Origin of the sequence: Thalassobaculum sp., assembly GCF_040219615.1 — a bacterium.
Classification (GTDB): domain Bacteria; phylum Pseudomonadota; class Alphaproteobacteria; order Thalassobaculales; family Thalassobaculaceae; genus Thalassobaculum_A.
Window position 1 is genome coordinate 287,818 of record NZ_JAVJSE010000029.1, and the last position, 54,206, is coordinate 342,023.

The following is a 54,206-nucleotide window of genomic DNA, read 5'->3' on the forward strand; positions in this document are numbered from 1 at the left end:
GCCCTCGCGCAGCCGGTAGCGGTTCGACAGCGACTTGCGCTCCTTGTAGGCGTAGCTGGCCAGCAGCTCGAGGATCGTCTCCTCCTCGTCGTCGTCCTCCTCGGTTCGGCCCATGTAGAAGACGCCCTGCTGGGCGCCGACCAGCGGCGCCAGCTCGGACAGCACCAGGTTGGACACCGTGACCAGGTCACGCTCGCCCTGCAGCCGGCGGGTGAAGCGCGCCAGGTTGGTCTTCAGCCAGTCCTGCTCGGTGTTCTTGAGGGTGGTGTCCTCGAGATTGCGGATCATCTCGTTGATGTTGTCCTTCAGCGCCGCGACCTCGCCCGAGGCCTCGACGGTGATGGACCGCGTCAGGTCGCCCTTGGTCACCGCGGTCGCCACCTCGGCGATGGCACGGACCTGGGTGGTCAGGTTGGCGGCCAGCTGGTTCACGTTGTCGGTCAGGTCGCGCCACAGGCCGGCCGCACCCGGCACCCGCGCCTGGCCCCCGAGCTTGCCTTCGATTCCGACCTCGCGGGCCACGTTGGTGACCTGGTCGCCGAAGGTCGCCAGCGTCACGATCATGCCGTTGATGGTCTCGGCGAGCGCCGCGATCTCGCCCTTGGCGTCCACCGTCAGCTTCCGGGTCAGGTCGCCCTTGGCGACCGCGGTCACCACGTCGGCGATGCCGCGCACCTGGCTGGTCAGGTTGGTCGCCATGGCGTTCACGTTGTCGGTCAGGTCCTTCCAGGTCCCGGCCACCCCGACCACCTGGGCCTGACCGCCCAGCTTGCCGTCGGTGCCCACCTCGCGGGCCACCCGCGACACTTCCGAGGCGAAAGATCCGAGCTGGTCCACCATGGTGTTGATGGTGTCCTTCAGCTCCAGGATCTCGCCCTTCACGTCGACGGTGATCTTCTTCGACAAGTCGCCATTCGCGACCGCCGTCGTGACCTCGGCGATGTTCCGGACCTGGCTGGTCAGGTTGGTCGCCATGGCGTTCACGTTGTCGGTCAGGTCCTTCCAGGTCCCGGCCACGCCGACCACCTGGGCCTGGCCGCCGAGCTCGCCCTCGGTGCCCACTTCCCGGGCCACCCGCGACACCTCCGAGGCGAAGGAACTTAGCTGGTCCACCATGGTGTTGATGGTGTCCTTCAGCTCCAGGATCTCGCCCTTCACGTCCACCGTGATCTTCTTCGACAGGTCGCCGCGGGCCACCGCCGTCGTCACCTCGGCGATGTTGCGGACCTGCCCGGTCAGGTTGGTCGCCATGGCGTTCACGTTGTCGGTCAGGTCCTTCCAGGTCCCGGCCACGCCCTTCACGTCGGCCTGGCCGCCCAGCTTGCCCTCGGTACCCACCTCGCGCGCCACCCGCGACACTTCCGAGGCGAAGGAGCTGAGCTGGTCCACCATGGTGTTGATGGTGTCCTTCAGCTCCAGGATCTCGCCCTTCACATCCACCGTGATCTTCTTCGAGAGATCGCCGTTCGCGACCGCCGTCGTGACCTCGGCGATGTTCCGGACCTGCCCGGTCAGGTTGGTCGCCATGGCGTTCACGTTGTCGGTCAGGTCCTTCCAGGTCCCGGCCACCCCGCCGACCACCTGGGCCTGGCCGCCGAGCTTGCCCTCGGTACCCACCTCGCGCGCCACCCGCGACACCTCGGAGGCGAAGGAGCTGAGCTGGTCCACCATGGTGTTGATGGTGTCCTTCAGCTCCAGGATCTCGCCCTTCACGTCCACCGTGATCTTCTTCGAGAGATCGCCGTTCGCGACCGCCGTCGTCACCTCCGCGATGTTCCGGACCTGCCCGGTCAGGTTGGTCGCCATGGCGTTCACGTTGTCGGTCAGGTCCTTCCAGGTCCCGGCCACCCCGCCGACCTGGGCCTGGCCGCCGAGCTTTCCTTCGGTGCCGACCTCGCGGGCGACGCGCGACCCTTCCGAGGCGAAGGAGCCGAGATGGTCCACCATGCTGTTGATGGTGTCCTTCAGCTCGAGGATCTCGCCCTTCACATCCACCGTGATTTTCTTCGAGAGATCCCCGTTCGCGACCGCCGTCGTCACCTCGGCGATGTTCCGGACCTGGCTGGTCAGGTTGGTCGCCATCATGTTCACGTTGTCGGTCAGGTCCTTCCAGGTCCCGGCCACGCCCTTGACCTGTGCCTGGCCGCCGAGCTTGCCCTCGGTGCCGACCTCGCGGGCCACGCGGGTGACCTCGGAGGCGAAGGACGACAGCTGGTCCACCATGGTGTTGATGGTGTCCTTCAGCTCCAGGATCTCGCCCTTCACGTCCACCGTGATCTTCTTCGAGAGATCACCGTTCGCGACCGCCGTCGTCACCTCGGCGATGTTCCGGACCTGGCTGGTCAGGTTGGTCGCCATCAGGTTCACGTTGTCGGTCAGGTCCTTCCAGGTCCCGGCCACCCCCTTCACGTCGGCCTGGCCGCCCAGCTTGCCCTCGGTGCCGACCTCGCGGGCCACCCGCGTGACCTCCGAGGCGAACGAGCTGAGCTGTCCGACCATGGTGTTCACCACCCGGCCGATCCGCAGGAACTCGCCGCGCAGCGGGCGGCCGTCGATCTCCAGCACCATGGTCTGGGACAGGTCGCCCTTGGCGACCGCGCCGATGACCCGCGCCACCTCGGCGGTCGGGTGCGCCATGTCGCCGATCAGGCTGTTGACCGCGTCGATGCAGGTCTGCCAGCCACCCTTGGCGTCCGACAGCTTGGCACGCTGGCTGATCTTGCCCTCCTTGCCGACCGCGGTGCTGAGCCGGCTGAGCTCCTTGACCAGCTGCTGGTTCAGCTCGACGACATCGTTGAAGGTCTCGGCGATGTCGCCGTCGATGCCGGTCAGGTCGGACGGCAGGCGGGCGGAGAAATCCCCCTTCCGGAAGGATCTCAGGGCCTTCAGCAGCTGCCGGTCCTTGAGGGGCTCGTGGGTGGCGATGGCATCCATGGCTGATCTCCGGAAGAAATGTCGTCCGCCCTGTCGGCGGCTGGGCGGCTTCTGTCAGAACCCGGTGTCGTCATGTCGGTCGGTTGCGGTCCGTGGCGAACCGGCGAAGCGGGTCAGCACCGCGGCGATCTCGTCCTCGCTGCAGGGCTTGGCGAGAAAGCCGTGATGCGCGACGGCTTCGGCCCGATGCCGCGTCCTGGTGTCGGCCGCCCCCGACAGGAAGACCACCGCGACGCCGAGGGCCTCGCTCAGGTGTCGGCCGAGTTCGATCCCGTCGGTCGTGCCGCGCAGGCCGATATCGACCAGCGCGATCGCCGGCCGATGCTCCTGTGCCAGCGCGACCGCCTCCTCGGCCGACCCGGCGATCCCGCAGCACCGGAATCCAAGCGTCTCCAGGGTGTCCTCGAGATAGGCGGCGATCAGCATCTCGTCGTCGACGATCAGCACGGCACCGGCCTCGACCGGCAGCGGTTTTCGGCGGGAATGGTCGGGCATGGGAATGTCTCCCGAAGGCTTCGAGGCTGGACGGCGGTGGGGTGCCGGTTGCGGCAGGACCGTGCCGGAACGGGGATCGCGGGACGATCGGCGGATCGGACTGCCCGAGCGCGCGGACGGATCGTCGGCCGACGGACCGCCCGTACCGCGCTCCGGCCCGCACCGGGCAATGGTCGGGCCGGCCGCGCCACGCCTGGCCTCTGGAAATGAAAATGCTACCCCGTCTCGCATCCCGCCCCCTCCCCGGAAGGCTCCGCCCGATTTCCAAACGCCGACGACGACCTCCGGTTGCGTGCGGTCACGAAAAAAATGCGCGGCGCCCGGCGATGCCCTCGAAATGCCACAGCGCACGGTGGTCTGGACCGGCCTGCGGGAATGGCCCTTACGCCGCCCGCGCCGGTTGGCGACACTCTCCGGCAGGTGGAAAACCCACGCAGGGACCGGCGGCCGACCATGGCGGACATCCTCACCTCGGACTTCACGACCGACCCGTACTGGTGGGACCGCAGCCCGCGGCCCGATCTCGGCGCGCCGCCGCTGCCGAAGGCGGTCGACGTCGCCGTCGTCGGGTCCGGCTACACCGGGCTGTGCGCGGCCCTCGAGGTCGCGCGCGGCGGGCGCTCGACCCTTGTCCTCGACGCCCGCGACGCCGGCTGGGGCTGCAGCTCGCGCAACGGCGGCCAGATCAGCACCTCGATCAAGCCGGACTACGACAGCCTGGCCCGCCGGCACGGCCCCGACGCCGCCTTCGCGATCCTGAAGGAAGGCCACAACGCCCTCGCCTGGATCGAGGCGTTCGTCGGCGCCGAGGGGATCGACTGCGACTTCCGGGTCCCCGGCCGCTTCCACGCCGCCCACAGCGCCCGCACCTACGAGCGGCTCGCGCGATCGGTCGGAAACCAGCCCAAGGGCCTGGAGGTCCCGGCCCATGTGGTGCCGCGGGCCGAGCAGCGCCGCGAACTCGGCACCGACGCCTATCACGGCGGCGTGGTCTACGAGAAACACGCCAGCCTCGACCCCGGCCGCTTCCACCAGGGCCTGCTGGACCGGGTGCTGGCGGCCGGCGCCACGGTGGTCCCGCACTGCGCGGTGACGGCGATCGAGCGCGACGGCGCCGGACACCGCCTGCAGACCGCGCGCGGGCCGGTCCTGACCCGCGACGTGGTGGTCGCCACCAACGGCTACACCGGCACCCCGACGCCCTGGCTGCGGCGCCGGGTGATCCCGATCGGCAGCTACATCATCGCCACCGAGCCGCTGGCGAAGCCGGTCATGGACAGCGTGATGCCGACCGACCGGATCGTCAGCGACAGCCGCAAGGTGGTCTACTACTACCGGCCGTCGCCGGACCGGACCCGGATCCTGTTCGGCGGCCGGGTCACCAGCGGCGAGACCGACCCGCGCCACAGCGGCGCCCTGCTGCGCCACGACCTGGTCAAGCTGTTCCCGGAGCTCGCCGAGGTCCGGATCAGCCACTCATGGATGGGCTTCGTCGCCTATACCTTCGACACCCTGGCCCACAGCGGCAGCCGCGACGGCCTGCACTACGCCATGGGCTACTGCGGGTCGGGCGTGTCGATGGCCGGCTATCTCGGCACCCGGGCCGGCCAGCGGGTCCTGGGAAAGCCGGAGGGACAGACCGCACTCGACCGGATCGCGTTCCCGACCCGGCCGCTCTATACCGGGCGGCCGTGGTTCCTCGGTGCCACCGTCGCGGCCTATAGGTGGCGCGACGCGCTCGGCTTCTGACGGTCAGCCACGCCCCAGGATCAGGTCGCTGGCCTTCTCGCCGGTGACGATCGACGGGGCGTTGGTGTTGCCCGAGGTCAGGGTCGGGAAGATCGAGGCGTCGGCCACCCGCAGCCCCTCGATCCCGTGCACCCGCAATGCCGGGTCGACCACGCAGGTCGCGGCGTCGGGCCCCATCCGGCAGGTTCCGACTGGATGGTACACGGTGACGGCGTTGGCCCTGGCGAACGCCAGCAGGCTGTCGTCGTCGTCGCCGGCCGGAACCGGGTCGATCTCGGCCGCGATCAGCCTTCGCATGGTCGGCGTGTCCGCCAGCCGACGCAGGAAGCGGAGCCCCTCGACGGTGTCCCGGATGTCGTGGTCGGTTGCGAGGTAGCCCGGCCGGATCTCCGGCGCGTCGCCGGGATCCGCCGACCGGAGCCGCAGATGGCCGCGGCTGGTCGGCCGGCACGGCGAGACGCTGAGGTTGAAGGCCGAATAGGGATCCGGATTCATCAGCGGCCGGGTCCCCGGCGGCGCCTTCAGATAGCTGAGCGGGCAGAAATAGACCTGGATGTTCGGCCTGGACAGCCCGGGGCGGCTGCGCACGAAACCGCCGGCCTGGTTGAGGCTGAGCGCCAGCGGCCCGCGGCGGGCGGCGAGGTATTTGAACCCGGCCCACAGCTTGCCCCACCAGGGATGCAGCTGGTCGTTCAGGGTCGGCACGGTCGAGCGGTAGATCATGCCGACGTCCAGGTGGTCCTGGAGGTTGCCGCCGACCCCCGGCAGGTCGGCCACCGGGTCGATGCCGAGGGACCTGAGGTCGGCCGCCGGCCCGACGCCGGACAGCAGAAGCAGCTTCGGCGAGTTCACCGAGCCGGCCGACAGGATCACCTCGGCGGCGGCCCGCGCGGTGCGGTCGCGCCCGCCCTGCCGGTACTCGACGCCGACCGCGCGGCGGCCCTCGAACAGGATCCGGGTGGTCTCCGCGCCGGTGACGATCCGCAGGTTCGGACGGCGGCGCGCCGGCCACAGATAGGCGCGCGCCGCCGACATGCGCATGCCGTCGCGCACCGTGATGTGATAGGTCCCGGCGCCGTCCTGGCTAGCCCCGTTGAAGTCCTGGTTGCGCGGCAGGCCCAGCTCCTCGCAGGCCGCCAGGAAGTCCTGGCAGACCGGGTGCAGCTCGGTCGACGGCGCCCTGACATGCAGCGGGCCGTCGCCGCCGTGCCAGACGCTCTCGCCCCAGGCATGGGATTCCATGCGCCGGTACAGCGGCAGGATGTCGTCCCAGCCCCAGCCCGGATTGCCGGCCGACCGCCAGTCCTCGTAGTCCTCGGCCTGTCCGCGGATGTAGACCATGGCGTTGATCGAGCTGGAGCCGCCCAGCACCTTGCCGCGCGGCCAGTAGCTGCGGCGCCCGCCGAACTCCGCCACCGGCTCGGTCATGTACATCCAGTTCACGCGGCGGTCGTAGAACGACTTGCCGTAGCCGACCGGCACCTGGATCCAGAACCGCCGGTCGTCCGGCCCGGCCTCCAGCAGCAGCACCCGGTGGCGGCCGCTGGCGCTCAGCCGCGCCGCGACGACGCAGCCCGCCGACCCACCGCCGACGACGATGTAGTCGTAGCTCTCCATACGGACCTCAATCGGGCGTGCGGTCGCGCTGCACCAGGACCGACAGCAGCGCCAGGCCGCCGGAGCCGAGGATCAGCAGGAACGACATGGCGTTCAGGACCGGCGTCGAGCCGGCCTTGGCCATGCGGTCGAACATCGTGATGGTCAGCGGCGACTCCGAGCCGACCAGGAACAGCGTGGTGTTGAAGTTCTCGAACGACACCAGGAAGGCGACGATCCAGGCGGCGATCATCGCCGGCCGCAGGAACGGCAGGGTGATCGTGCCGAGGACCCGGGCCCGCCCGGCGCCGAGGTTGAGGGCCGCCTCCTCCATCGCCGTGTCGAACTTCTTCAGCCGGGCCGTGATCACCAGCGAGGTGATGGTGGTGATGAACGAGAACTGGCCCATCACCACCAGGAAGATGCCGGGCCGCAGGAAGCCGATGTCGATCCCGTAGCCGTCGTCCAGGGTGTTGGCGACCGAGCTGGCCAGCACCAGGATCGAGATGCCGAGGATGACGCCCGGGATCACCAGCGGCAGCACCATCAGGATGTACAGGGCGTTCTTGGCCGGGAAGTCGTGGCGCACGAACAGGAAGGCGTTGCAGGTGCCGACCGCCACCGACAGGGTCGAGACCATGGCCGCAATCACGAACGAGTAGTAGACCCCGCGCAGCAGCCGACGGTCGTGGAACACGCCGAGCTTCGGCTCGCTGTCGTTGAAGAACCAGTCCAGGGTGAAGCCCTGCCAGGGCAGCGCCGGGAACTCGGAGTCGTTGAAGGCGAAGGTGCCGGCCGCGACCAGCGGCGCCGCCAGGAACACGAAGAACGCCAGCACGTACAGCCGGTAGCCGAGCAGGAAGCCCCAGTCCTTGTTGCTGCTGAGCATCGTCGCTCTCAGCTCTTGGCCACGGTGCCGGCCAGGGTCTGGCCGGACAGCTTCAGCCCGATCCACACCGCCGCCGAGGTGAAGAACAGCAGCAGGAACCCGAAGGTCGCGCCGGCTTCCCAGTTGTAGCGGGTGATGAACTGCTCGTAGATCGTCTCGGTGAACCAGCTGGAGTACTTGCCGCCCAGCAGGATCGGCGTCAGGTAGCTGCCGGCGGTCAGCATGAACACGATGATGCAGCCGGCGACGATGCCCGGCATGGCATAGGGGATGATGATCCGCCGCAGGACCGTGAACCCGCTGCCGCCGAGGTTGTAGCCGGCCTCGATCATGGCGTTGTCCATGCCGTCGAGGGTCGAGACCAGCGGCACGATCATGAACAGGATGACGGTGTAGACGAGGCCGACCACCACCGTGACGTCGTTGTAGAGCATCTCGACCGGGCCATCGACCAGCCCGACCGCCTGCAGGGCGCTGGAGATCACCCCGGTCTCGCGCAGCAGCAGGATCCAGCCGAAGGCGCGGATCAGGTCGCTGACCCACAGCGGGATCAGGCACACCAGGAACAGCGCGCCGCGCGACCGGCGGCCGGCGATCTTGGCGATGTAGTAGGCGATCGGAAAGCCGATCACCAAGGCCAGCGCGGTCACCAGCAGCGACATGCTGCCGGTCCGCAGCAGGGTGTTCCAGTAGATCGGCTCCTGCGCGAAGTCGACGAAGTTGCCGAAGCCGAACTCGTACACCCGCGGCGCCACCTTCTCGCGCAGCGCCATCACCCCCATGCCGATATGCGGCAGCACGATCAGCAGCAGGATCCACAGCGCGAACGGCGCGAACAGCAGGATCAGCGACAGCCGCCGGATGTCCTTCTGGGTCATCGCCCGCCGGCCCCGGCGGCGAAGCAGGTGGCCTGGTCCGGCGACCATGTCAGCCGGACTGCCTCGCCCGGCCGGAGGTCGTCGACGCCGCCGGTCAGGGTCACGTCGGCCTCGATCAGATCGGCCCGGTCGGAGCGCACCAGCACGCGGCTGTTTGCGCCGTTGAACAGCAGGCTGTCGACCACCCCGGACAGGGTGTTCCCGCCGCTGTCCTCGGCGCCGCCGGCGCGCTCGGCCCGCACGAACTCCGGCCGCACGAACACCTCGACCGGGTCGCCGGTCCGCAGGCTCTGGCCGGCCCCGGCAGAGCCGGTCGCGGTCAGCCCGGCCTCGGTCTCGACCCGGACATAGCCGGCGTCGACGCCGACCACCCGGCCGGTCCAGCGGTTGGCGTCGCCGACGAAGCCGGCGACGAAGGCGCTGGCCGGCCGGTGGTAGAGCTGCTGCGGGGTGCCGATCTGCTCGAAGCGCCCCTGGTTCATGACCGCCACATGGTCGGACATGACCAGCGCTTCCGACTGGTCGTGGGTGATGTAGACGAAGGTGGTGTTGAACTGGTGCTGCAGCAACTTCAGCTCGATCTTCATGGCCTCGCGCAGCTTCAGGTCGAGCGCGCCGAGCGGTTCGTCGAGCAGCAGGACGTCGGGATCCAGCACCATGCAGCGGGCGATCGCGATACGCTGCTTCTGGCCGCCGGAGAGCTGGTGGATCTCGCGCTCGCCGACGTCCGGCAGCGCGATCCGCTCCAGCACGTCGGTCACCTTGCGCCGGATCTCGGCCTTGCCGACGCCGTTGCAGCGCAGGCCGTAGGCGATGTTCTCGTAGACGTTCATCATCGGGAACAGCGCCAGGTGCTGGAACACCATCTTCACGTTGCGCCTGTTCGGGGGCATGTCGACCACCGACCTGCCCTTGATCCGGATGTCGCCCGACGACGGGTCCTCGAAGCCGGCGATCATCCGCATCAGCGTGGTCTTGCCGCAGCCGGACGGGCCGAGGATCGAGAAGAACGAGCCGCTCGGGATCTCGAACGACACGTCGTCGACCGCGCGCACCGGGCCGAAGCGCTTGGAGACGTTGCGGCACTCGAGGTCGTAGTCGGAAGTCATGGTCATGCTGTCGCGGTTCCCGCCCGTCGCTTCGTAGGTCCCGGCTCACCGCGGCCTTGCCGCTGCGGCCGGGATGGCGACGATATAGCTCTTCTTGCCGTCATCCCGGGCAACCCTCGATCCGGTCGACGGGCGACCCGGGACCCACCCGCCGCCCCGGCGTCAGACCGGAGCAGCGGGCTCACCCTTCGATCAGCCGCCGGTCGCGGCCTTGATCTTCTCGAGCGCCTTGCCTTCCATGTCCTCGACCCCCGGGGGGATGTTCGCGAAGAACTGCAGGTTGGCGATGTCGGCGTCGGAGAAGGCCGCGTTCACGGCCGCCTTCTTGTCGTCCGGCAGCAGGTCCTTGCCGCCCTTCACCGCGGCGGTGCCGCCGGTGCTGTTCGACATGATCTTCACGTTCTCAGGCAGCATGACGAAGTTGATCCACTTGTAGGCGGCTTCGTCGGCCTCGCCCTTGCGGGGCATGGTGAAGGTGTCGATCCAGGCGAGCGCGCCGGTCTTCGGCGGCACGAACACGATGTTCGGGTTCTGCTTGTAGAGCTTGTAGGCGGTGGAATCCCACGTCTCGGAGGCGACCACCTCGCCCGACAGCATCAGCGCCGACAGGTCGTCGCCGCCCTTCCAGTAGGCCTTCACGTTGTCCTTGCAGGCGATCAGCTTGTCGACGACCTTGTCCAGGATGCCCTGGTACTTCTTGAGGTCGGCGTAGGCCGCGAACGGATTCTCGCCCATCGAGAAGGCGGTCCCGAGCAGGATCGTGCGCTTCAGGCGCATCGACGTCTTGCCCTTGTACTTGGGATCGCAGAGGTCGCCCCAGCCAGCGATCTCCGGCGCCTTGGACTTGTCGGCCATCAGGCCGGAGGTGCCCCACTGGTGCGGCACCGAGTAGACCTTGCCGTCGATCGTGGTGTTGGCCTTCACGCCGTCCAGCAGCTTCGGCTCGAACACCGAGGTGTCGATTTTCGAAAGGTCCAGCGGCTTGTAGATGTTGTACTCGAGCTGCGCCGCGTAGATGCGGTCATGGCTCGGCTGCGCGAGGTCGAAACCGGCACCGCCGGTGGCCCGCAGCTTGGCGATCATCTCCTCGTTGTTCGACAGCGTCACCTCGACCTTGATGTCGGGATACTTGGCCTCGAACTTCTGGATGATCTCCTCGGGCGCATAGCCGCCCCAGGTCAGCAGTCGCAGCGTCTCGGCTTGCGCCGTCGCGGCTGCGGTCAGCATGGTGGCGGCCAACAGTGCCGCCGAGAATGTCCCCGTTCTCATTTTTTGTGCCTCCCGGTTCTGACCGGGCGTCCGGGCCGACGCACCGGCAATTCGACTTCGAAACCTTAGGTGATCATTGGACTGTAAAATATATCCATTACAGTTTTGCGATCAGACCAATTCACGCCATCAGCTCGGACAATGTCTCGAGGGCCAGCACGCCCCGGCGGATCTCGTCGGGGTTCACGCCGCCGAATCCCAGGACCAGCCCTTTCCGCCCGATCGGCGCGGCGCAATACCGCGACAGCCCGGCGACGACGACGCCGCACGCCCGCGCCCCGGCGACGATAGCATCCTCGTCGGCGTCGTCGGCCAGGAAACCGACCGTGTGAAAGCCGCCGGAGGTCGGCCGGACCTCGATCGCCGGCGCCAGCGAGGCCGCCGCTTCGATCAGCGCGTCGTGCCGGGCCTTGTAGGCCCGCCGCATCAGCCGGATATGGGTCGAGAACAGCCCCTCGTTCATGAAGTCGGCGACCACCGCCTGGGTCACCGTCGGCACGCCGCTGAGCCAGGAGGCGCTGACCTCCGCGAAGGCCCGGACCAGGCCGCGCGGCACCAGGATGAAGCCGAGCCGCAGCGACGGGAAAAGCGTCTTGGAGAAGGTCCCGACATAGACCACGCGCTCCTGGGTATCGATGCTCTTGAGCGGCGGCTGCGGCTGGCTGCCGTAGTAGAACTCGCCGTCGTAGTCGTCCTCGACGATCAGGGCGTCGGCGTCCTCCGCCGCGCGCAGCAGGGCGAGCCGGCGGGTCAGGCTCATGACGTGGCCGAGCGGCTGCTGGTGCGACGGCGTGGCGAAGGCGATCCGGAAATGCGGCGCCTTGCGCAGGCCGTCGGCCACGCTGAGCCCCTCGTCGTCGACCTCGACCGGCACGATGCTGGCACCGCTGGCGACGAAGGCGTTGCGCGCGCCGATCGCACCGGGGTTCTCGAACCACACCGGGTCGCCGGGATTGAGCAGCAGGGTGCTGATCAGGAAGAACGCCTGCTGGGCCCCGGCGACGATGAACACCTGCTCGGGGTCGCATTTGATGCCGCGGGCTGCGTTCAGATGCGTGGCGATCGCCTCGCGCAGGCCCTGGTAGCCCGACGGGTGGCCGTAGCCCATGACCTGCTCGCGGCCGGACCGCCAGTGACGCGCCGCCAGCCGCGCCCAGTGCGCCATCGGGAACAGGTCGAGGGCCGGCAGCGCGGTGATGAAGGCCTGCGACCGGTGCGGCAGCCAGGCGCGCGGCGCGAACAGCCGCTGGGCGTGGGTGGCGGCGTGCGACAGCCGCGGCGAGGCCGGCGGGGCCGAGACCGGTAGCGACACAGGTCGGACCGGGCGACGTCCCGACAGGGCCCGGCTGACATAGGTGCCGTCGCCGACCCGCGCCTCCAGCAGGCCGTCGGCCGTCAGTCGCTCCAGGGCGTCGATCACAGTGGTCCGCGAGACCCCGATCTCCTTCGCCAGGGTCCGGCTGGCCGGCAACCGGTCGCCCGGCGTCACGCCGCCGGACAGCAGGATCTCCTTCAGCCCCATGTAGAGCTGGATGCTGATCTTGCGGTCGGCCGCGCGGTCGATCCGCAGCGACGACAGCAGGGCGCCCGCGTTGGTCTTCATTCCGAACGCTCCATCGGATTGGCCTACAGGACGAACGACAATGGACCTTAAATCAAGTCCAATTCGGACTATCGTTGCAGTCGAAGATCCCCCTTCCGACACCGCCGGAACAGCCATGGACATCGCCAGCATCGAGACCTTCACGGACCGGTATGTCTGCTTCGTCCGGGTCCGGACCGCCGACGGGCGGGAAGGCTGGGGACAGACCGCACCGTACAACGCGGACATCACCGCACAGGTGCTGCACCGCCAGGTCGCCCCCTTCGCACTCGGCCGCGACGCCGCCGACATGGACTTCCTGGTCGATACCGTCCCCGAGCGCGAGCACAAGTTCCCCGGCTCCTACCTGCGGCGCGCGATCGGCGGCGTGGAGACCGCGCTGTGGGACCTGCGCGGCAAGGCCGAGGGCAAGCCGGTCTGCGCGCTGATCGGCGGCACGCCGGGCCGGCTGCGGGCCTATGCGTCGTCCATGAAGCGCGACATCACGCCGGCCGACGAGGCGACCCGCCTGAAGCGCCTGCGCGACGACCACGGCTTCGACGCCTTCAAGTTCCGGATCGGCGCCGAGTGCGGCCACGACATCGACGAGTGGCCGGGCCGGACCGAGGAGATCGTCCCGACCATGCGGCGCGCACTCGGCGACGGCGTCGCCCTGCTGGTCGACGCCAACTCCGGGTTCTCGCCGGGCCGCGCCATCGAGGTCGGCCGGATGCTGCAGGACAACGGCGTCTCGCATTTCGAGGAGCCCTGCCCGTACTGGGAGTACGAGCAGACCAGGCAGGTCGCCGACGCGCTCGACATCGACGTCACCGGCGGCGAGCAGGACTGCATGCCGGTCGACTGGCGCCGGATGATCGACGGCCGCGTGGTCGACATCGTCCAGCCGGACGTCTGCTACATCGGCGGGCTGACCAGCACCCTGCGGGTCGCCGCCCTGGCCGCGGCGGCCGGCATCCCCTGCACGCCGCACAGCGCGAACCTGTCGATGGTCACGATCTTCACCATGCACCTGCTGCGGGCAATCCCCAACGCCGGGAAGTATCTCGAGTTCTCGATCGAGGGCCCGGACTACTACCCGTGGCAGGAGGGCCTGTTTGTCGATTCTCCCTACACGGTCACCGACGGCCATGTGACCGTCACCGACCGGCCCGGCTGGGGCGTCGAGGTCAGCCCCGACTGGCTCGCGCGCTCGACCTACCAGGCGAGCACGCCGGTCGGCTGAGGCCCTCCCCGGGAGCCGGCTTGCGGGACCGGTTGCGGTCGTCAAGGACGCTGCCGCACAATAATCCCGTCCAGCCACCCCGGAGCCCGACATGACCGACCTGCTGCTGACCGGCGTCCGTGCCTGGGGCTTTGGCCCTGCCCCGACCGACATCGCCGTGTCGGCGGGACGGATCGCGGCGATCGGCGCCGACCTGCCGCGCGACGGCGCCGAGGTGGTCGACGGGACCGGATGCCTCGCGCTGCCAGGGCTGGTCGACGCCCATGCCCATATCGACAAGACCCTGTGGGGCACGCCCTGGCACCCGCACCAGGCCGGCCCGACCCTGATCGACAAGATCGACAACGAGCGGCGGGTCCTGAACACCCTCGGCCTGTCGGCGGAGGTTCAGAGCGCCCGGCTGCTGCGGCACATGGTGGCGCGCGGCACCACCCATGTGCGCACCCATGTCGACATCGGCCCGGACGTCGGCCTGAGCCATTTCCACGGCATCCAGGCGATGCGCGAGGCGCATCGCGAGTGGATCGACGTCGAGGTGGTCGCCTTCCCGCAGACCGGCGTGATGATCCGGCCGGGCACCCTGGATCTGCTGGAGCAGGCGGTGCGCGAAGGCGCCGAGGTGGTCGGCGGCCTGGACCCGGTCGGGGTCGACCGCGACCCGAAGGGCCAGCTCGACGGGATCTTCGCGATCGCCGACCGCCACGGCTGCGGGGTCGACATCCACCTGCACGACCGCGGCGATCTCGGTGCGGTGACCATCGACATGATCGTCGAGCGGACCCGGGCGCTCGGGCTGAAGGGCAAGGTGGCGATCAGCCATGCCTTCTGCCTCGGGATGCTCGACCGGCCGCGGCTCGACGGGCTGCTCGACGATCTCGTGGAACTCGACATCGCAGTCATGACCCACGCGCCGTCCGGGCCGACCCCGTTCCCGCCGATCCGGCTGCTGCACGACCGCGGCGTGCGGCTGTTCTCGGGCTCGGACGGGGTGCGCGACACCTGGGGGCCGCTGAACACCGGCGACATGCTGGAGCGGGCGTTCCTGCTGGCCTACCGGTCCGGCTTCCGCCACGACCCGGACATCGAGATCGCGCTCCGCATGGCGACCTATGGCGGCGCGCAGGTCATGGGCGCCGCCGGCTACGGGCTGGCGGTCGGCGCCGCCGCCGACCTGGTGCTGGTCGAGGCCGAGACCGCCGCCGAGGCGGTCGCCTTCCACCCGGTCCGCCGGCTGGTGCTGAAGCGCGGCCGCGTGGCGGCCCGCGACGGCCGCGCGACGATGCCGGCGGCCGCGTAGCACGGCGCGACCCGAGGGCCGGCAATTGTCACGACGGTGCGGATCGTTGTAACGGTTTCGCCGGTTCGCTTCCGAGGAGACGCGGCATGGAGCGATTTACCGGCGGCTGCCTGTGCGGCGACGTCCGATTTGTGGCGACGGGGCGCCCGTACCGGGTCGGCCTCTGCCACTGTCTCGACTGCCGCAAGCATCACGGCGCGCTGTTTCACGCCTCCGCGATTTTCCCCCGGGATGCGGTGACCGTCGAGGGCGAGCCCCGCGACTATGCCGGTCGGTTCTTCTGCCCGCGCTGCGGCTCGTCTGTGTTCTCCCGCAGCGCCGACGAGATCGAGGTCAACCTGGGGTCCCTCGACGCCCCCGACCAACTGACGCCGACCTACGAGCTGTGGACGGTTCGCCGCGAGTCCTGGCTGCCGCCGTTCCCGCTGGCGCGACGCTACGAGCGCGACCGGGAGGGCACGGGCCGCTCCGAGGAATAGGTCAGCCGCATCCGTCCTGGGATGCCCCGGCCCGTTCGAGCGCCCGGACGTGGCATGCCACCCGGTGGCCTTCGGTGTCGTCGAGCAGCGCCGGCACGGCGCCGCGGCAGGCCTCGACCGCGATCGAGCAGCGCGGGTGGAAGGTGCAGCCGGGCGGGGGAGAGAGCGGCGACGGGATCTCGCCCGAGATCGTCTCGAACCGTACCAGCTCGTCGCTCTCCAGCACCAGCTTCGGCACGCTGCCCAGCAGGGCCCGGGTGTAGGGGTGCCGTGGATCGCGATAAATCGCGTCCGCCGTCCCCACCTCGACGATGCGGCCGAGATACATGATCGCGACCCGGTCGGAGACGTGGCGCACGACGCCCAGGTCGTGACTGATGAACAGGCAGGTGATGCCGAGGTCGCGGCGCAGTTCCAGGAACAGGTTGATGATCTGCGCCTGGATCGAGACGTCGAGCGAGGCCACCGGCTCGTCGCAGACCAGCAGGTCCGGCTGCATGGCGAGCGCGCGGGCGATGGCGACGCGCTGCCGCTGGCCGCCGGAGAACTGGTGCGGGTAGCGGCCGGCGAACTCGGGGTCGAGACCGACCCGCGACAGCCAGTCGCGCACATAGTCCGGCGCACCGGCCTTCGAGACCAGGCCGTGCGCCACCGGCCCCTCGGCCACGATGTCGCCGATCCGCATGCGCGGGTCGAGCGAGGCATACGGGTCCTGGAACACCGTCTGGACCCGGGTGGTGACCTTGCGCCCGTGCTCGATGACCGGCTTGCCGTCGATCAGCACGGTGCCCGAGCTCGGCGCCAGGATGCCGGCGACGACCCGGCCGAGAGTCGACTTGCCGCAGCCGGACTCGCCCACCAGCCCCAGGGTCTCGCCCCTGGCGATCTGCAGGCTGACCTCGGTGACCGCCCGCACCGGCCGATCCTCGACGCGCGCGCCCAGCCGCGCGGCGATCCGGTCGCCGAGGGTCAGGCGCGGCTCGAAGCGCCGGGTGATGCTGTCGAGCGAGAGGAATGGCGCCGTCATGCCGCGCGTCCCAGCGGATGGTGGCAGCGATAGGCCCGATCCGTGCCGGGCTCGCCGCGGCGCGCCGGATCGGCTTCGCAGGCCCCGGTCGCGTGGGCGCAGCGCGGCGCGAACGGGCAGCCGGGCGGCAACGAGAGCAGCGACGGCGTCGCGCCGGGAATCTGGCGCAGCGGCCGGCCCGGCTCGGCGGTCGCGGGCAGCGAGTCCAGCAGGCCGCGGGTGTAGGGATGGCGCGGGTCGCGAAGTACGGCCGCTGTCGCCCCCTCCTCTACGATCCGCCCGGCATACATGACCAGGATGCGCTCGGCGAGGCTGGATACCGTCGCGAGGTCGTGGCTGATCCAGATCAGCGCGGTGCCGCTGTCGCGCGCCAGCTCGCGCATCTCGAACAGGATCTGCGCCTGGATCGAGACGTCGAGCGCCGTGGTCGGCTCGTCGGCGACGATCACCGCCGGGCTGTGCGCCATGGCGATGGCGATGGCGACGCGCTGGCGCATGCCACCGGAGAACTCGTGCGGGAAGGCGTCCAGTCGGGCACGCGCGTCCGGGATCCCGACCCGGGCCAGCACCGCGGCCGACCGGTCGCGCGCCGCCCTGTCGGACACCGCGTCATGCGCCCGGATCGCCAGCGACATCTGGGTCCCGACCGACAGCACCGGGTTGAGGGTCATCATCGGGTCCTGGAACACCATCGAGATCCGCCGGCCGCGCAGCCGCCGGAGGGCCCGGGCCGGCATGCCGACCAGTTCCTCGCCCTCCAGCCGCACCGAGCCGTCGACGATCCGGCCCGGCGGGTCGATCAGCCCGAGCAGCGAGAAGCCGGTGACCGACTTGCCCGATCCGCTTTCCCCGACCAGCCCGAGGATCTCGCCGCGGCCCAGCGTGAACGACACGCCGTCGACCGCCTTCACCACGCCGGCGCGGGTGAAGAAATGGGTGCGCAGCCCCTCGACCTCGAGCAGCGGCGCGCTCATCGGTGCAGCCTCGGGTTCAGCTGGTCGCGCACCTGGTCGCCGACCAGGTTGATGGCGACGATCAGCACGATCAGGGCGATGCCGGGGTAGACCGAGATCCAGTAGCGCCCGCTCATCATGTAGACGAAGCCGTTGGAGATCAGCATGCCGAGCGACGGCTCCGTCACCGGCAGGCCGAGGCCGAGGAAGGACAGCGTCGCCTCCAGGGCGATCGAGTTGGCGATCTGCACGGTGGCGACCACGATCAGCGGCGGCATGCAGTTCGGCAGCAGGTGTCGGAACACCACGCGGGCCCGCGACAGCGGCGTGGCGGTCGCCGCCTCGATGTAGTCCTTGCGGCGTTCGGCGGTCGCCGCCCCGTAGGCGGTGCGGGCGAAATAGGCGTACTGCGCCGCCACCAGGGCGGTCACCAGCTGCGCCTTGCCCTGGCCGAGCAGGGCGACCAGCACCAGCGCCAGCAGGATCGCCGGGAACGACAGCTGCAGGTCGACGACCCGCATCACCAAGGTCTCGACGATGCCGCCGGCATAGGCGGCGGTGACGCCCAGGCTGGCGCCGATCGCGAGCGCCACGCCGCCCGCCAGCAGGCCGATCTGCACGGAGATCCTGAGGCCGTAGAGGATCGCCGACAGCAGGTCGCGGCCCTGGGCGTCGGTGCCGAGCCAGTGGACGTAGCCGCCGCTGCCGACATGGCCCGGCGGGCGGCGCGCGTCGAGCAGCGACAGGCCGCCGAGGTCGTAGGGGTCCTGCGGCGCGATCAGCGGTGCCGCGACCGCTACCAGCACGATCGCCGCGACCACGGCCAGGGCCGCCACCGCCACCCGGTTCTCGCGGAAGCCGTTCCAGAACCGGCCGAGCGGGGTCGACGCGTCGATCATGACGCGGCCCCCCGGGATATCCGCGGATCCAGCGCCGCATAGGTCAGGTCGATCACCAGGTTGATGGTGACGAACAGCAGCGCCACCAGGATCAGGTAGGCGACCATCACCGGCCGGTCGAGGCTGGTGATCGAGTCGATGATCAGCTTGCCGAGGCCGGGCCAGGAGAAGATCGTCTCGGTGACCACCGCGAAGGCCAGGGTCGAGCCGAGCTCGAGGCCGAACACCGTGACGATCGGCACCGCGATCAGCTTGAGGACATGGCGCATCACGATCGTGCCCTCGGTCAGCCCGGCGGCGCGCGCGAACTTGATGGTGTCGGTCAGCAGCACCTCGCGGGTGCCGGCCCGGGCCAGCCGGATCATCATGGCGAGCTTGAACAGCGCCAGATTGACCGCCGGCAGCAGCAGATGGGACAGGCCCTCGGGGGTCAGGAAGCTCCATTCGACCCCGAGCACCGTCACGGTCGGGCCGCGCCCGCCGGCCGGCAGCCAGCCGAGCGACACCGCGAAGGTCAGGATCAGGATCAGCCCGACCCAGAAGGTCGGCACCGAGAAGCCGAGGATCGACAGCCCCATGATCGTCTTCGACGACAGGGCGTCCGGCCGGTAGCCCGCCCAGATGCCGAGCGGCACGCCGATGAAGGTGGCGCCGAAGACGGCCGCGAGCGTCAGCTCCAGGGTCGCCGGCAGCCGGCTCGCGATCAGGTCCAGCACCGGTATCGCGTAGACGAAGGAGCGTCCGAAATCGCCCTGGGCGACGTTGCCCACGAACACCAGGTACTGCTCCCACAGCGGGCGGTCGAGGCCGAACCGGGCGATGATCAGCTCCCGCACGTCCTGGGTCGCGTCGAGCGGGATCAGCACGTCCATCGGATTGCCGACAGCATAGACGCCCACGAACACGATCACCGACATGACGAACATGACGACCACCGCCTGCAGGCAGCGCTGGATGACGTATCCGGCCATCGTCCTGGCGGTCTCCGGTTTCGGGCGGTGCTGGAAAGCGGTGGGCCGGACGTCCGTTCGTCCGGCCCACGCGGTCGTTCGGCTGGCGGCGGCCTACTTGGCCGGGGTGATGAAGAAGGCCAGCGTGTCCTCGTCGTTGCGCGGCGACATCCTGAGCTTGCCCTTGTCGGCCGCCCAGACCGTCTGCAGCGTGACGATCGAGATGTAGGCGCGGTCGGCCATGATCAGGTCCATGGCCTGCTCGTAGAGCGCCTTGCGCTTGGCGTCGTCGAGCTCCCTGCCGGCCGCCTGCAGCAGCTCGTCCACCTTCGGGTTGCTGTACTCGATGCGGTTGAACGCCCCGAGCTTCAGCTCCGGTGCCGGCGAATGCGCCATCGAGCCGAGGGTGTAGGAGGCCTCGCCGGTCAACGTGCCCCAGCCGTTCATGAAGATGGAGTATTCCTTCTTCGCCTGGGCCGGGAAGTAGACCGAGCGCGAGATCGCGTTGACGTTGGTCTTGATGCCGATCTGCGCGAACATCTGGCCGAGGCCCTGGCAGATCGCGCCGTCGCCCGGCAACCGGTCGCTGGTGCAGTAGAGGTCCATCTGGAAGCCGTTCGGATAGCCGGCCTCGGCGAGCAGCGCCTTGCCCTTCTTCGGGTCCGGGCTGCGTGCCGGCACCTTCGCGCTCCAGCCGAAGAAGCCCTTCGGCATCAGCTGGTTGTTCGGCGTGCCCAGGCCCTCCAGCACGACCTCGACCATGGTCTGGCGGTCGATCGCGAGGTCGAGCGCCTCACGCACCTTCGGGTCGCGCAGCGGGTTCTTGGCCAGCGGCTTGCCGTCGAGGTCGTAGACCTTCGGGGTCTGCTCGCGCTGGTCGAGCTGCAGGTTCATCACGTAGACGCTGTCGGCCAGGAAGGTGTCGATCTTGGGATCGCGCTTCAGGGCCTGCCAGTCGGCCGACGACACGTAGTTGACCAGGTCGACCTGACCGGCCTTCAGCGCCGCCAGGCGGGACGAGTCGTTCGGCATCTCCTTGCGGACGACCTTCTCCCATGGACCCTTGCCGCGCCAGTAGCCGTCGTTGCGCGCCAGCACCAGGTCGCCCTTCGGCTCCCACGAGACGTATTTGTACGGGCCGGTGCCGATCGTGGCCTTGCCCGAGTTGAAGCCGTCGGGCGCGGTCTCCTTGGTCGAATAGGCGGCCGCCGCCTTGTGCGACACGATGAACAGCCGGACGAAGTCGTTCGGCAGGGTCGCCGCCGGCCCGTCGGTCTTCATGTGGACGGTGTGGGGATCGACGATCACGACCTCCTTCACGCGCCGGACGTAGATCAGCAGCGTGGTCGGGCCGGTCACCACCGGAATCCGCTCGATCGAGAACTTCACGTCCTCGGCGGTGAAGTCGGAACCGTCGTGGAACTTCACGCCCTTGCGGAGCTTGAACTCCCAGGTGGTGTCGTCCAGCGGCTTCCAGGACTCCGCCAGGCCCGGCTCGATCTGCAGGTTGTCGCCCGACCACACCAGGGTGTCGAAGATGTGCTTCATGGCGTCGGCGTGGACGCCGAGCGCCGAATAGTGCGGATCCATCGATTCCGGTCCGCCGCGCACGCCGACCGTCAGCGTCTGCGCGGAAGCGGTGGCGATCGTCGCGCCCGTCGCGGCCACCCCGAGCGCAACCGCGAAGGCGCCGGCCCTGAGCATTTTCACAAGTGTCATGCTGTGCCTCCTTGTCCCTGATTTCGGAGCACCGCCATTCCGACAGCGACCCTCCGCCCCGTTCGGCCCACTTCCAGGAGTGGACCACAAAAATTCCATTTGGAACTTGTTTTCACCAGATTGTGAGGCGAGAATTTCCGCGTCAAGTTCGAAATGGAACTAATCGGGCACCAATGACCCAACAGAACAAGCGTCCCCGGGAGGATGCCGAAATCGTTCCCCTGAAGATCCCGCACGGATCCACGGGGCTGGAGGCCCTCACCGAGGCGAAGCTCTGGCGGAACCCGTGCTGGTTCGCGTTTCGGTTCAACCACATCGCGCTGCGCTACAACGCGCCGCTTTACGGCTGGATCAAGCGGCACACCGGGCTCAGCCGGCCGGAGTTCGTGGTGATCTACTCACTCGGCCTGCTCGACGGCGCGCTTGCCCGCGACATCAGCTACTCGTCGGGCTTCCCCAAGAACACGCTCAGCCGGGCGATCGACAAGCTCAGCGGCCTCGGCCTGATCGAGCGCCGCGTCGACGAGACGGACCGACGCAACCAGACCCTGCACCTGCTGCCGGCCGGCCGGCGGATGTTCGAGCAGACGCTCCAGCAGTTCGTGGCGTTCGAGGAGCGCATGCTGCAGTCGCTGTCGCCGGGCGAGCGCGACACCCTGTCCAATCTGCTCGCGAAGATCGTGATCGACACCCCGAACTGGGCGATCGAGATCGACGACCAGGACGACCCGGAGGATCCCGACTGATGCGCATCGCCGACAGCAACTGGATGCAGATCGAGCGGTATCTGCAGGACGACGATCGCTGCGTGCTGCCGATCGGCTCGACCGAGCAGCACGCCCAGCTCTCGCTCTGCGTCGACATGATCCTGGCCGAGCGTGTCGCGGTCGAGGCCGCCGAGCCGCTCGGCGTGCCGGTCTATCCGGCGATCCCGTTCGGCATCGCGCCGTATTTCGCGGCCTATCCCGGCTCGGTGACCTTGCGGGTCGAGACCCTGCTGGCGGTCGCCCGCGACCTGATCGCCTCGTTCCGGCGCAGCGGCTTCCGGCGCGTGCTGCTGGTCAACGGCCATGGCGGCAACCAGCCGGTCGCGGCGCTGGCCCAGGAGCTGATGGCGGAGTGGCCGGAGATGTCGATCCGCTGGCACCAGTGGTGGAACGCCCCGCGGACCTGGGCCGAGGTGCAGCGCATCGATCCTCTCGGCAGCCACGCCAGCTGGCTGGAGAACTTCCCCTGGACCCGGCTGGACCATGCACCGGCGCCCGACGGGGTGAAGCCGATGGTCGACGTCGGACTGCTCAAGGCCTGCGCCCCGGATGCCGCCCGCGCGCTGCTCGGCGACGGCAACTTCGGCGGCGCCTGGCAGAAGCCGGACGAGGACATGCTGGCGCTGTGGAAGGCCGGCGTCGAGGAGACCCGTGAGGCACTGGAGGGACCATGGCCGACCCGATCGTGACCGACTCGACCCCGTCCGGGCCGATCCTGATCTGGGGCGCCGGCGCCATCGGCGGCACGCTCGGCGCCTACTGGGCGCGCGCCGGCATCGACGTGACCTTGGTCGACATCGTGCCGGAGCACGTCGAGGCCTGCCGGACGACCGGGCTTGCCATCGAGGGACCGATCGAGGAGTTCACCCAGGTGATCCCGGCGGTCACCCCGGACGAGCTGGAAGGCACCTACTCGCGCATCGTGCTGGCGGTCAAGGCGCACCACACCGCCGCCGCGACCGAGCGGCTGGCGCCGCATCTGGCGGCCGACGGCTTCGTGCTGTCGGCCCAGAACGGCCTGAACGAGATCATCATCGCGCGCCGCATCGGCGAGGCCCGCACCATGGGCTGCTTCGTCAACTTCGGCGCCGACTGGCACGGCCCGGGCCGGATCCTGTACGGCAACCGCGGCGCCTTCGTGGTCGGCGAGGCCGCCGGCCCGGTCCGGGACCGCACCCGCGAGATGCACCGGCTGGCCCAGGTCTTCGAGCCGGACGCCGAGCTGACCGACGACATCTGGTCCTATCTCTGGGGCAAGCTCGGCTACGGCGCCATGCTGTTCGCCACCGCGCTGACCGACGACTCGATGTCGGCCAACTTCGCCGACCCCGAGCGCACCGACGCCTGGCTGCGGCTCGGTCGCGAGGTGATGGCGGTGGCCGTCGCCAAGGGCGTGAAGCCGCGCGGCTTTTCGGGATTCGACCCCGACGCCTTCCTGCCGGGCGCGCCGGACGCCGCGGCCCGCGCCTGCATCGCCGCGCTCGCCGATTACACCTCGAAGACCGCCAAGACCCATTCCGGGGTCTGGCGCGACCTGGCGGTGCGCAAGCGCCGGACCGAGGTCGACGTGCAGATCGCCGTGATCGCCGAGGTCGCCGCCGAGGTAGGGGTCGACGTCCCGGCGATCCGCACCCTGGTCGACCTCGTGCACGACGTCGAGGACGGCCGCCGCCCGCTTTCCCGCGACACCCTCCAGGTCCTGATCGACACATGCAGATCCGCTTCGACGACCGCGTAGTCCTGGTCACCGGCGCCGCCCAGGGCATCGGCCGCGCCATCGCCCGCGGCTTCAAGGATGCCGGCGCGGTCGTGCACCTCGCCGACATGGACGGCGACGGCCTCGCCCGAACGGCCGCCGAGCTCGGCTGCGAGTACCACGTTGTCGACCTGGGCGACCGCGAGGCGGCGCACGGCCTGGTCGGCAACGTCGTTGCCATGCGCGGCCGGCTGGACGCGCTGGCGCTGGCCGCCGGCGGCGTGCGCGGCCAGGTCGGACGGCCGATCGAGGAGATCACGCCGGACGACTGGCGCAAGATCTTCCAGTCCAACGTCGACGGCGCCTTCTGGCTCGCCCAGGCCGCCGCCCCGGTCATGAAGCAGGCGGGATATGGCCGGATCGTCACGATCTCTTCGGGCGCCGGGCTCCGGCCCAGCCTGACCGGCATCCAGGCGTACTCGGCAGCCAAGCACGCCCTGGTCGGGCTGACCAAACAGCTGGCCTGGGAACTCGGGCCGTTCGGAATCACCGTGAACTCGGTGGCACCCGGCTTCGTGCGGTCGAACCCGGCGACCGAGCGGCAGTGGGACAGCTACGGTCCGGAAGGCCAGAAGCGGCTGGTCGACGGCATTCACACAAGGCGGCTCGGCACCGCCGAGGACATCGCCGCGGCCGCCCTGTTCCTGGCGTCCGACCCGGCCGCCTGGATCACCGGCCAGATCCTCTCGGTCGACGGAGGCCGGTCGTGAGCGACCCGGTCGTCGCCCGGCTGACCGCAGACCGCCCGACGATCCTGGCCCGGCTCGGGGTACTGGTGGCGGCCCGCTCGGTCAGCACCGACCCCGCCTACGCCGACGGCATGGCCGAGGCCCGCTCGATCCTGCTGGACCGCCTGGGTGCAGCCGGCTTCGGCAATGTCGGGCTGCTGGAGGCCGGCGGTCATCCTGCGGTCTACGGCGAGTGGCTCGGCGCCCCCGGCAAGCCGACGATCCTGGTCTACGGCCACTACGACGTGCAGCCGCCGGACCCGGTCGAGCTGTGGCACAGCCCACCCTTCGAGATGACGCCGCGCGACGGCCGCCTGTACGGCCGCGGGATCTCCGACGACAAGGGTCCGTCGTCGATCGCGATCGAGACCCTGGCGGCGTTCCTGGCGGTCGAGGGCCGGCTGCCGGTGAACGTGAAGATCCTGCTGGAGGGTGAGGAGGAGATCGGCAGCGCCACCCTCGGCGCCATCCTGGAGGCGCACCGGGACCGGCTGGCGGCCGACGCCGTGCTGTCGGCCGACGGCGGGCGCTGGCGGGCCGACATCCCGAGCATCGCGGTCGGGTCGCGCGGCATCGCCGCCCTCGAGTTCACCGTCACCACCGCGGTGAAGGACCTGCATTCCGGCCGCTATGGCGGCGTGGTCCCGAATGCCCTGCACGTGGCGGCCCGGCTGATCGCCGGCCTGCACCACGGCGACGGCACGCCGGCGGTCGCGGGCTTCCTGGACGGGGTCGCGGCGCCGTCGGCCGGGGAGAAGCGCTCGCTCGCGGCGATCCCGTTCGACGACGACGCCTACTACGCCGACCTCGGCACCGCACCGGCCGGCGAGCCGGGCTACGCGACGCTGGAACGCCTCTGGTACCGGCCGACCATCGACGCCAACGGGCTGTGGGGCGGCTATACCGGCGCCGGCGGCAAGACGGTCATACCGAACACCGCTCACGCGAAACTGTCGATGCGCCTGGTGCCCGGGCAGGATCCGGCGGCGGTCACCGCCGCCGTCGTCCGGCATCTCCGCGGGCAGTGTCCGCCCGGCGCCACCCTGACGGTCCGCGAGGGTCATCCGTCCGCCGCCTATCTGGTGCCGGACGCCCATCCGCTGCTGCTGGCGGCCGAGGCGGCCCTGGAGGACACCACCGGCCGGGTGCCGCTGCGCGTCCGCAACGGCGCCACCCTGCCGCTCTCCGACATCGTGCGCGCGCGCCTCGGGATCGACACGGTGATGTTCTCGTTCTCCACCGCCGACGAGGATTTCCACGCGCCGAACGAGTTCATCCGGCTGTCGGCCTTCGACGACGGCTTCGCGGCCTGGGTCTCGGTCTTGCGGCACCTCGGCGCGCTCACCCCACAGGCCTTTCGGGCGTACCGGCGGTAGCCCCGGCTCTCAATGTTCCGGCCTTCCGGCTGCACCGCCCTCCGGAGACACGATCCTAGCGGGCTGTACCGGAGCGGTCGGCGACCTGTTGCAGATTCGCAACAGCCCCGGCCGGCGCGTCGGGCCCGGGGAATGGCAGACGCCGCAGACGGTCTTCACTGGCGACGGGGCAGCGCGCACCGCGAAGTGTCGCAGTGCCTTTGCCAGGAGATCTGCAATGGCCCGAAACCGCCGATCGACCTTTCGAGAGTTTTCACCTGCGGGTTCGCAATCGCCTTCGGCTCGACCGGTGACCGTTGACGGGGGCGGCGGCCGGTCCGCGGCAGGTGGCGTCCGCAGTCGGGTAAGCCGCTTCCCGGCCGGATGACCTGAGCCGGGTCGCCGCCGTCCCCGGCGGCCAAGGCCTTCCGAAAGCAAGTCCCAGGAGCAGTGAATGAGCATCCCACAGCCCGTGCTGGCGGGTGGGCGCGGCGCTTCATGTCGCGTCCCGTCGGTGCCGGTTCCGTCGTGGCGTCCGACCACCGCCCCCGCCGGCGCCCGCTTCCTGATGACCTGCGTGCTGGCGTCGGTACTGGCGATGCTGCTGGTTCTGGTCCCGGCCGACGTCTTCGACCCGCTCGGCGACACCTTCCTGCTCAGCATCGGGATCATCGGGGTCTGGCGCTACTCCTGGTGGTCTGTTCACGCCGTGCGCGCATGGACCTACCTGCGGTTCAGGTTCCCGAAGATCCGCAGCGCCGTCGACGCCGCGAACGTCGCGAAGGCCAGCCACGTCTACTGCCTGGTCACGTCCTATGCGATCGATCCCGGTGTCACTTGGCCGGTCTACGCCGCCTTGTTCCGGGAACTGAGCAACTACGGCCAGCCGGCGACGGTGATCGCGGCGGTCAGCCACCAGACCGACGTCGACGTCCTGCGGCAGGTCGCCGACGACGTCGGGCTGCCCGCTCATGTCGAGGTCGTGTTCATGTTCCAGGAGGGAACCGGAAAGCGGCCGGCCATGGCCGAGGCGCTGCGCGCGATTTCGCGTCGGCTGCCGGACGACCACTCCGTATGCATCTTCATGGACGGCGATGTCTTGCTGCGCGACGGCGCGCTCTCGCAGGTACTGCCGGTCCTGCAGAGCCATCCGAACATGGGGGCCGCGACCACCGACAACCGCGGCATCACCACCGGCGGCAGCTGGGCGCGCGAATGGTACGATCTGCGGTTCGCGCAGCGGCACCTGCTGATGTCGTCGATGTCGCTGTCGGGCCGCCTGCTGGTCCTGACCGGCCGCTTCAGCGTGATCAAGGCCGAGCTGGCGACCGACCCAAGCTTCATCGAGCAGCTCGAGCACGACGCCATCGAGCACTGGCGGCTCGGGCGGATACGGTTCCTGAGCGGCGACGACAAGTCGACCTGGTACTGGCTGCTGAAGCGCGGCTGGGGAATGATCTACGTGCCCGACGCGCGGGCCGACAGCTTCGAGGAACTGCCCAGCAGCACCCTGCTGGCGGGGGCGGTCGCCCTGCTGAAGCGCTGGTACGGGAACATGCTGCGGACCAGCGACCGGGCGATCGGCCTGGGGCCGCGGGCCATCGGCCTGTTCACCTGGTGGTGCCTGGTCGACCAGAAGCTGTCGATGTGGACGTCGCAGGTCGGGCCGGTCCTGGCCATTATCCTGTCGATCGCCTACGGCCCCGAGTTCCTGCTGGTCTATGCGCTGTGGATCGGCGGCACCAGGACGATTCTGACGATCGTACTGGGCGGCATGCTGCGCCACCGCTGGGCCCCGCATTGGCCGTTCCTGCTGTTCTTCAACCAGGTGCTCGGCGGGCTGATCAAGACGTTCGTGTCGTTCCGCCTCAACCGCCAGAAATGGACGCGCCAGGAGATCGGCGGCTCGGCCGCCGCCGCCGGGACGCGTGAGTTCAGCACCTCGTTGCACGCGCTGACCGTGGCCGGCTTTGTCTCGCTGCTGCTGTTCTATTCGGGTGCCGTCGGGCTTCCGAGCGTGGCCACGATCAGTACGAGCTTCGCGGAGAGCTTCGCCCATCCGCCGGAGGGCGACGGCGGATGGCTGCGGCAGGCCCTGGTCCGGCTGCCGGAAGGACAGACCCTGGCGATGCGACGAGGGACCTTCCGCCTGGACCGGGACATCGCGTCGCTGCGCCCCGGGCGGGTGCTCCTGGGACACGGCTCGGAGACGGTCGTCGCCCTGTCGCCGCCTGCCGACGCCGCCGGCCGGGCAAGCATCTGGTGCCCGCGCTCCGGGCCGGTGCCGGGGCCATGCACGATCGGCCGGCCCGATGCGATCACCTTGCGCGGGCTGACGGTAGAGACGACCGCGAGCGCGGGCAACGCCGCCTCCCCTGGCGGCCGGCGCCCCGACTGACGAGTGCTCGGGCAACCAGCAATCCATCGAGGAGTGATCATCCATGCACGACCGACGCAAGACGCCCGCAGGGGACGACGGACCCGACCGCAAGGTCGAGCCGGGCTTCGTGCAGACTCCGGGGGACCCCGCCCAACGAGAGGCGGCATGGCAGGACAACCTGCTGCATGAACGGCGCGACGAGCGCCGGCACGTCCGCGTCCAGGTGCCGTTCCGGGTGCTGTGCAAGCACGGCAAGTACGAAGGCCACGACTTCTCGGTCAGCGGGTTCGCCGTCCGCGGGCCGCTGCAGGACGACTCGCGTGAGCCGCAGGCCCTGCACATGGTCTTCGCATTCAAGGGGTTCCGGCTGCACCTCCCGCTGACTGCCGGACTGCGGCACACGACGGGGGCCGGCGGGACGCAGATCGCCGGCTTCGAGATCCTCGACATGGAGGACCAGGAGCGGGCGTTGCTGCGCCGGCTGCTGACCGCTCATCTGGCAGGCAACCTGGTGAGCCTGGACGGCGTCCTGAGTTCCACCGACGGGCAGGTCGCCCGGCGGGTGCGGCAGAACCCGAACGCCGTGGCCGATCCGAGTTCGCTGGCGCGCCGGCACGGACGCGTGCGGCGGGTCGTCGGGATCGGCCTCGCGGCGGTGCTGATCTGCGGGTTCGCCGGCCTTGCCGTGTACGACTCGCTGTTTGTCATCCGCTCGCCGTTCGCGGCGACCACGGCCGCCCGTATCGACGTGCATGCGCCCGGCGAGGGCCGTTTCTCCGGCGACGGCCTGGCCCCCGGCACGACCGTCAGCCGGGACCAGCCGCTCGGGCGCATCCGGAACGTCGAGCTGACCGCGGACCTGGCGATGGCGCGGGCCACCCTCGGCTACAACGAGACCCTGATCGCGGCGCTGAGCGAGGCGCTGGAGAACGGCGGCAGCCGGGAGGCAAGCGACACCATCAACGCGTCGCTCGGCCAGGGCGACCAGGACGGTGGCCTGAACCTGGTGCAGATCCTGACGGTGGAGAAGCGGCTCGACCAGTTGAAGGCCCAGACCAACCTGCAACGCGCCAAGGTCAAGGCCCTGGACACCCGGGTTCGCGAGAACACCTTGTACAGCCCGTGCGACTGCATCGTTCACTGGGCGCGCGGCGGCACCGGCGAGGCGTGGGTCGAGACCGGCGAGAAGGTCTATTCGCTGGTCCCGCGCGACGAGAGCGAGCTCCTGGTCGAGGCGCAGATTCCGATGGCCGCCGTACCGCGGCTGTCGAAGACCCAACGGGCCAGCATCTATTCGCCGGACACCGGCGAGACCGCCTGGGGGCGGGTCGTCGATCTGAGCGTCGAGGGCAGCCGTCGCCCGCGCGCCGGCTTCCCGCGCTGGGTCCGCCAGGACCTCTCCAAGGCCACCCTGCTGATCGCCCCGGAACGTCCGCTCAGCGGCGTCGGCGTCGGCGCCCCGGTCGAGGTGACGTTCTCCGACGTCTCCACGCAGTTCGAGCACTGGCGGGATCGTCTCCAGGCGGCGTGGGCCACCGGCGTCGAGGCGGCCGGGCAGCTGGCCACCCTGGTCGAGGGCGGCGCCGGCGGGCGGGGCAGCGAGAGCGGCGCGGCCGATACCACGCTGGAGACATCCGACCTTGGCCGGTCGCACGACCGGATTTCCCGGCGATAGCACAGAAGTCCGAACCGGCCGGCGGTACGGCCGCCGGCGCCATTTCGAAACGAACCGAATGACTCGGGAGACAGAGAGATGAAAGTCACCATCGTCGGCACCGGCTATGTCGGGCTCGTGACGGGCGCATGTTTTGCGGATCTCGGGATCGACGTCACCTGCCTGGACACCGACAGCGACAAGATCGACGCCCTGAAGGCCGGCGTCATCCCGATCTACGAGCCGGGTCTGGACGCGATCGTCGAACGGGCCTGCGCGGCCGGGCGCTTGAGTTTTACCACGCGCTACGAGTTCGCGATCCCGGACGCCGATGCCGTCTTCATCGCGGTCGGCACGCCGCCACGGTCGAGCGACGGGCAGGCCGATCTGTCGGCGATCATGGCGAGTGCCGCGACGATCGCGCCGCTGTTGTGCGGCTTCACGGTGGTCGCCACCAAGTCCACCGTTCCGGTCGGGACCAGCTCCCGGATCGAGACGCTGATGCGCCGGGCAGCCCCGGAAGCCGACTTCGCCGTGGCCTCGAACCCCGAGTTCCTGCGCGAAGGTGCCGCGATCCACGACTTCACGCATCCCGACCGGGTCGTGCTCGGCGTCGACGACAGGCGGGCTGCCGAGGTCCTGCGCGAGATCTACGCCCCGATCGAGGCCGCCGGGGTGCCGGTCCTGGTGGTCGACCGATCGACCGCCGAGATCGCCAAATATGCGGCCAACAGCTTCCTGGCCACCAAGATCGCCTTCATCAACGAGGTCGCGGATCTCTGCGAGTCGACCGGCGGCAGCGTCGACGCGGTCGCCCATGCCATCGGCCTCGATCACCGGATCGGCCCGGATTTCCTGAAGGCCGGGCCGGGCTTCGGCGGCTCCTGCTTCCCCAAGGACACCCAGGCTTTCGTAAAGACGTCCGAGGCGCTGGGGGTCCGCCAGCGTGTGGTGGCGGCGGCGATTCATGCCAACGAGGCCCGCAAGCTGCATCTGGTCGAGCGGGTCGTCGAAGCCAGCGGCGGGTCGCTGGCCGGTCTGCGGGTGGCGGTCCTCGGGCTGACCTTCAAGGCCGGCACCGACGACCTCCGGGACTCGCCGAGCCTGGTGGTCGTGCCCGAACTGGCGAAGCTGGCGCGCGAGGTCCGGGCCCACGACCCGGCCGGGCTGATGCGGGCGCGCGAGCAGATCGAGGGACCGGTGTTCTGCGCCGACCTTCGGAAGGCTCTGGACGGTGCCGACGTCGCGGTCCTGCTGACCGACTGGCCCGAGTACAAGGCCATGGACCTCGTCGAGGCGGCGGGCCTGATGACGGGTCGCGTGCTGGTCGACCTGCGCAATGCGCTCGACATCGCGGCGGCGACCGCCGCCGGCTTCTCGGTCTTCGGCGTCGGCCGCAGCGAGGTCCGCGGAGCGGCTCCCGTCGAGCGTATGACGGCGATCCGACGGGCCCGCACCGCCGTGCAGGCGGCAGAATGATGCGGTTCCATCGAGTCCCGATCGGGCCGGTCGGAGCGGGCCGGCTCCGAATGGCCTCCTGGCTCGCGGCAGGGATCGGGCTTGCGGTCGCCGGCCTCATGGCCGCCTGGGCGGGACCGGTGACGGCCGGCGACTACCCGCGACTGGCCAACAAGGCCGGCCGGCCCGCCGCGAGCCTCGCGCCCTGCTCGGGTCGGTACCCGCTGGTGGCGTCGCTCGAGCTTCGACCCGGGCTTGGCGGACCGGCGCTTCGCGATGCGCTGCGCGAGCGTGTTCCGGGCCTCGGGCAACTCTGGGGGGTCGAGCAGAATGCCGATACCGTCGCCGCGCCCGGCGGCGGGGTCGAGTTGAGGGTCCGGTATCCGAAAGGCTCGATCAACCCGTCCTCCGAGGACCAGCCAGTCGGCGGTGCGGGGTTCGTAGCGCCGCTGGCACCGGGCGGTCTCGAGCGGGCGTGCCTGCGTTATCGGGTCCGCTTCGAGGACGGCTTCGAGTTTCGCAAGGGCGGCAAGCTGCCGGGCCTGTTCGGCGGCGAGGCTCCGTCCGGCGGCGATCCTGTGGCCGGCGACAGCGGCTTCTCGACACGCCTCATGTGGCGCCGCGACGGCGAGGGCGAGGTCTATGCCTATGTCGCGAACAAGCGGGGCAAATACGGGGCCAGCATCGGCCGCGGCCACTGGACGTTCGAGCCCGGGGAAGCCGTGACGGTCGAGCAGGAGGTGGTGCTGAACGACCCTGGCTCGGCGAACGGCATCGTCCGGGTCTGGGTCGACGGCGAGCCGGTGGTCGAGCAGGCCGACCTGGTCTACCGGACGGTCCCGGGAGGCAAGGTCGACGGCCTGATGTTCAGCACCTTCTTCGGTGGCAGCAGCAAGAGCTGGAAGAGCCCGAAGGACCAGCACGCCTGGTTCTCGGACTTCCGGCTCTACGGCTCCCCGAACGAGTGACAGGAGGCTTCTCGGATGCGGGATGGCGACCAGACAGCATATCGGGCCGGCCGCCTGGCAGGGGTCGCGGCGGCCGGGCTCGGCGCGCTCGCGCAGGCGGTGCTGGCCGCGCCGGCATGGGCGGCGGACCCGACCGATCAGGCGTATCTCGAGGACCCGAAGCTGCAGGAGCAGCTCATGGATCCGGCGGAACGTTCCCGTCTCGATCTCTCGGGCTACACGGTGACCGATCCGACGGCCGGGTTCTTCGACGTCGGGGCGCGCCGGCGATGGCTGCGGCAGGCGTCGTCGCCGATGATCCGGGCCGAGGTCTCCGGGCTGAGCATCGGCATGAGCTGCCGGTCGGCCCTCGAACTGCCGGTGATCAACGAGAGGTTCTCCCTCCCGGGCTTCTATCCGCAGCCGGATTCCTGGCGGCTGGCAGCCGAACCGCTGTTCAAGTTCGAGGACGCGATCTCCAGGCTGTCGGGTCACTACGTGGTGTCCGGCGACGACTACTACGCCGACTGCCTGTCGCGGATGCTGGACCGCTGGGCCGAGGGCGAGGGCTTTCTGCACTTCGAATACAAGCCGGTCAGCCCGCAGGCCTGGTTCGGCGTCGAGTCGTCGCTGTTCGCCGCCGGCTTCGCCTACGCCACGGTTCGCGACCACGTCCATGCCACCGATCCCGAGCGCGCCCGACGGATCGAGGCATGGCTGCGCAAGGCCTCGGAGCGCCACATCTCGTTCAAGACCACGGCGCTGTCCTGCTGCAACAACCATTTCTACAGGCGAGCCCTGCACGCCACGATCATCGGCATCGTGACCGATGACGACGACCTGTTCCGGTACGGCGTGAGCGCGCTGTACTCGGCGCTGCACGAGATGAACCCGGATGGCAGCCTGCCGCGCGAGCTGATGCGCGGCTCTCGCCTGATCCACTACCAGAACTACGCGGTGCTCTACCTCGTCACGATCATGGAGCTGGTCGAGCGGCAGGGCTATCCGATCTACGAGCTCGAGGTCGGCGGGCATACCATCCACGACGCCGTCGAGTTCGATCTCGCCGCCCTCGAGGATCCCGAGGGAGTCGGACGTCGGACCGGCACCATCCAGGACCTGTGGTTCATGGAGGACCCGCAGTATTTCGGGTGGATGGAGCTGTACGGCAACCGGTTCCCGTCGGAGCGGATCGACCGCCTGGCCCGCACGCGGCGGCCGATCTACAACCGCAGCGCCGGTGGCTTCCTCACGCTGTATTTCTACCGGCCGAGCGAGAGCGAGGAGCGCACCGAGGTCGCCTCGCTCGCCGACCGGTCGTTCCGGCTTGATCCGGACTACTGCGCCAAGCACCCGCAGTGGCGCGACGAGCGCGATACCGCGTGGCGGCGGTTCTGCGAGGAGCGGTTGCGCGCGCTCGCGAAGGGGGCCGACGCCAAGACCGGCATCCCCGATCCCGAACTCGTTCACGAAGGAGACCACCAATGACCCGCTCCCCAGCGCGGCGCATCGTTCTCGCGTTTGCCGCCGGAACCGCTGTCGCCCTGGTCCAGTCCTGCGCCCAGCCGGGCGGCGGGTACTGGAAGCTGCCGGAGTCGCTGAAGGCCGAATACAAGGAGGGCGAGGCTCTGGCCGACCACGGTCGCTACGACCAGGCCCTGCCGATCTTCCGCAGCCTCGCCGACCGGGGCTATCCGCAGGGCGAGTACGAGCTCGGACGGGCCTACGCCCGGGGCCTCGGGGTCGAGAGGGACCCGGCCAAGGCCGTGGAGTACCTGGAGCGGGCCGCCGCCGACGTCTCCCGCCGCCGTGGGCATGCCTATTACGAGCTGGGACGCCTCTACCTCGGCGGCGCCGGTATCCCGCGCGATCCCGCGCGGGCCGCCAGGTATTTCCAGCTCGCACTCGATCCGCAGGAAACCGTCACGCCGCACGAGGCGGCCGCCGAGCCGCTTGCCGAGCTGTACGAGACCGGTGACGGCGTGCCGGCCGATCTCGACAAGGCGCGCGAGCTCTATGACCGCGCCGCGGCCGCGGGCGATCCGGACGCCCACCTGCGTCTGGCCAGGCTCCACCGGGGCGGTGCCTTCGGCACCGTGAGCGAGGAGACCGCCGCCTTCCATGTCGCCGAAGGAGTCCGATTGCTGGAGGCCGAGGCAGCCCAGGGCGAGGCCTACGCGATGGCGAACCTGGCCCGGCTCTACGAGGACGGAGAGCTGGTCGCCGCCGACCCGGCGAAAGCCAATCGTTGGCGCCAGCGGGCGGCGGCCCTGGACCACCAGCGGTCGCGCACCGTCTATGGCCTCGCCCTGCTGCGCGGCGACGGCGTCCCGGCCGAGCCACAGAAGGGGCTCGCCATGCTCCGCGCGAGCGCGCAGGCCGGCGACAGCAGCGCGCAATCGATCCTCGGCAATGCCTACGCCGAAGGGGTCGGTGTCCCGAAGGACCTGCAGCAGGCCTTCGGCTGGCACCGGCAGGCCGCGCAACAGGACGATCCCGGCTCGGCGATCTATCTCGCCCGCGCCTACCGGGACGGAGCCGGGGTCGCGCGCAACCGCGCCGAGGCCGTCCGATGGTTCGAGACGGCGGCGGCGCTCGGTCACCAGAGCGCCAACCGCGATCTCGGCCGTCTGTTGCTGGACGGCCCGCTCAACGAAGAAGAGATCCAGCGCGCCGTCGCGCTGCTGAAGACCGAAGCCGAGGCCGGCGACGGCGAGAGCGCCGAGGCGCTCGGCGACGCCTACGAGGACGGGGTCGTCGGCGACGGCGGCGATCGCGGGATGGCCCTGAGATACTACCGGATGGCGGCGCGGTCCGGCACGAAGAGCGTCTATTCGAAGATCGGCCGGATGAACCTGGAAGGCGGTTATCTCGGCTTGGACCGGCGGCGCGGCATCAACTGGCTCGAACGGGCGGTCGCAAGCGGCGACGCCGACGCGAAGGTCCCGCTCGGGCAGGCCTACCTGCTCGGTGACGGGCCCGACCGGCAGCGTGGCATGGCCCTGCTGCGCGACGCCGCGGCTGCCGGCGACGACTACGCGATGTGGGTGCTCGGCGAGACCTATGAGAACGGCACCGCCGGCCGCAGGGACCTGGCCACGGCGGCGGACTGGTATCGCCGATCCGCCCAGCGCGGGCGGTCCGACGCCATGCGGCGGCTCGGGGCCATGTATCTCGACGGCCGGGGGGTCGCGCGCGACCCGAAGGCCGGGCTCGACTGGCTCGACCGGGCGGTCGCACTGGGCGACCAGGCGGCCAAGGCGGAACTCGGCAAGGTGCTGCTGTCCGGCAGCGCCGGTCCGGCGCAGCCCAAGCGCGGGCTCGAACTGATCCGGGAGGCGGCGCGGACCGGCGACACCGAGGCGATGCGGGTGCTCGGGGAGGCGCTTCTCGAAGGCGACGTCGCCTCGGCGGCACCCGAGGGCGGCCGGCGCTGGCTCGAGAATGCGGCGGACGACGGCGACGTCTACGCCATGGTGATCCTCGGCCGGGCCTACATCAACGGCCAGGGTCTCGAGAAGAACGAGGCGCTCGGCGTGGACTGGCTGCGCCGGGCCGCCGATCGCGGCCATGTCCAGGCGCGCACGGCCCTGGCCAACGCCTATCTGCACGGCATCGGCGGCAAGCCGCGTCCCGAGAGGGCGGTCGCGCTGCTGAAGCGCAGCGCCGCCGACGGCCATGCCTACGCCCAGGCCGTGCTGGGGCGGCTGTATCTCGAAGGCGAACTGGTATCGCGCGACTACGAGTCGGGCGCCCGGTATCTCCTCCAGGCGGCCCAGAGCGGTCACCGCGGCGCCCTGGTTTCAATCGCCAAGGCCTACCTCGACGTCCAGGGCGCGGAGGCCAACGCCGATGCGGCCGTCCTTTGGCTGAGCCAGGTTCTGAGCACCCCGAACAGGACCACCATCGCGACCCTCGGGGATGCCCTGGCCGCCGCGGTCGAGAAGATCGAGCAGGACGACGGGGTAGCCGGATAGGTCATCCCCGTCGCGGCCCGGCGCCGCCGCCGGCGCGCGCCGCCTGCGTGATACGTCCGAACGCAAATAGCCCCGCCGGGGTGGCGAGGCTAGGGGTTCGGTATGTTTGGTTGGGGGCTCGATGACCGCGTTGTTCGCGGGCGGATTGGCGATGGCCTGCTGCCCGGTCCGACCGGGCATTGACACAGATCACCCATGGCGTGTCCCAGCAGAGCAGGCTTCGACGAGCGGCCGACGAGGCGGCGCCCGGTCATGGCTGACCTTGAGCCACCAGCTTGATCCCGATCAAGGCGAGCGGCCTGGAACAACCCCAAGGTGGCGGCCGATGCCGTGCATGCGCAGCGAGGGAACCATCCGATGACCGAAGGTACCGACAACCCGCACACCGGGAGGTCCGCATCCGACGGGTTCGCCGGCTACGGACAACCGGAGGACGTGCTCGCCGATCCGGCTCTGACGCAGGGGCAGAAGGCCGACATCCTGATGCGCTGGGAGTACGACGCCGCGGAGCGCGCCGTGGCGCTCGAGGAGGGCATGCCCGGCGGGAACGGCGAGGAGCTGCAGCGCGTACTGACTGCACTCCGCGCGCTGACCGGATCGATCGATGTCGAGCATACCGGCCCGAGCAAGCAGCACCCACTCTACCGGCCGACGGTCCGGCGCAACGACTGACAGCCCGATGCCGAACACGGCCGACAGCACGGACACGGCACCGGGACGGATCGACCGCCTTCTCGCCGAGCACAATCCGGCGACACCCTGCGTCGTCGCCGACCTCGGGATCGTGCGGCGACGTACCGATCGCTTCGGGCGCTGTTTCCCGGTGCGACGATCTGCTGTGCGGTCAAGGCGAACCCCGCCCCGCAGGCCGTCGCGGCACCCGCCGGGTTCGACCTGGCAAGCGAGGGTGAGAAAGGGCTCTGCCGTGACCTGGGGATCCCGGCCGGACGCCTCTCATTCGGCAACACGGTCAAGCGCGAGAGCGCGGTGGCCGGGGCCTTCGCGGACGGCATCGGCCGGTTCGCCCTCGACAGCCTCGGCGAGATCCGGAAGATTGCGCGCAGGGCGCCCGGCGCCGGCGTGTCCTGCCGGCTGCTGATCGACGGCGAGGGAGCGGAGTGTGGCCGCTCAGCCGCACGAGCCGGAGCGATGGCGCTCCGGCCTCGCGATCGCCGCCTACTGGCGCTTCGTCGCACACGATGGGCTGAAGGATGGGATGGCGGCGACGCTCTCCCGTATCGCGGCCGGCAAGCTTCCGCCCGCCGGGGCCGGCGAGGCGATCAGGCGCGCCTTCCTGGAAGGAGACTGGCCGGTCTTGAGATGCCGCAGGAACGATGGCGGACGGCGCCTCGGGCGTCGTCGCTCCCGGTCGTCGCTCCCGGTCAATCCCCGGGCGGCTCCTGCACCACCGGGTGGCGTGCCTGGGGTGCGCCCGGGTGGCCGGCCCCTACGACCAGCGTCGGCACCAGGCGCCGAGCCGCGATCGTGGCGAACAGTGATGGCTGGGAGCTTGTCGGTTCGGGGCGGCCGAGCACGACGAGCCGCTCGGCCACACCGGCCAGCGCGTGTTCGACGTCCTGAAGGTTCAGCGGGGCGGTCCACGGCGCGTCGGCACCGCCGATACTGATCAGGCTCTCCCCGATCCGGGCCGCGACCTCGGCCGCGATCCGGCTACTCTCGCCATCGAGCTGCGGCTCGATCGACACCACCGGCCCACGCCGCTGCTGCGCGCCGTGCGGCATATAGAGCACCGGGGCCGAAGATGCCTCGATGGCTCGCACCAGGTCAGCGAAGGGATAGCAGAGCCGCGCCATCGGATCCGCCGGCTCGACCACGATCAACAGGTCACGAGGGCGGGCGGTGGCGGCGAACGTGAGCGAAGCGGCGCTCGCCCGCTCGACCCGGAAGTCCACGCTGACGCCGAGCGCCTCGGCGACACGTGACAGGCGTCGCCGCACGATCCGGGCGGCTGTCGCGAATTCGGCGGCCAGACTGTCGGGCGTTGCTGTCGCCCAGCGGCCTGCCAAGGTGGTCACGTGGCGAGACAAGGGCGAGGACGACCACTCCAGCAGCGGCGTATCCTCGACGAACACGCCGACGAGCTGGCTTTCCATCGCTCGCGCGAAGCCGACGGCGGCATCGAGACCCGACGGCGAGCAGCCCGCGTCGTGGAAGCCGATTACGGCACGCCTGAAGACCGGGTCGGCATGTCCTGGACCGCTCATGTCTCGCGCGCTCCGGCGTCGACCGGTAACGCACGGCGGGTCCGCGCGAACGCCACCATGCGGTCCTCGACGCGGCGATTGACCGTGCCCTCAGGGAAAGTCCCGTCTGCCCCGCGCTCGCCGGCGGGCATTCCGGTCATCAGAGCGAGGCCCTCGTCGATGGTGGCGACGGCATGGACCGCAAAGCGCCCGGCCGCGCAGGCCTCCACAACGTCGTCGCGCAGCATCAGATGCTGGGCGTTTGCCGCCGGCACCAGCACGCCCTGGGTGCCGGTCAGGCCGCGAGCCCGGCAAATGTCGAAGAAGCCTTCGATCTTCTCGTTCACGCCGCCGATCGCCTGCACCTTGCCGTGCTGGTTCACCGAGCCGGTGACCGCCAGGTCCTGCCGCAGCGGTACCTCCGCGAGCGCCGAAAGCAATGCGTACAGTTCGGCCGACGATGCGCTGTCGCCTTCGACTCCACCATAGGACTGCTCGAACACCAGACTCGCCAGCAACGAGACCGGTGCATCGAGTCCGTAGCGGCCGGTGAGGAAGCCGGAGAGGATCAGCACGCCCTTCGAATGGATCGGGCCGCCGAGTTCCACCTCGCGTTCGATATCGACCACCTTGCCCGCGCCGGGGCTGACGCGCGCGGTGATGCGGGTCGGTCGGCCGAACATGACGCCACCGAGCTCGGTCACGCTGAGGCCGTTGATCTGTCCGACGGCGGTACCGCTGGTATCGATCAGCGCGATGTCGCGCAGGATCGACTCCTGCATGCGGTCGCGGATCCGGCTCGCGCGCTTGAACTGCTCGTCGATCGCGCGGCCGACATCGCCGGCCCGGATGGCGGCGGCTCGGTCCTTCCTGGCCCAGTACTCGGCCTCGACGAGCAGATCGCCGATCTCCTCGACGGCCAGTGTGAGCTTCTCGGCATCGCCGGCGAGTCTCGCGGCCCGCTCGATCACCCGGCCGACGGCATCGCGCTCCAGCGGCAGCAAGCCCTTCTGGCGGCCCAGCGTCGCCACCAGCCGGGCGTACGTCGCCTCGCTGCCCTCGACCCGGTCGAGGCTGTCGTCGAAGTCCGCCAGCACCTTGAAATGCTCGCGGAACTCAGGGTCGAGCGCAGCCAGCAGGTAGTAGAGGATGCGTTCTCCGAAGAGCACGATCTTGACGTTCAACGGAATCGGGTCGGGTTCCAGCGAGATTGTGCTGGTCAGGCTCAGCAGGTCGACGGCGCTCTCGATGCGGATGTGCCGGCTCTTGAGCGCGCGCTTCAGGGCCGTCCAGCAGAACGGCTCGCTCAGGACGGCACGGGCGTCGAGCAGCAGGTAGCCGCCGTTGGCCCGGTGCAGGGCGCCCGGCTTGATCAGCCGAAAGTCGGTCATCAGGGTGCCCTGGCGGGCGATGTGCTCGATGCGGCCGACCAGGTTTGCGAGCGTCGGATGCAGTTCCTGCACGACGGGCGCCCCTTGTTCCTCGCGCTGCGTAACGAGCAGGTTCACCTCGTAGCGGTCGAAGGGGGCGACCACCACCGCGTCGCCCTCATGATCCGACCCGTTGCCCTGCTGCGGCACGAAGAGGCCCACATTCTCCACCAGATCGGCCCGCACGCGCTCCAGATGGTCGAGCACTCCCGGAAGCTCGACGAACGACCCCTTGATCTCCTCGATCAGGTGGCCGACGGCATTCTCCGTGGTTTCCTTCCCGAGCTTGCGAAGCTCTGCGCGGCGCTCCTTGTCCCAAGCCGGAACGGATTGCAGAACGGCCTCCAGATTCTTCTCCAGAACCTGAATCACCTCGTGCACGCGGCTGCGCTCGTCCTCCGGCAGCGCGTTGAAGACATCGGGCCTTAGAACCTGGCCATCCTTCATCGGCGCAAGGGTGAAGCCGAACGGCGTGCGGATCACGGCGACGTTCGATGCCGTCGCCTCGTCCTGCAGGGCCTTGAACGCCGCCTCCTGCTTCTGGCTGAACGCCTGTTCGATGGCGGTGCGGCGGGCCTGGTAGTCGTCGCTCTCGAAGGCGGCAGGAAGGGCCAGCTTCAGATCCTGGACGAATTCCCGCATGGCCTCACGGAACGCCGGCCCGCCTCCCGGCGGCAGTTCCATGGCGATCGGCCGATGCGGTGTCACGAAGTTGTTCAGATAGACCCAGTCGGCCGGCGGCGGGGCCGGCTTCGCCCGTTCCTCCAGCAGCGCCTTCACCGCTTCGTCCAGGCTGTCGGGCGAGGCTCCGACGACGAACAGGTTGAAGCCCTGCGCGGCCACCTCCGTCCCGAAGGCGATGGCCGAGCCGGCACGCTCCTGCCCGACCATCAGGTCGATGTCGGCGAGTTCAGCCGTCGTCGCGAACGACAGCGCCGACAGGTCGGACCGGCGGACGAGCCGGTCCGGGGAAAGGGCGTCGCTGGCGGAAGCCATGCCCGGCCGCCCGGTCAACCGACGATGTGGTGCTTGCCGACCGGCAACACCGTCGAGGCCTGAGGTCCGTGCTCGCTTTCGCCCTCGGCGACCGAGATACGAACCTCGCTGCCTTCCTGCAGGCGATTGAAGTCGCCTCCGGGCACGCTGTTGTGGTGGAAATAGATCTCGCGGCCATCGCTCGTGGCTATGAACCCGTAGCCCTCGTCACCCGGGATCAGCCGGACCACCCGCCCGTGCAACGGCGCCTCGTGCGTCTTCACGTCGCCGCCGAGCTTGCGGGCATGGTCCTGAAGCTGCCGGCGGGCGGCACTGAAGGCGTCGCGGATCGCGACATAGACGTCCTCATGGGCGTGGCTCGCCGGCTTGGCGTGATTGACGTCCAGCGATCCGCCGGGCGGGACCGTCATGTGGATGCCGACCTGATACAGGTCGCCCTTTCGGTGCGACCGGTTCGCGGCCTCGATCACCACGCGGATCGAGCCGGTGCGCCCGAAGAAGCGGTCGAGCTTCGCCGCCTCCTTCTGCACGCGCTGCTCCACGAAGTCGGAATGATCCATGTTCTTGAAGACGATCTCGATGGGGGTGGCCATGACAGGATCCTCTCGTTGAAGCTGACCGAGCGTCGGGCACCCGACCGGCCGCCGCATTGACCGACGTCAAGACCGGCGGCGGACGATCCATCGCACCACCGGTCATCGCGCCACCCGTCGTCGCACCGCCGGGCGACCTGGACCGCCTGCCGACCGCCTGCCCTTCCCGTCGATCCCATGATCAGGATCAATGCCGCACGCCACGGTTCTGACAGCGTGGCGTCGTCGCCGGGCCGTGCCGGCATCGGCGCACGACAGCGTCACGTAGGAGAAGTGCCATGGCCGTGTTGCGTACCCTTGCCCTCGCGACCGCTCTCGCCGGTGCCGCCCTGGTCGGCGGCTGTGCCAGCCAGAGCGAGGTGGGCAGCATGAACAGCCGGATGGGCCAGCTCGAGCAGAGCCTGTCCGAGATCAACAAGCGCCTGGACGCGATGGCCGCCCGGGACCAGACCGCCGCCGAGCGCGCCGCCAAGGCGGCCGAGGAGGCGAAGATAGCGGCACAGGCGGCGGCGGAGAGCAGTGCAAAAGCCGAGGCGGCGTTCCGCAAGTCGCTGCGCAAGTAGCGGGAGCGGCGCGGGCTGGCCCGGGTCGCGGCTCCCGCGCCGAATCCCTCCACACTCCATCTGGGGATCAGGGCAATGAGCACCGGGCTGGATACCTTCGACACCACCGTCCAGGAGACCAACGCTTGGCTCAAGGGCGTGATGGAGCGTCTGTACGCCGATGACCGCCGCATGGCGTATCTCATGCTCCGGGCAACCCTGCACGCGCTGCGCGACAGGATCGGTCCGCAGAGCGCGGTGCATTTCGGCGCCCAGCTGCCGATGCTGCTGCGCGGCCTGCTGTTCGAGGGCTGGCACATGGCCGGCACCCCGACCACGGAGCACAGCAAGCAGCAGTTCCTGGACCGTGTCCGGACACAGTTGCCGGCGACCCTGTCGGGCGATGCCGAGCGCGGGGTGCGTGCCGTCTTCGAGGTGATCTGGGAGAAGATCGACGCCGGGGAGGTCCGAAAGCTCGTCAAGGTCCTGCCGGCCGATCTGCGCGGCCTGTGGCCCCTGCTCGCCACCCGCGACTGACCGGTGCCTTGTCGGGCGGACAGCATCGCATGACCACGCGGCTCCGGGAGGGGCTCGGTCTGTTATACGGCGCGCTGTGGGCGGCGCTGGCGATCTCGCCGGTCGACCGTGCGGACTGGGCGCTGGAGAACCTGCTCGTCCTGGTGTTCGCTGCGGTCCTGTGCGCCACCGGGCGATGGCGCACCCTGACGACCGGCGCGTTTCTCTGCGTCCTCGCCTTCCTGTGCCTGCACGCGGTCGGTGCCCACTACACCTACTCGCTGGTGCCCTACGACCGCTGGGCCGAGGCCCTGACGGGCGCAACCGTCAGCGACCGGTTCGGGCTCGACCGCAACCACTACGACCGGCTGGTGCACTTCGCCTACGGCCTGCTGCTGACCGGTCCGATCCGAGAAGTCCTGCCGCATGACCGTCTTGGACCGGGATGGCGGCTGACCCTGCCGGTCGCGATCGTCCTGAGCCTGTCGGCCGCCTACGAGATCGTCGAATGGGCGGCGGCGATGCTGTTCGGCGGCGATCTCGGGATCGCCTATGTCGGCGCCCAGGGCGATTCCTGGGACGCGCAGAAGGACATGGCCCTGGCGGTCGCAGGCGCGCTGCTGTCGACGGCCCTGGGACGGCTACCCGCGATCGCCGCGCACAAGCGGGCAAGTTGATCCGCATCAATGTCGCCGGCGGCAGCGTGCGGCTTCATATAGGCGGGACCGTCACGGATCTGTCGGAGCGGCCCCACCGGAACACGAGATCAGGCACATCCGCAGACAGGGAGGATGTTCCATGACCGGCTTCCCGCAGATCGATCGCGGAAATCTGAAGAACTCCCTCGATCGGAGCTTCGTCGAGGGTGTCGACTGGCCCTTGCCGGACGCGGCTCTGGCGGCGCTCGTCGATATGGGCCTGAGCGACGAAGCCATCGCCAGATATTTCGGCGTGCCCGTTTCGGCGGTGCGCCGCGAACGTGAGGAGAGACTGCCGTGAAAGCCCCATCAACGCCCCCATTGCCGGCACCGGATGCCGACGGCCCCGACCTGAACCTCGCGAAGATCTGCTACATCATCGTGAAGGCACGAGCCTTCGACGCCCAGGTCGACGTGGTCGAGCCCGACTACGGCTCCGACGCCATCGACGACCAGGCCCGCCAAGTCCTCGGGGCCTATGCGGACGACCCGACCCACCAGGAGCTCGTCGACGCGATCGACGACCTCGGCGAGGAGGAGCAGTGCCGGCTGGTGGCGCTCGCCTGGATCGGCCGCGGCACCTACGACCGCGCCGACTGGGCTGAGGCGCTCGCTGCCGCCACCGACGGCCACACCGCCCACACCGCGCTCTACCTGACCAGCATGCCGCTTCTGGGCGACTACCTGGAGGAGGGGCTCGCCGCCTTCGGCCTGAGCTGCCTCGACCTGGAGAAGGACCACCTCTGACGAGCGCCGGCTACAGCTCGCAGTATATCTTGACCATGTTCGGGTCGTTGCGCATGTAGCCGGCACGCGGGCCGTCGAAGGTCTCGTCCTGGGCCTTGAACTCCTCGATCTCCTCGAGGTGGAACAGCTTCCAGCCCTGCTCGGCGGAATGGGTGTGACCGGAGACCTGGTAGGCCCGGAGATACGCGCCGCCGCCGTCGCCGACGCCGAAGGCGTGAGGCTCGATCACCCGATGGCCGCCCCGGTACCAGATCCGGGCGCGCTGACGGCGATGGATGGCGTCGCAGATCTCATGCTCTTCCATGGGCATATCCTCCTTGACTGGCGTCCGCGTCGCCGGCCCCGCGTTCACCGGTCACAGCAGCCGATCCACGTGACTCCCGGCTCGATCCAGACAGTCTCGGGCGGCCGAGCCAGTGCCCCCCGGTCCGCGCAGCCAAGCTCGCCGCGACAGGAACGCGACCTCGTCGGCCGGCTGAATGTCCTCCGCCCCCGTCATCGCCCTCACCCCGGTCCTTCGCCCCGGGCCCGGTCGAGATACCCGACGACCTCGTCGTCGGAGACCTGCCGGAAATCGGTGTAGTAGGCGCCGACCGAGCCGAACGGAACCGGCGTGTCGAGGCAGACTGTCTCGTCGGTATCGCCGGACAGAGCCTCCAGCGTATCCGCGGGAGCCACCGGAACCGCGAGCACCAGGCGCGCCGGCCCCTGCCGCCGGACCGCATGCAACGCGGCCCGCGTGGTCGCGCCGGTCGCCACACCGTCGTCGACCACGATCGCAGTCCGTCCCTTCACGACAACCCGCTCGCGGCCCTGCAGGTACAGTGCGCGGCGGCGCTCGATCTCGGCGAGCTGCCGCCGGGCCTCGTCCTCGACGTAATCCTGCGATGCACCGACCATCCGCATCACGTCCGGATTGGTGACGATCTCCGGGCGATCGCCATCCACGATGGCCCCGACCGCCAGCTCGGGCTGCCAGGGCGCCCCGATCTTGCGCACCAGCACGATGTCGAGCGGCGCCGCGAGCGCCTCGGCAACTTCGAAGGCGACCGGCAGGCCGCCGCGCACCAGGGCCAGCACCACGGGGTCCCTGTGACGGAGATGCCGGAGCGCCCCGGCGAGGCGGCGCCCGGCCTCACGGCGATCCGCAAAGATCATGGTGCTTCTCCTGCCAAACAGCGCCGGAACCACTCGCGCGCATACTGGACGACGACCTCGAGCGCGCCCGGCTCCTCGAACAGATGCGTGGCACCCGGAACGATCCGCATCTCCCGCTCGCAGCGCAGCATGTCCAGGGCGATCTCGTTCAGCTCGATGACCTCGGGATCGTGCTCGCCGACGATCAGCAGGGTCGGGCAGTCGACCCGTGCCAGCCAGCCCGTCGCCATGTCCGGGCGACCACCCCGCGACACTACCGCCGCGATCCGGCCGGGAAGCTGGGCGGCCGCGACGAGCGCGGCTGCCGCCCCGGTGCTGGCGCCGAAATACCCGCAGGGCAGACCTGACACGGCGGGGCATACCGAGAGCCACTCGCTCGCCGCCACCAGCCTCCCGGCGAGCAGGCCGATGTCGAACACGTTGCGCCGGTCGGCCGACTCCTGCTCGGTGAGCAGGTCGAACATCAGCGTCGCCAGCCCGGCCTCGCGAAGGCGTTCGGCGACGTAGGTGTTGCGGGGACTGAACCGGCTGCTGCCGCTGCCGTGGGCGAACAGCACGATGCCGTGGGCATCGGCCGGGACGCCCAGCAGACCCTCGAGGCCCGGCGGCGCGATGCGGACCGGCTGCGCTGCGCCGGCAGAGTATCGATGCGCTGGTTGATGTCGCATACCCGATCACCGACCGTCGTCATTCCCGAGGACCCGGAAGGGGGGGGCCGGGCAACAGATTGCCGCTCGTCGGGGGCGCCGTCGTTGACCCGCATCAATCGCGAGAGTTGCAGAGGTTGACGCAGCTCAATGCCACGCCACCCCGCCGCTCGCAGGATCGCCGCAGTTCCACTGCGGGGAGCCCACCGATGCCCGAGATCGCCCTGTTCGCCCTGCACGGCTCGCGAGCGCTGGGTGAGCGGATCGCAGAGCGCCTGGAGATCCCGCTGTCCCGGCACGAGGAGCGCGAGTTCGAGGACGGCGAGCACAAGATCCGGTCGCTGCAGCGCGTGGCCGGGCATCACGTGTTCGTGCTGCAAGCCCTGCACGGCGACGACGCCGGCAGCCCGAACGACCGGCTGTGCCGCCTGCTGTTCTTCGTCGGCGCGCTCAAGGACGCCGGCGCCGATCGCGTGACCGCTCTGGTCCCGTATCTCTGCTATGCCCGAAAGGATCGCCGCACCAAGCCCTACGACCCGGTCACCAGCCGCTATGTCGCCACGCTGTTCGAGGCGGTCGGGACAGGCTCGATCGTCACACTCGACGTCCACAACGTCGCCGCCTTCGAGAACGCCTTCCGCTGTCCGACCCGCCATCTCGAGCCGGGCATGCTGTTCGCCGGGCATCTGGCGCCGCTGATGCACGACCGTGCGGTGGTCGTGCTGGCCCCCGACGCCGGCGCAGCGAAGCGCGCCGAGAGCCTGCGGCACCATTTGGAGGCCCAGCTCCGCCGGCCGGTCGGCCGGGCGATGATGGAGAAGGCGCGCAGCGAGGGCGTGGTCTCCGGCGAGGCTCTGTATGGCGACGTGTCCGGGGCCTGCGTGATCGTAGCCGACGACATCATCGCCACCGGCACCACCATGCTGCGGGCCGCGGCAGCCTGCCGGAGGGCCGGCGCGCGCAGTCTCTATGCCGTCGCCAGCCACGGCCTGTTCGCGAAACGCGCGGCCGCGCTGGTCGATGAAGGCGGATTCGACCGGGTGATCGTGACCGACAGCGTGCCGAACGCCCGGGACACCGGTGTCGGCCTCGGCGACCGGCTCACCGTGCTCGATTGCGCGGAACTGTTTGCCGACGCCGTGACGGCCGAGCACTTCGGCGAGCAGGCCGCCGGATAGTCCCCCGAACCACAGAGTACGTCACACGAGGAGAGCAAAGATGGCCCACAAGCAGGTGCTGTTCCGGTCGGCGGCGCGGGAGAAGATCCTGCGCGGGGTGTCGCAGCTGGCGGACGCGGTCCGTGTCACTCTCGGGCCGAAGTCGAAGTCCGTGCTGATCGAGCGCAAATGGGGCCCGCCGCTGGTCTGCAACGACGGCGTCACCATCGCCAAGGAGTTCGACCTGAAGGACCCCGAGGAGGCGCTCGGCGCGCGCATGCTGCGGCAGGCGGCCGAGCGCACCGGTGACGTGGTCGGGGACGGAACCAGCACCTCGACCATCCTGGCCCACGCGATCTTCGCGGACGGCGTGCGAAACGTCGTGGCCGGTGCCAGCGCGATCGAGCTGAAGCGCGGGCTGGAGCGCGCCTCCAGGTCGGCGATCCAGGCCCTGCACGACCTGTCGCGTCCCGTCCGCTCGCGCAAGGAGAAGGCCCAGGTGGCGACGATCTCGGCGCACAACGATCCGGAGATCGGCGAATTGGTGGCCGATGCCATGGAGAAGGTCGGCGAGGACGGCGTGATCACGGTCGAGGAGTCGAAGACCACGGAGACCGCGCTGGAGGTCGTCGAAGGTCTGCAGTTCGACCGCGGCTACGTCTCCCCTTACTTCGTCACCAACCCCGAGAAGATGGAGGCGGTGGTCGAGGACACGCTGGTCCTGCTCTGCGACCGCAAGATCGGCAGCCTGAAGGACCTGATCCCCCTGCTCGACCAGGTCGCCAAGTCGGGCCGGCCGCTGCTGGTGATCGCCGAGGACATCGAAGGCGAAGCGCTCGCCACCCTGATCGTCAACCAGCTGCGCGGCGTCCTGAAGAGCTGCGCGGTCAAGGCGCCCGGCTTCGGCGACCGCCGCAAGGCGATGCTGCAGGACATCGCGATCCTGACCGGCGGCATGGTGATCTCCGAGGAGACCGGACAGACGCTGGAGGCCGTCGCGCTGACCGACCTGGGCCGGGCGCAGCGCGTCGTCGTCGACAAGGACAGCACCACCCTGATCGGCGGTGCCGGCAAGCGCGAGGCGATCGACGGTCGGATCGAGCAGATCCGCCGCGAGATCGAGAACACCACCAGCGACTACGACCGCGAGAAGCTGCAGGAGCGGCTGGCGAAGCTGTCCGGCGGCGTCGCGGTGATCCGCGTCGGCGCCCCTTCGGAGGCCGAGATGAAGTCCAAGAAGGAGGCGCTGGACGACGCCATCAGCGCCACCAAGGCGGCGGTCGACGAGGGCATCGTACCGGGCGGCGGCCTGGCTCTGCTGCGCTGCGTCGATGCGGTCGCGAAGGAGGAAGCGGCCTGCCAGGGCGACGAGCGCACCGGCGTGCAGATCCTGAGGCGGGCGCTGGAGGCGCCGACCCGGCAGATCGCCGACAACTCGTCGGTCGACGGCGGCGTGGTGGTCGCCCGCATGCTGGAGGGCAAGGGTGCCTACGGCTTCGATGCGGGGCGCAACGAATACGTCGACCTGGTGGAGGCCGGCATCATCGATCCGACCAAGGTCGTGCGGATCGCCTTGGAGAACGCGGTATCGGTGGCGAGCGTGCTGCTGCTGACCGAGGCCACCATGACGGAGATCCCGGATCCAAAACCCGAAGGGGCGCCGCAGCCGGCGATGGAGTTCTGAGTTGCCTGGCCGACGGGAGACGCGGCAAAGCGTCTCCCGTCGATCTTTCTTAGGGCCCTTCCCGCTACCTGACGGTCAGGCAACTGCATGGCGCCGACTGCGCCACCTTGTGCGAGACGCTGCCGAGCAGCAGCCCCTTCAGGTCCCCGAGCCCGCGGCTGCCCATCACGATGAGGTCGGCCTTCTTCTGCTTTGCGGTGTCGAGGATCGCCCGGCTGGCGTCGCCCTCGACCACCAGGGTATCGACGTCGGCCAGGCCGCGGTCGCGGGCCTCGCGTGCTGCCGTCTCGACGATTGTCCTCGCGGCCTCGTGCAGCAGGTCCGCTTCGGTTACCCGCACATGTTCCAGTCGCTCGTAGCCCTTCAGCTGTTCCGGCATCACCCCCAGCCCGTGCTGGCGCTGCGCGTGCAGGACGATCAGCCGTGCCGCGTGGTCCCGGGCGAGGTCGCAGGCGAGGTCGAGGGCCTTCTTCGCATCCGGTGACCCGTCGGTCGGGTGCAGGATGACATTGATGTCCATGGCTCACACTCCCGGCTATTCGCGTCCCCTGTCGGACGACAGGTAGAAGCGTAGCGGGCTGTCCCGGTGCGGCGCCTTGACCTTGCTCAACCCCGCTCTTGGTGCAGACGGGAGATGTTGCCAACCACCTGCGCCACCTCGGCGTCGTCGAGCGGCGGCCGGCAGCGCAGGCGGTTCCAGGCCAGCATCAACTCGAGGGCGACCTCCGGGTCGACCCCATGCCACAGCAGGTGCCCGGTCAGCGACGCGATGGTGCTGTTGCGCCGCCCTTCGGGAACACCTTCGCGCACCAGCATCCGCCAGTCTGCCTGGCTGCGTCCCGGCCGCCCCTCGTGCGGATCGAGCAGCCAGAAGGGCAGCGGCGCCGGCCTCAGATCGTCCGGAGCGCGACCGTCCCGCCACACGTAGCGGCTCCCGTTCGGATGTACCGACGGCGGTGCGACGATGTAGCCGCCGTCCCCCCGGATATCGAGGCCCGGCCGAAGTCCGGCGCGGTTACCGACCTCGGGCCCCGGGTGCCGGAAATACAGGTGGCGCCCGCCACCACCGGTAATCGCCTCGACGGTCGGTCGGAGCGGTTCATGGCCGCGCACCAGCTGCTCCAGCGACTCTTCGCCGCCATGCTTCGGGTCGACGTCCAGCACGACAAGTCCCGACACGGCTCCCGTCACGATGCCGACATTGGCGTCGGGCCGGCTGCGGAACCAGCCGAGCACCTCGGCCTCGGCCGGTCGCTCGTGCTGCAACGGCTCCCAGGCGACGAGCGGCCGCTTGTCGCGCGGACGCAGGGCAACCACCGACCAGCCTTGCGCCAGGTAAGCGAGCGCCGCAGTCTCGCAGCCGCCCTGCCCGGACCTGCCGGCCCCGGTCACCGCCGCAAGTCTCGCAGCGCCCGATCGACGCCGGCCAGCAGGGCATCGACGTCCTGGTCGAGATTGTACAGTGCGAAGCTGGCCCGCGCCGTCCCTCGCGAACCGAGCGCGTCGTGCAGCGGCTGCGCGCAGTGATGGCCGGCCCGAAGGGCCAAGCCGTCCTGGTCGAGGCGGTGGCACAACGCCAGACTCTCGATGCCGTCCGCGACGAAGCTGACCACCGGGCCGCGATGGTCGAGGTCGGTCGGGCCGACGATCCTGATCCCGGACAGCGACCGCAGCCCGTCGATCGCCCGTCCCGTGAGACCGCGCTCATGCGCCTGGATCGCCGGCCAGTCGAGGGCGCCGAGCCAATCGAGTGCCGCGCCGAGGCCGATTGCGCCGCCGAGCGGCGGCGTCCCGGCCTCGAAGCGGCGCGGCGGGTCGGCGAAGGTGGCGGTCACCAGCGTGACCTCGCGGATCATCTGGCCACCGACCATGAAGGGCGGCAAGGCCGCCAGTGCCTCGCGCCGACCCCACAGCACGCCGATCCCGGTCGGCCCGTACACCTTGTGGCCGGAGAACGCGTAGAAATCGACGCCGAGCGACCGCAGGTCGAGCGGGCCGTGCGGTGCCCGCTGGGCACCATCGAGGAGCACCAGCGCACCGACGGAGCGCGCGGCGGCGACCACGCGCGCCACGTCGGTCTCCGCACCGGTGACGTTCGAGCACTGCGTGACGGCAACCAGCCGGGTGTCGGGCCGGATGATCGCGTCGAGGCGGCTCAGGTCGAGCCGGCCGTCGGCGCCGACGGGGATCGCGTCCAGCCGGGCGTCGCGGCGATGCGCGAGCCTCTGCCACGGCAGCAGGTTGCTGTGGTGCTCGAGCTGCGAGACCACGATGCGGTCGCGCGGCCCCACAAGCTCGGTCATCGCGCCGGCGACGATGTTGATCGCCGCGGTCGCCCCGTAGGTGAACACGACCTCCCCGGGAACCACGCCGAGATACCGGGCGACCGAGGCGCGGGCTGCGTCGTAGGCCGCCTGCGCGGCGCGCGACCGGCGGTGCGGGGTGCCGTGGACGTTGCCGCGGGCCTCGATCTCGAAACGCCGCTGCGCCTCCAGCACGGCCTCCGGGACCTGCGCGGTCGCGGCGTTGTCCAGGTATACGAGATCCGGCGCCGAGAGGCCCGGGAACTGCCGCTTCACCGCCGCTGCGTCGAATGTCAGGTCGCCCGTCTCCGCCATGTCCGTCGCTCCACCGCATCAGACATCGTGAGGATGGCAGCCGCATGCGCCCGCGCCTTGACCTGGGTCAGTCCGCCTTCTGCCTGGCTTCGCCGGCGGCTTCGGAGGCCGGATGCAGTTCGAAGACCACCTGCGTGGTGTGCGGCACCGGCTGCATCGGCGCAAAGCTGCCGCGCTCGGCCTCCGGCACAGCCTCGACAAGGCGCAGCCGGACGAAGATGAACGCCGCCAGTGCGAGGTGGATCACGCCCATATAGACGAACAGGCTGGCCGGCCCGGCCCAGGTGATCGCGACGCCGGCGACCAATGGCCCGAAGATTGCGCCGGCCCCGAAAACCAGCAGCAGCCGGCCGCTGACCTCGACGAACGCTTCGGGACTGGCCCGGTCGTTGGCATGGGCCACGCAGAGCGAGTAGATCGGCAGCGCGCTGGCCCCGAAGGCGGCAGCCAGGACCAGCATGGTGATGCCGTCCCCGTCGCGTTGGACCAGCAGCAGACCACCGACCACCGCCGCAGCGACGCAGGTGCCGAAAATCACCCACCGCCGGTCGACGCGGTCCGACCATCGGCCGAGGGGCCATTGCGACAGCGCACCGCCGACCACGGCCGCCGCCATGAACAGGCCGACGTCCAGTCTCGAGCCGCCGCGCGCCAGCGCGAAGATCGGCCCCAGGGACCAGAAGGCGCCGTTCGCCAGACCGACGGCGGCGCAGCCGATCAGGCCGATGGGGGCGGTCCGGTAGACGTCGGAGATACTTGCCCGGCTCGATTCCGGCAGCACCGGTGCCACGGCGGCGGTCAGCGCCACCGGCACCAGCGACAGGGCGATCAGCATGCAGGCCAGCGCGAAGAGCACGAAGCCGTCTGCCGGTGCCAGAGGAAACAGCAGCTTGCCGCCGACCACGCCTGCCCAGGTCGCCATCATATACAGCGCCAGGATGCGGCCACGGGTCTCCGGCCCGGCGAGTTCGTTCAGCCAGCTCTCGACCACCATGTACAGCCCGGCAAAGCAGTAGCCCATGACCAGCCGCAGCCCGATCCAGACCCACGGATCGACGATCAGCCCGTGGGTCAGCACGACGCAGGCCCCGACGGCGGCCAGGGCCGCGAAGCAGCGGATGTGACCGACCCTGTGAATCAGGCGCGGCGTCTGCAGGCAGCCGATCACGAAGCCGAGGTAATACGCCGTGCCGAGACCGCCGATCAGCATGGTGGCGAATCCGGCGATGTCACCCCGGACCGGGATCAGCAGCCCCTGCAGCCCGCTGCCGACCTCGAGCAGCACCACGGCCAGCAGGAGGCTGGCGAGATTGACGGCAAGTCCGTACATGCTGAGACGATTCCCGATCGGACAACCGGTCCGATAGGGACCGGGTATCCGAGCCTGGGCCGGGCGGACCGGCGCTGCCATGACATGGCGCAAGCCGCCCAAGGCGATTGATCCAGGTTAATGCCGCGCGGCGAAGCTTGGCCAAAGTGCATGCACTGGCCGCGCGGTGCGGCCTGCCTCCTATGGGGCTTCAGGCCATGAGCGTGATCGCCGCCCTCACTTGCAGCAAGTCCGGGTCGACATGGATCGGCAGCGACACGCTGATGTGTTCGGCGACCCTGCGGCAGATCGTCGGGTCGAAGTGGATCCGCCACCGGCCATGGGCGCTCGGCGTGGCCGGCCATCTCCGGGCCCTCAACCTGTTCCAGTACCACGCCGCGGCGCTGCTCGGGGACCTATCGCACCCGTTCGACTTCGCCACCCGGGCGCGCGAGCTGCTGAAGGCGGACGGCTTCACGACCGAAGGCGACGGCAGCGGCGGCCCGATCGTCTACGGTCAGATGCTCATCCTGGCCCGACCGGGCGAGGTCTGGGCGGTGGCGGCGGACTTCTCGGTGATGGCGCTCGCCCCCGATCGCCTGTGGGCGGAAGGCAGCGGCCGCGAACTCGCGGTCGGCGCCGGTCACGCCCTGCTCACCGCCGGCACGGGCCTGACGCCCGACGAGGTAGTGCGCCGCGCACTCGACACGGCGATCACCTACGAGACCAGCTGCGGCGGCACCGCCTGGGTCGACATTGTCGCCGGCTGACCGGGCGGGAGGGCGACATGGACGAGAGAACCGACAGCCTGCTGCAGCGGCTGCACGAGGCCGAGCAGGCTCTGGAGCGCGAGTTCGACCTGCGCCGCGAGGCCCTCAGCTACCGCCTGGAGCGCGGCAAGGCCGTGTTCGAACAACGGGTCGTGGCCGAGCATCGCCGGCTCCGCACCGGGCTGCTCCAGTTCCTGGCGTCGACATCGCTGCGGACCTACGCCTCGGTACCCTTCGTGTTCGCGTTGATCGTTCCGCTGGCGTTCCTCGATCTCTCGGTCACGGTGTACCAGGCCGTCTGCTTCCGCCTCTGGGGAATCCGGCGGGTGCGGCGTGCCGACCACGTCGTCGTCGACCGCCATCGCCTCGCCTACCTGAACGGGATCGAGAAGCTCAACTGCGTCTACTGCGGCTATGCCAACGGCGTCATCGCCTTCACCAGGGAGGTGGCGAGCCGCACCGAGCAGTACTGGTGCCCGATCAAGCATGCGCTCCGCGTCAAGGGCGCGCACAGCCGCTACCGCGGCTTCCTGGACTACGGCGATGCCGAAGGCCTCCGCCGAAGATCCGACGATCTTCGGGACGACCTGAAGGACGGGAAGCCACAGCGATGATCGACCTGCCGCCGGCCGAGTCATCGAGCCGGGGCCCGTGGTCCTGCTGACGGCCGCCCAAGACGGCTGCGGCACCGTCGTGGCGATGTCCTGTGACCTGCTCCCCGTCGAAGTCGAACCGCCACCGACAAGTTCGCGAGCAGGTCCTGGTGCCGACGCCCAGGCGCGGTGACATCGTCGTCATGGACACCCGGCCCGCCCACAAGCCCACCGCCGTGCACCACGCCATCGGCGGGCCGGCGCCGAACTGTGCTTCCTGCCGGCCTACAGCCCCGACTTCAACCCGAGGCAGCGCAGGCGATGCGGGCGCTGATCGACACGATCCGTCTGGTGCCGGATAACGGCACTCTGCGGGTCGAGTTGCATGGAGAACTTGGGGCGCTACTGCGGCTTTGCGGGTCCGGCAGCCGCAACGCATCACGCCCCCGCGGGG

48 protein-coding genes and 2 pseudogenes (1 of these 50 running past the window's edge) are annotated in these 54,206 nt (G+C 69.9%); 27 read left to right on the plus strand and 23 right to left on the minus strand.

Going from position 1 to position 54,206, the window contains the following annotated elements:
- Both RIC31_RS16145 and RIC31_RS16150 read right to left on the minus strand, forming a co-directional pair.
- Positions 1-2,934, minus strand: the 5' portion of a protein-coding gene (locus RIC31_RS16145) for a HAMP domain-containing protein (RefSeq protein WP_350109763.1). The gene continues 2,589 nt to the left of window position 1, outside the view; 2,934 of the gene's 5,523 nt are visible here — the first part of the coding sequence; its start codon is at positions 2,932-2,934; the stop codon falls past the left edge of the window.
- A 54-nt stretch (positions 2,935-2,988) separates the two neighbouring features.
- Positions 2,989-3,429, minus strand: a complete 441-nt coding sequence (locus tag RIC31_RS16150) for a response regulator (RefSeq protein ID WP_350109766.1) — start codon at positions 3,427-3,429, stop codon at positions 2,989-2,991.
- A gap of 453 nt (positions 3,430-3,882) precedes the next feature.
- Here RIC31_RS16150 and RIC31_RS16155 point away from each other — a divergent pair, with 453 nt between their 5' ends.
- Positions 3,883-5,178 carry an NAD(P)/FAD-dependent oxidoreductase gene (locus tag RIC31_RS16155; protein WP_350109769.1) on the plus strand — a complete coding sequence of 432 codons (1,296 nt, stop codon included), beginning with the start codon at positions 3,883-3,885 and terminating at the stop codon, positions 5,176-5,178.
- A gap of 3 nt (positions 5,179-5,181) precedes the next feature.
- Here RIC31_RS16155 and RIC31_RS16160 read toward each other — a convergent pair whose 3' ends face one another.
- The 6 genes from RIC31_RS16160 to pdxR all read right to left on the minus strand — a co-directional run bounded on the left by RIC31_RS16160 (position 5,182) and on the right by pdxR (position 12,522).
- Entirely contained in the window at positions 5,182-6,795 is a 1,614-nt protein-coding gene (locus tag RIC31_RS16160; protein ID WP_350109772.1) for a GMC family oxidoreductase, read from the minus strand.
- A gap of 7 nt (positions 6,796-6,802) precedes the next feature.
- Positions 6,803-7,663, minus strand: a complete 861-nt coding sequence (locus RIC31_RS16165) for an ABC transporter permease (protein ID WP_350109775.1) — start codon at positions 7,661-7,663, stop codon at positions 6,803-6,805.
- Positions 7,664-7,671: 8 nt separating this feature from the next.
- Complete coding sequence (locus tag RIC31_RS16170) at positions 7,672-8,541, minus strand: ABC transporter permease (RefSeq protein WP_350109778.1); 870 nt, start codon at positions 8,539-8,541, stop codon at positions 7,672-7,674.
- On the minus strand, positions 8,538-9,656 hold the full coding sequence (locus RIC31_RS16175) for an ABC transporter ATP-binding protein (protein ID WP_350109781.1): 1,119 nt from the start codon (positions 9,654-9,656) through the stop codon (positions 8,538-8,540). Before RIC31_RS16175 ends, RIC31_RS16170 begins: the two co-directional genes overlap by 4 nt.
- A 186-nt stretch (positions 9,657-9,842) precedes the next feature.
- The gene (locus RIC31_RS16180; protein WP_350109784.1) at positions 9,843-10,919 is read right to left on the minus strand and encodes an extracellular solute-binding protein; all 1,077 of its coding nucleotides are present in this window, start codon (positions 10,917-10,919) and stop codon (positions 9,843-9,845) included.
- 121 nt (positions 10,920-11,040) lie between these two features.
- Entirely contained in the window at positions 11,041-12,522 is a 1,482-nt protein-coding gene (pdxR, locus tag RIC31_RS16185) for a MocR-like pyridoxine biosynthesis transcription factor PdxR (protein ID WP_350109787.1), read from the minus strand.
- A 115-nt stretch (positions 12,523-12,637) separates the two neighbouring features.
- Here pdxR and RIC31_RS16190 point away from each other — a divergent pair, with 115 nt between their 5' ends.
- From RIC31_RS16190 to RIC31_RS16200, 3 genes are all read left to right on the plus strand, one after another.
- The gene (locus RIC31_RS16190) at positions 12,638-13,744 is read left to right on the plus strand and encodes a mandelate racemase/muconate lactonizing enzyme family protein (RefSeq protein WP_350109790.1); all 1,107 of its coding nucleotides are present in this window, start codon (positions 12,638-12,640) and stop codon (positions 13,742-13,744) included.
- A 91-nt stretch (positions 13,745-13,835) separates the two neighbouring features.
- Complete coding sequence (locus tag RIC31_RS16195; RefSeq protein ID WP_350109793.1) at positions 13,836-15,041, plus strand: amidohydrolase family protein; 1,206 nt, start codon at positions 13,836-13,838, stop codon at positions 15,039-15,041.
- An 86-nt stretch (positions 15,042-15,127) separates the two neighbouring features.
- On the plus strand, positions 15,128-15,520 hold the full coding sequence (locus tag RIC31_RS16200) for a GFA family protein (RefSeq protein ID WP_350109796.1): 393 nt from the start codon (positions 15,128-15,130) through the stop codon (positions 15,518-15,520).
- Position 15,521: 1 nt separating this feature from the next.
- On the opposite strand, the gene RIC31_RS16205 is transcribed toward RIC31_RS16200, so the two are convergent.
- The 5 genes from RIC31_RS16205 to RIC31_RS16225 form a co-directional block, all read right to left on the minus strand.
- Positions 15,522-16,547: an ABC transporter ATP-binding protein gene (locus RIC31_RS16205; protein ID WP_350109799.1), complete on the minus strand. Its 1,026-nt coding sequence runs from the start codon at positions 16,545-16,547 to the stop codon at positions 15,522-15,524.
- Positions 16,544-17,521: an ABC transporter ATP-binding protein gene (locus tag RIC31_RS16210; RefSeq protein ID WP_350109802.1), complete on the minus strand. Its 978-nt coding sequence runs from the start codon at positions 17,519-17,521 to the stop codon at positions 16,544-16,546. Before RIC31_RS16210 ends, RIC31_RS16205 begins: the two co-directional genes overlap by 4 nt.
- A complete protein-coding gene (locus tag RIC31_RS16215) occupies positions 17,518-18,399 on the minus strand; it encodes an ABC transporter permease (protein WP_350109805.1) in 882 nt (293 codons plus the stop codon). The genes RIC31_RS16210 and RIC31_RS16215 overlap by 4 nt, the downstream gene beginning before the upstream one ends.
- Complete coding sequence (locus tag RIC31_RS16220) at positions 18,396-19,370, minus strand: ABC transporter permease (protein ID WP_350109808.1); 975 nt, start codon at positions 19,368-19,370, stop codon at positions 18,396-18,398. Before RIC31_RS16220 ends, RIC31_RS16215 begins: the two co-directional genes overlap by 4 nt.
- A 93-nt stretch (positions 19,371-19,463) precedes the next feature.
- Positions 19,464-21,068, minus strand: coding sequence for an ABC transporter substrate-binding protein (locus RIC31_RS16225; protein ID WP_350109811.1), 1,605 nt, complete (start codon positions 21,066-21,068; stop codon positions 19,464-19,466).
- A gap of 173 nt (positions 21,069-21,241) precedes the next feature.
- Between RIC31_RS16225 and RIC31_RS16230 the strand changes: the two genes are divergently transcribed.
- From RIC31_RS16230 to RIC31_RS16290, 13 genes and pseudogenes are all read left to right on the plus strand, one after another.
- On the plus strand, positions 21,242-21,814 hold the full coding sequence (locus RIC31_RS16230; protein WP_350109814.1) for a MarR family winged helix-turn-helix transcriptional regulator: 573 nt from the start codon (positions 21,242-21,244) through the stop codon (positions 21,812-21,814).
- Positions 21,814-22,524: a creatininase family protein gene (locus RIC31_RS16235; protein WP_350109816.1), complete on the plus strand. Its 711-nt coding sequence runs from the start codon at positions 21,814-21,816 to the stop codon at positions 22,522-22,524. Before RIC31_RS16230 ends, RIC31_RS16235 begins: the two co-directional genes overlap by 1 nt.
- Complete coding sequence (locus tag RIC31_RS16240; RefSeq protein ID WP_350109819.1) at positions 22,506-23,573, plus strand: ketopantoate reductase family protein; 1,068 nt, start codon at positions 22,506-22,508, stop codon at positions 23,571-23,573. Before RIC31_RS16235 ends, RIC31_RS16240 begins: the two co-directional genes overlap by 19 nt.
- Positions 23,546-24,301, plus strand: coding sequence for an SDR family NAD(P)-dependent oxidoreductase (locus tag RIC31_RS16245; protein WP_350109822.1), 756 nt, complete (start codon positions 23,546-23,548; stop codon positions 24,299-24,301). Before RIC31_RS16240 ends, RIC31_RS16245 begins: the two co-directional genes overlap by 28 nt.
- Complete coding sequence (locus RIC31_RS16250) at positions 24,298-25,695, plus strand: dipeptidase (protein WP_350109825.1); 1,398 nt, start codon at positions 24,298-24,300, stop codon at positions 25,693-25,695. The genes RIC31_RS16245 and RIC31_RS16250 overlap by 4 nt, the downstream gene beginning before the upstream one ends.
- A 433-nt stretch (positions 25,696-26,128) precedes the next feature.
- Positions 26,129-28,072 carry a glycosyltransferase gene (locus tag RIC31_RS16255; protein WP_350109828.1) on the plus strand — a complete coding sequence of 648 codons (1,944 nt, stop codon included), beginning with the start codon at positions 26,129-26,131 and terminating at the stop codon, positions 28,070-28,072.
- A gap of 43 nt (positions 28,073-28,115) precedes the next feature.
- Positions 28,116-29,729, plus strand: coding sequence for a PilZ domain-containing protein (locus RIC31_RS16260; protein WP_350109831.1), 1,614 nt, complete (start codon positions 28,116-28,118; stop codon positions 29,727-29,729).
- Positions 29,730-29,807: 78 nt separating this feature from the next.
- Positions 29,808-31,187: a UDP-glucose dehydrogenase family protein gene (locus RIC31_RS16265; protein ID WP_350109834.1), complete on the plus strand. Its 1,380-nt coding sequence runs from the start codon at positions 29,808-29,810 to the stop codon at positions 31,185-31,187.
- A gap of 50 nt (positions 31,188-31,237) precedes the next feature.
- The gene (locus tag RIC31_RS16270; protein ID WP_350109837.1) at positions 31,238-32,134 is read left to right on the plus strand and encodes a polysaccharide lyase; all 897 of its coding nucleotides are present in this window, start codon (positions 31,238-31,240) and stop codon (positions 32,132-32,134) included.
- A gap of 15 nt (positions 32,135-32,149) precedes the next feature.
- Positions 32,150-33,601 (plus strand): alginate lyase family protein, encoded by a 1,452-nt coding sequence (locus RIC31_RS16275; protein WP_350109839.1) that lies wholly within the window; start codon positions 32,150-32,152, stop codon positions 33,599-33,601.
- The gene (locus tag RIC31_RS16280; protein WP_350109842.1) at positions 33,598-36,090 is read left to right on the plus strand and encodes a tetratricopeptide repeat protein; all 2,493 of its coding nucleotides are present in this window, start codon (positions 33,598-33,600) and stop codon (positions 36,088-36,090) included. Before RIC31_RS16275 ends, RIC31_RS16280 begins: the two co-directional genes overlap by 4 nt.
- 357 nt (positions 36,091-36,447) lie before the next feature.
- Positions 36,448-36,762 carry a hypothetical protein gene (locus RIC31_RS16285; RefSeq protein WP_350109845.1) on the plus strand — a complete coding sequence of 105 codons (315 nt, stop codon included), beginning with the start codon at positions 36,448-36,450 and terminating at the stop codon, positions 36,760-36,762.
- Between the two features lie 87 nt (positions 36,763-36,849).
- Positions 36,850-37,200, plus strand: a pseudogene (locus RIC31_RS16290) (type III PLP-dependent enzyme); the annotation flags it as partial.
- A 272-nt stretch (positions 37,201-37,472) separates the two neighbouring features.
- On the opposite strand, the gene RIC31_RS16295 reads toward RIC31_RS16290, so the two are convergent.
- Genes RIC31_RS16295 through RIC31_RS16305 form a run of 3 tightly spaced genes read right to left on the minus strand, consistent with a single transcriptional unit; the run spans position 37,473 to position 41,313 of the window.
- A complete protein-coding gene (locus RIC31_RS16295; protein ID WP_350109848.1) occupies positions 37,473-38,315 on the minus strand; it encodes a hypothetical protein in 843 nt (280 codons plus the stop codon).
- Positions 38,312-40,720, minus strand: coding sequence for a Lon protease family protein (locus RIC31_RS16300; RefSeq protein ID WP_350109851.1), 2,409 nt, complete (start codon positions 40,718-40,720; stop codon positions 38,312-38,314). Before RIC31_RS16300 ends, RIC31_RS16295 begins: the two co-directional genes overlap by 4 nt.
- Before the next feature lie 14 nt (positions 40,721-40,734).
- Positions 40,735-41,313: an HPF/RaiA family ribosome-associated protein gene (locus RIC31_RS16305; RefSeq protein WP_350109854.1), complete on the minus strand. Its 579-nt coding sequence runs from the start codon at positions 41,311-41,313 to the stop codon at positions 40,735-40,737.
- Positions 41,314-41,591: 278 nt separating this feature from the next.
- Between RIC31_RS16305 and RIC31_RS16310 the strand changes: the two genes are divergently transcribed.
- The 5 genes from RIC31_RS16310 to RIC31_RS16330 all read left to right on the plus strand — a co-directional run bounded on the left by RIC31_RS16310 (position 41,592) and on the right by RIC31_RS16330 (position 43,816).
- The gene (locus RIC31_RS16310) at positions 41,592-41,876 is read left to right on the plus strand and encodes an alanine-zipper protein (protein WP_350109857.1); all 285 of its coding nucleotides are present in this window, start codon (positions 41,592-41,594) and stop codon (positions 41,874-41,876) included.
- 75 nt (positions 41,877-41,951) lie between these two features.
- Positions 41,952-42,392 (plus strand): DUF2267 domain-containing protein, encoded by a 441-nt coding sequence (locus RIC31_RS16315; protein WP_350109860.1) that lies wholly within the window; start codon positions 41,952-41,954, stop codon positions 42,390-42,392.
- Positions 42,393-42,421: 29 nt separating this feature from the next.
- Positions 42,422-43,048: a DUF2238 domain-containing protein gene (locus RIC31_RS16320; RefSeq protein WP_350109863.1), complete on the plus strand. Its 627-nt coding sequence runs from the start codon at positions 42,422-42,424 to the stop codon at positions 43,046-43,048.
- 121 nt (positions 43,049-43,169) lie between these two features.
- Positions 43,170-43,370, plus strand: a complete 201-nt coding sequence (locus RIC31_RS16325) for a hypothetical protein (protein ID WP_350109866.1) — start codon at positions 43,170-43,172, stop codon at positions 43,368-43,370.
- Positions 43,367-43,816: a DUF3775 domain-containing protein gene (locus RIC31_RS16330; protein WP_350109869.1), complete on the plus strand. Its 450-nt coding sequence runs from the start codon at positions 43,367-43,369 to the stop codon at positions 43,814-43,816. The genes RIC31_RS16325 and RIC31_RS16330 overlap by 4 nt, the downstream gene beginning before the upstream one ends.
- A gap of 10 nt (positions 43,817-43,826) precedes the next feature.
- Here the strand turns inward: RIC31_RS16330 and RIC31_RS16335 are convergent, their stop codons facing one another.
- The 3 genes from RIC31_RS16335 to RIC31_RS16345 all read right to left on the minus strand — a co-directional run bounded on the left by RIC31_RS16335 (position 43,827) and on the right by RIC31_RS16345 (position 45,642).
- Positions 43,827-44,120, minus strand: a complete 294-nt coding sequence (locus RIC31_RS16335; RefSeq protein WP_350109872.1) for a WYL domain-containing protein — start codon at positions 44,118-44,120, stop codon at positions 43,827-43,829.
- Positions 44,121-44,320: 200 nt separating this feature from the next.
- A complete protein-coding gene (locus tag RIC31_RS16340) occupies positions 44,321-44,974 on the minus strand; it encodes a phosphoribosyltransferase (protein ID WP_350109875.1) in 654 nt (217 codons plus the stop codon).
- Positions 44,971-45,642: a dienelactone hydrolase family protein gene (locus RIC31_RS16345; protein ID WP_350109878.1), complete on the minus strand. Its 672-nt coding sequence runs from the start codon at positions 45,640-45,642 to the stop codon at positions 44,971-44,973. Before RIC31_RS16345 ends, RIC31_RS16340 begins: the two co-directional genes overlap by 4 nt.
- A 188-nt stretch (positions 45,643-45,830) precedes the next feature.
- On the opposite strand from RIC31_RS16345, the gene RIC31_RS16350 reads away from it, so the two are divergent.
- Together RIC31_RS16350 and groL are read left to right on the plus strand one after the other, a co-directional pair.
- Positions 45,831-46,799 (plus strand): ribose-phosphate diphosphokinase, encoded by a 969-nt coding sequence (locus RIC31_RS16350; protein ID WP_350109881.1) that lies wholly within the window; start codon positions 45,831-45,833, stop codon positions 46,797-46,799.
- Positions 46,800-46,839: 40 nt separating this feature from the next.
- Positions 46,840-48,462 (plus strand): chaperonin GroEL, encoded by a 1,623-nt coding sequence (gene groL, locus RIC31_RS16355; protein ID WP_350109884.1) that lies wholly within the window; start codon positions 46,840-46,842, stop codon positions 48,460-48,462.
- A 64-nt stretch (positions 48,463-48,526) separates the two neighbouring features.
- Here the strand turns inward: groL and RIC31_RS16360 are convergent, their stop codons facing one another.
- From RIC31_RS16360 to RIC31_RS16375, 4 genes are all read right to left on the minus strand, one after another.
- Positions 48,527-48,982: a universal stress protein gene (locus RIC31_RS16360; protein ID WP_350109887.1), complete on the minus strand. Its 456-nt coding sequence runs from the start codon at positions 48,980-48,982 to the stop codon at positions 48,527-48,529.
- Between the two features lie 86 nt (positions 48,983-49,068).
- Positions 49,069-49,854 carry a bifunctional DNA primase/polymerase gene (locus RIC31_RS16365; RefSeq protein WP_350109892.1) on the minus strand — a complete coding sequence of 262 codons (786 nt, stop codon included), beginning with the start codon at positions 49,852-49,854 and terminating at the stop codon, positions 49,069-49,071.
- Positions 49,851-51,080, minus strand: a complete 1,230-nt coding sequence (locus RIC31_RS16370; RefSeq protein ID WP_350109895.1) for an aminotransferase class V-fold PLP-dependent enzyme — start codon at positions 51,078-51,080, stop codon at positions 49,851-49,853. The genes RIC31_RS16365 and RIC31_RS16370 overlap by 4 nt, the downstream gene beginning before the upstream one ends.
- 67 nt (positions 51,081-51,147) lie before the next feature.
- Positions 51,148-52,410 (minus strand): MFS transporter, encoded by a 1,263-nt coding sequence (locus RIC31_RS16375; protein WP_350109898.1) that lies wholly within the window; start codon positions 52,408-52,410, stop codon positions 51,148-51,150.
- 197 nt (positions 52,411-52,607) lie between these two features.
- Here RIC31_RS16375 and RIC31_RS16380 point away from each other — a divergent pair, with 197 nt between their 5' ends.
- From RIC31_RS16380 to RIC31_RS16390, 3 genes and pseudogenes are all read left to right on the plus strand, one after another.
- Positions 52,608-53,159, plus strand: coding sequence for a hypothetical protein (locus tag RIC31_RS16380; RefSeq protein WP_350109901.1), 552 nt, complete (start codon positions 52,608-52,610; stop codon positions 53,157-53,159).
- A 17-nt stretch (positions 53,160-53,176) separates the two neighbouring features.
- The gene (locus tag RIC31_RS16385) at positions 53,177-53,773 is read left to right on the plus strand and encodes a hypothetical protein (protein ID WP_350109904.1); all 597 of its coding nucleotides are present in this window, start codon (positions 53,177-53,179) and stop codon (positions 53,771-53,773) included.
- Positions 53,774-53,910: 137 nt separating this feature from the next.
- Positions 53,911-54,059, plus strand: a pseudogene (locus tag RIC31_RS16390) (transposase); the annotation flags it as partial.
- Positions 54,060-54,206 lie beyond the last annotated feature (147 nt).

Coding starts and splice junctions, on each gene's coding strand:
- RIC31_RS16370 (WP_350109895.1), bottom strand. CDS start 51,080: ATGGCGGAGACGGGCGACCTGACATTCGACGCAGCGGCGGTGAAGCGG.
- RIC31_RS16175 (WP_350109781.1), bottom strand. CDS start 9,656: ATGACCATGACTTCCGACTACGACCTCGAGTGCCGCAACGTCTCCAAG.
- RIC31_RS16280 (WP_350109842.1), top strand. CDS start 33,598: ATGACCCGCTCCCCAGCGCGGCGCATCGTTCTCGCGTTTGCCGCCGGA.
- RIC31_RS16310 (WP_350109857.1), top strand. CDS start 41,592: ATGGCCGTGTTGCGTACCCTTGCCCTCGCGACCGCTCTCGCCGGTGCC.
- RIC31_RS16225 (WP_350109811.1), bottom strand. CDS start 21,068: ATGACACTTGTGAAAATGCTCAGGGCCGGCGCCTTCGCGGTTGCGCTC.
- RIC31_RS16255 (WP_350109828.1), top strand. CDS start 26,129: ATGAGCATCCCACAGCCCGTGCTGGCGGGTGGGCGCGGCGCTTCATGT.
- RIC31_RS16150 (WP_350109766.1), bottom strand. CDS start 3,429: ATGCCCGACCATTCCCGCCGAAAACCGCTGCCGGTCGAGGCCGGTGCC.
- RIC31_RS16180 (WP_350109784.1), bottom strand. CDS start 10,919: ATGAGAACGGGGACATTCTCGGCGGCACTGTTGGCCGCCACCATGCTG.
- RIC31_RS16270 (WP_350109837.1), top strand. CDS start 31,238: ATGGCCTCCTGGCTCGCGGCAGGGATCGGGCTTGCGGTCGCCGGCCTC.
- RIC31_RS16335 (WP_350109872.1), bottom strand. CDS start 44,120: ATGGAAGAGCATGAGATCTGCGACGCCATCCATCGCCGTCAGCGCGCC.
- RIC31_RS16205 (WP_350109799.1), bottom strand. CDS start 16,547: ATGACGGCGCCATTCCTCTCGCTCGACAGCATCACCCGGCGCTTCGAG.
- RIC31_RS16305 (WP_350109854.1), bottom strand. CDS start 41,313: ATGGCCACCCCCATCGAGATCGTCTTCAAGAACATGGATCATTCCGAC.
- RIC31_RS16165 (WP_350109775.1), bottom strand. CDS start 7,663: ATGCTCAGCAGCAACAAGGACTGGGGCTTCCTGCTCGGCTACCGGCTG.
- RIC31_RS16265 (WP_350109834.1), top strand. CDS start 29,808: ATGAAAGTCACCATCGTCGGCACCGGCTATGTCGGGCTCGTGACGGGC.
- RIC31_RS16340 (WP_350109875.1), bottom strand. CDS start 44,974: ATGATCTTTGCGGATCGCCGTGAGGCCGGGCGCCGCCTCGCCGGGGCG.
- RIC31_RS16240 (WP_350109819.1), top strand. CDS start 22,506: ATGGCCGACCCGATCGTGACCGACTCGACCCCGTCCGGGCCGATCCTG.
- RIC31_RS16200 (WP_350109796.1), top strand. CDS start 15,128: ATGGAGCGATTTACCGGCGGCTGCCTGTGCGGCGACGTCCGATTTGTG.
- RIC31_RS16300 (WP_350109851.1), bottom strand. CDS start 40,720: ATGGCTTCCGCCAGCGACGCCCTTTCCCCGGACCGGCTCGTCCGCCGG.
- RIC31_RS16295 (WP_350109848.1), bottom strand. CDS start 38,315: ATGAGCGGTCCAGGACATGCCGACCCGGTCTTCAGGCGTGCCGTAATC.
- RIC31_RS16235 (WP_350109816.1), top strand. CDS start 21,814: ATGCGCATCGCCGACAGCAACTGGATGCAGATCGAGCGGTATCTGCAG.
- pdxR (WP_350109787.1), bottom strand. CDS start 12,522: ATGAAGACCAACGCGGGCGCCCTGCTGTCGTCGCTGCGGATCGACCGC.
- RIC31_RS16160 (WP_350109772.1), bottom strand. CDS start 6,795: ATGGAGAGCTACGACTACATCGTCGTCGGCGGTGGGTCGGCGGGCTGC.
- RIC31_RS16245 (WP_350109822.1), top strand. CDS start 23,546: ATGCAGATCCGCTTCGACGACCGCGTAGTCCTGGTCACCGGCGCCGCC.
- RIC31_RS16360 (WP_350109887.1), bottom strand. CDS start 48,982: ATGGACATCAATGTCATCCTGCACCCGACCGACGGGTCACCGGATGCG.
- RIC31_RS16190 (WP_350109790.1), top strand. CDS start 12,638: ATGGACATCGCCAGCATCGAGACCTTCACGGACCGGTATGTCTGCTTC.
- RIC31_RS16385 (WP_350109904.1), top strand. CDS start 53,177: ATGGACGAGAGAACCGACAGCCTGCTGCAGCGGCTGCACGAGGCCGAG.
- RIC31_RS16350 (WP_350109881.1), top strand. CDS start 45,831: ATGCCCGAGATCGCCCTGTTCGCCCTGCACGGCTCGCGAGCGCTGGGT.
- RIC31_RS16215 (WP_350109805.1), bottom strand. CDS start 18,399: ATGATCGACGCGTCGACCCCGCTCGGCCGGTTCTGGAACGGCTTCCGC.
- RIC31_RS16325 (WP_350109866.1), top strand. CDS start 43,170: ATGACCGGCTTCCCGCAGATCGATCGCGGAAATCTGAAGAACTCCCTC.
- RIC31_RS16380 (WP_350109901.1), top strand. CDS start 52,608: ATGAGCGTGATCGCCGCCCTCACTTGCAGCAAGTCCGGGTCGACATGG.
- RIC31_RS16275 (WP_350109839.1), top strand. CDS start 32,150: ATGCGGGATGGCGACCAGACAGCATATCGGGCCGGCCGCCTGGCAGGG.
- RIC31_RS16230 (WP_350109814.1), top strand. CDS start 21,242: ATGACCCAACAGAACAAGCGTCCCCGGGAGGATGCCGAAATCGTTCCC.
- RIC31_RS16155 (WP_350109769.1), top strand. CDS start 3,883: ATGGCGGACATCCTCACCTCGGACTTCACGACCGACCCGTACTGGTGG.
- RIC31_RS16375 (WP_350109898.1), bottom strand. CDS start 52,410: ATGTACGGACTTGCCGTCAATCTCGCCAGCCTCCTGCTGGCCGTGGTG.
- RIC31_RS16315 (WP_350109860.1), top strand. CDS start 41,952: ATGAGCACCGGGCTGGATACCTTCGACACCACCGTCCAGGAGACCAAC.
- groL (WP_350109884.1), top strand. CDS start 46,840: ATGGCCCACAAGCAGGTGCTGTTCCGGTCGGCGGCGCGGGAGAAGATC.
- RIC31_RS16320 (WP_350109863.1), top strand. CDS start 42,422: ATGACCACGCGGCTCCGGGAGGGGCTCGGTCTGTTATACGGCGCGCTG.
- RIC31_RS16170 (WP_350109778.1), bottom strand. CDS start 8,541: ATGACCCAGAAGGACATCCGGCGGCTGTCGCTGATCCTGCTGTTCGCG.
- RIC31_RS16285 (WP_350109845.1), top strand. CDS start 36,448: ATGACCGAAGGTACCGACAACCCGCACACCGGGAGGTCCGCATCCGAC.
- RIC31_RS16220 (WP_350109808.1), bottom strand. CDS start 19,370: ATGGCCGGATACGTCATCCAGCGCTGCCTGCAGGCGGTGGTCGTCATG.
- RIC31_RS16210 (WP_350109802.1), bottom strand. CDS start 17,521: ATGAGCGCGCCGCTGCTCGAGGTCGAGGGGCTGCGCACCCATTTCTTC.
- RIC31_RS16345 (WP_350109878.1), bottom strand. CDS start 45,642: ATGCGACATCAACCAGCGCATCGATACTCTGCCGGCGCAGCGCAGCCG.
- RIC31_RS16195 (WP_350109793.1), top strand. CDS start 13,836: ATGACCGACCTGCTGCTGACCGGCGTCCGTGCCTGGGGCTTTGGCCCT.
- RIC31_RS16260 (WP_350109831.1), top strand. CDS start 28,116: ATGCACGACCGACGCAAGACGCCCGCAGGGGACGACGGACCCGACCGC.